This window comes from Paraburkholderia sp. 22098, from assembly GCF_052045935.1.
GTDB classification, from domain to species: domain Bacteria; phylum Pseudomonadota; class Gammaproteobacteria; order Burkholderiales; family Burkholderiaceae; genus Paraburkholderia; species Paraburkholderia caledonica.
Genome location: NZ_JBQEPV010000005.1, coordinates 401583 through 456671, shown reverse-complemented (window position 1 = coordinate 456671; position 55089 = coordinate 401583). Strand labels below are relative to the sequence as shown.

Genomic DNA, 55089 nt, shown 5'->3' with positions numbered 1-55089 from the left:
CCGCGAAGAAACCGGAGGCTATGGGATGCGGCATTTTGCTGGATGCTCCTGCTGCTGAGATGTCGGCACGCAATGTGCTATGACCCCGTCATGAGCAACATCCCGGAGAAAGAAATGCGACCAGGAGAATCCCGCTCAAGCGCGGATAGCATCGACACCGTTCCGCAGACGTCCAGTCCTGCCTACGCAGCGCGCAATCCCGTCACGCGCGCGTTCGACAACTTCGCGAGTTCGGTAACGCGGCTTGCCGGATCACCGATTGCGTTTGGTATCGCCGTCATCACGGTTATCGTTTGGGCCGTCACGGGACCCTTCTTCCACTATTCCGACGCGTGGCAACTCGTCATTAATACCGGCACGACCATCATCACTTTTCTGATGGTCTTCATGATCCAGCAAAGTCAGAACAAGGACAGTGTTGCGATGCATCTGAAGCTCAATGAATTGCTGGCTTCGCATCGCGCGGCGAACAATCAGTTAATCGGTATTGAAGACGCATCCGAAGACGATCTTCGCCGTCTGGCAGAAGCGTATTTGCGGTTGGCGAGCAAGGTAGGCACGCAAGGCAAGCACACTGTCGACGTGGATGCTTGCGTGGAAAAAACCGGCGCCGGAAAGGGCAAAGAGCACGAACGCGCTTAATTCTGTGCATCGCCCGAATCGGCCGAGGCGCCTTGTACGCCAGCGTCGGACTCGACATAGCCAGGCAGGCCAAGCGCAGCCTGGCTTTTCGCCAGTTCAACCGCTCGTTGCACCAGTGCAGCGTATTCCGATGAGTCTGCGGGAAGCGGGAGCCTGTGGCGAAAGAAATCCGCCCAGCGGAATTCCGCCAAAGGCACACTCGTTCTCTGATAACCACCGGCATCGCGCACCGAAGCGGCGAGGCTGCGGAATTCGTCGTCTATCATTTCCCAGACGTGGAGCGGCATATCGGCAAAGGACACCCGCTGGCCACGCTGATCGTATGGAAATGTCCAACGATTGTTTTCGAGCGTGAGCCAGAATTCGGCCGGCGAACACGTGGACAGATCCCGGATCAGCACGACAGGTACCGACGCTATATCGGCCTGCCAAAGAGCCGCGGCCACGTGGTGATGGTCGATCACGTACGGCTCTTCCTGGGGTCCAAGGACGATCGGGACGGGTTTCTCCGCAATGGCCATGTCAAGGTCATGACCGGACAGCGACTGATAGAAGCGCGTTTTCTCCTCTACCTCGCGCAATCCGTGCGTGACTTGCGTGGGGCGCAAACGATCGATGTCCAGTGACTTCATTGACGTCTCCATTGTTATTAGCGCAACGCGATGGCTCCCCGCCTATCAGGCGGATCAGTACTCCGGGTTCAGCAGGTCCGCCGCGACAACTTCGGCGCCTTTGCGCGCTGCGGCCTCACGTGCTTCAAGCGCGGTTTCGAACGGACCTATCATCGGCGCGCCGTCGTACGGAAATATCAGCCGGTCGTCTGTTATGCGTACGACCTTCAGGTCGCCGGTAAACGTGCCGGTCACAGTACGCCGATACGTCGGGTAGATTCTGTAATCGCTGGCGGTAATGGTTATACCGTCGGGCGATGCCGGATGCCGCAGCGAACTATTATGAAAGTGCAACTTCCTTCTCACCATCTCGATTCCTGCAATTGCGAGTCGACTGTTTCGGGGGCCAGGAAAAACGCGCATCGATGCGTCAAACGCAGGCGCGGCGCACATCGAATGCGCGCCGCGCCCTCTCCCGCGGAACGGGACATCAGCGCCGGAATTACGGCGCCGGTGAAAACGTTCAGCGGCCGATCAGGGCTGACGTTGACCGCCCTGGTGCTGCGGCGTCTTCTGCTGATTCTGCTGTTGCTGCCCGCTCTGCTTGCCCGCGTTCTTCGGATTACCCGGTTGTGTATTGGATTGCTTTGGATCGCTCATTTTCAGCTCCTTCATTTACGAAGTAGTTCGTCGAAGTACTGCGCACTGCTCGCAAGACTAATGGGGACTTTCTTCCTCGTATTCGGTACGAACGCCCTGCGGGAGCCAGGGCTCTTTATGGCAGCACCATAATTCGTAAGTCGGCTCGTAAAGCCCGGCGCTATCGAACGCGCCTAGCGGTATGTCGAGTTCATCGCTGTCCACGTACTCCATGAACGCAACCGATCCACAGGTCTGGCAGAAATATCGCCTGCCTTCCGCCGAGCTTTGCCACATCTGGACCGGCCCGGACAACTGGACGGCGTCGCGCGCGAACATCGCATATGCGCCGAAAGCACTGCCATGCACGCGACGGCAGGTCATGCAATGGCACAGAGAGACGCGCCTCGGCGCTGCACTCACCTCAAACCGCACGGCTCCGCAGGCGCACCCACCGGTCTGCGCCGTCTGGCCGGCTGCCGAGCGCGCGGCGTCCTCAGTGTGCATATCGCTCTCCCAATACGATGTTGCGGTAGAGACTCGCGAGCCCGAATCAACGCAATGCCCGCCGCCCGCCGAAGAGCGCAGCAGGCCGCGTGCCACGAGGCGCGCCACCCGCCACGCGCATACCATTTCGTGTGCGATTCGAGCATTGACGTCGAGCCCGAATCGCAGACAACAACAGTACTACTGGGTCACGCCCTTCTTCGCCGCAAGTTGTTGAGCCCGCTGGTAATGCTCCTTGATTGTCGGCAACGCCTTTTGCGCGGCCTTCTTCAGGTCGGCGTTCTGCCCTTCAGCAATTTCCTTTTCGAAGGCGGCAATGGCTTGCTTGTGTCCTTCAAGACCGACCTTCTGGATATACGCCTGATCGAATTCCTTGCCCTTCAGCGGCTTCAATGCGTCGAGCACACTCGGGTCCGAATTGTCCTTCGGTACTTCCACACCATGCGGCGCGGCCATTTTCAGCTGGACGGTCAGCTTCGTGTGATCGAGCATCATGTGATGCGCAAATGATTTCACGTCTTTATCACTGGAATTGCTAGTCGCGAGTTTTGCCGCGTCGATCTCCGTCGACGAAGACATTGAAGCTGCCTGAACAAAGTCTTTGTCCACCTGTGCGAGCGGATTGGCGGCGGTAGTGGAAGCGGCTTGTGTCTGTGCATTCGCGGCGACCGGAAGCAGGCTGAAACAACCGCACGCTACTGCAATTACTGTCATCTTTTTCATGCGTTTCCTCACTGATTTTCTAACGGGTAGCTCAAAGCGGCGCAATGTTCGTTGCGACATGAGAGACGCAGCAACCGCCATGCCGCCTCTGCGGCCGTGATGCGCATTACGTCGATTTTGGCCCGACGCGTGTTCGTGACCGCAGCATTCCCCAAGCAGAAATTGCGCGGTTCTATCGCAACGATTACAAGCATGCTCGACGAGAATAGGCGTCGCTTGAAGACGTCTTGGCATGCTAGCCGGGAGCGTCCCTTGCTCGACTCCCGTTGCCTTCCAACCAACCCACGGGAGAATGAAATGGCGACGAAACCAAATGACCAGGACGACACCGCGCAAAGCACGGGTAACAACCAATCCGGCGAAGGAACATTTGAGACCGATGTCTCCGAAACCGACGACGAGGGCACCACAGTCCGGCAAGCGGAAGTAAAAGAGGACGATCTTTCGGAAGTGAAAAAAGACAACTCCTGAAGCCTGCAACGATGGTCGCGTTCGCATGTCCCGCGCACGCGGCTGCAACCCAACCTCAAGACACGACTGCCCCGTGAGAATCGCTCAAGTCGCCCCTCTCTACGAATGCGTCCCACCCTTCGCTTACGGCGCCACCGAGCGCGTCGTGTCCTACCTCACCGAAGAACTCGTTCGACGTGGCCACGATGTCACGCTGTTCGCTACCGCCGACTCCACCACGGCTGCACGTCTGGTACCGATCTGCGAGCGCGGACTATGGCGCGACACGACCGTGTGGGACACGCTCACGCACCACGTGAGGCAGCTGGCACGCGTCGCAGATCTGGCGAACCAGTTCGACGTCGTGCATTTTCATGGCGATCCGCTGCACTTTCCGCTGGCACGAGCGTTACCGTGCAAGTCGCTCACCACGCTTCATGGGCAATTGCTGCCTGTAGATCACGGGCCGCTTTTTCGCGAATTCGCGTCAGCGCCGCTCGTGTCGATTTCCAACGATCAGCGCAAGCCGGTGCCCTCCGCCAACTGGCAAGCAACGATCTATCACGGTCTGCCACTCGACGAATTCGAGTTTCAGCCGGAGCCTGCGTCGTATCTGCTCTTTCTCGGCCGCTTGATGCCCGGCAAGCGGCCCGACCTCGCCGTTGAAATCGCGAGGCGCGCCGGACTGACGTTGAAAATGGCAGGCAAAATCCATCCCGGCGAGCGGGAGTACTTCGCACAGCAAATCGAACCGCTGCTGGAAGATTCGCGCGACTTCACCGACTATCTCGGCGAAGTCGGCGGTGACCTACGCAGGCAACTCATCGCGAATGCGCGAGCGCTTCTGTTTCCAGTGGAATGGGCGGAGCCGTTCGGGATGGTGATGATCGAGGCAATGGCATGCGGCACGCCGGTCGTTGCATTTGGACGCGGCGCGGTGCCGGAAGTGCTGACGCATGGCGTGAACGGGTTCATCGTCGATAACGTCGAACAGGCTGTCAGCGCGGTCGCGCGCATCGGCGAAATAGATCGCGCAAAATGCCGCCGTTCGTTCGAGCAGCGCTTCACGGCTGCACGCATGGCGGGCGACTATCTGCGCGTGTATGAAAATCTTCTCGCGGGAACACCCGCACCGGTGCCGGCATCCGACACCGGCGCGGGCGCACGACTTTTCGGTTAGCAATCCGCCGGGCCGAATCAATCAGCCGCGGCCCGCGGCGGGGCCGTGGCAAACAGCATTAGCCGACGTTGACTTCAATGCGGCGTGGCCGCGCTTCTTCGCGTCGCGGAATGACGAGCTTCAGCACACCATCCTGAAGGTTCGCCTCGATTTTCGACGTGTCGAATTCCGCACCCAGCGTGAACGAACGCGAGAAATGCGGCGCGCGGATTTCCGCGTGTTGCAGACGCAAGCCGGCGCGCGTCGGCACGCTCGATTCGGCCTCGATGTGCAGATTGCCGTCGTGCACGCGCACCTCCAGCTTCTCTTTCGACACACCCGGAAGGTCGGCCCACAGCGTGACGCCGTGCGCGTTTTCGATCACGTCGACGGGCGGCGTCAGCGTCGCGCGCTGCTCAGCCGGCTCGCGCTCGCCGCGCGCCACGGGTTGCTGCTCCTTTTGAACAACTTCGGTCGTATCGCTCATGATTCGCTCCATCATCGTGAGGTCATTGAATGGTGATTGCACGCGGTTTGGACGACTCGCGCTTGCCGACGCTAATCGACAGACAGCCGTTCGTGTAGCGCGCCTCGACCTTGTCGGGGTCGGCCTGCTGCGGCAGTTCGATTACGCGGCGGAAAGAGCCTGTAAAACGCTCCTGCGCATATTGGCGCGTGGACTCGTCCGCCTCCGGCGCGACGCGCTTGCGCTCGCCGGCAATCGTCAGCAAGCCTTTGTCGATGGATACGTCGAGTTGCGACGCATCGATACCGGGCGCAAACGCGACGATCTCGATCGAGTCGTCGGTGGTGCCGATATTGATTTGCGGAAAGGCCGACATCCGGCCAGAGCGGATGCTCGAAGGGAAACCGCCGAACACCGCCGACATCTGCTGCTGCAAACGGTCGAGCTGGCTGAACAGGTCGGTCGCGAAGTAAAGGTCACTCATGATCGTTTCCTCCTCGGTAGTACCGGGGCAAGGAGACGGACGGGCCTACGCGCTCCAGTCCGCCTGCCCGCACCCGCTGACAGACAAATCGAAACACGCAGCGCGCCGCCGGAAACGGCGCGTCTGCCTGAGCGGAATCTAAAATAGATTCGGCCACGACGATTTCAAGACCCTTTTGCGCAAATTTTTGACCTTGAAAAACACAACGGAAACCACATAGTCGTGCGAGATCAAAGTGTCGGAGAAACAGGCATGGAATTCGATTCGGACTGGCTGACTCTTGGACGGCATCGGGTCTACCTGCGCTCGCCAGGAGGCTTTCCAACGGAAGCAATGCGAACCGCCGTGGACGTCATACGCATTGCGATAGAAAACAATATGAGTGCGCGCGCAAGGCTCGTGGATGTCACGGTGCGAGAGGAAAAATCGTACGACGTATCGGTCGGAACGACCTTCGCCGAAGACCGGCTTTGCGCCCCGCAACTCGAAGCGGCAATTGCCACGGTTCTCGGTTTGATGCCCTCGCAAGTGCGGATCTTCGTGACAGTCGTCACGCAGGAAGAAGTGGACTTGCACTTCGGCGTGTACGAACGGATGCTGGCCGAGAAGATCAGTGGACTGGCGCCTATCGGGCGCATTTCCGACACCGTTGACGCTGTGCGCAGCAAAAGCTGAGCATGTTGACCGCAAAAGCCCAGCCTTAAGATTTCCTTCAGAATTGCGCGATAAATTTAATGAAAGCCTTTTGCCACGCGACACTGGCGAGCAACGCTCGCCAGACATCAAATAAAAATACGAGAGAACCCTATGCCGAAGGGACCTTCAGCCGCCGCCACCGCGACTGCCCGTGTTACTTACGCGGTTGAACTCGCGCGGGGTGCCTCGCACATCAGCAGTACATTAAGTCCAGAGACAGAAAGGCGCGCAATCGTCGAGACGATCGGCGAGTTTTGCGACCTGTACGGCGAAGCGAAGCTGCCCCTGTTCCAGAAGCTCCTCGCAGAAGAATTGCGACAACGCGGCAAGAAGGAAGCCGCGCTTGCGGTCGCTCAATTCAAGTTCGTCTGCAATTGCGCCGGGCGCTGACGCGCGGGGAGCCTACCCCGACTACTTGTCGAAACCACGCAGCATCGCACCCAATTCGTCCATGCTATAGGGCTTGCGCAGCGCTCCCCAGCGAAACGGCAGCTTGTCCACCGACGGCATCTCGTGACCCGAAGCAAAAATCACACGTAACGTGGGCCGAATCTGCGTAGCACGCTGCGCGAGTTCGAGACCGGACATGACCGGCATGGACAGATCGGTGATCAACACGTCGAATGGTTGTTCCGCGAGGAGCTGCAGCGCTTCTTGCGGCGAGCCGGTGACAGCGGGGTCGTGGCCCAGCAGCTTCAGCAGCTCGCCGATGGCCTCGGAGGTGTCGAGATCGTCGTCGACCAGCAGCAGGCGCAGACCCTTGTCAGCCGCTCCCTCCTGATTTTCGCCGGTGTCATCGTTACGGGCGAGCGGAGGGACGCCGAGTATCTGCCGGATCTTGTACGCCAATTGTTCGCGGCTGTACGGTTTGCTCAGCAATTCAACGCCAGGATCGAGCCGACCGCCATGCACGATCGCGTTCTGCGTATAGCCGGACGTGAACAGCACCTTCATGCGCGGCAACAACTGCACCGCCTGGGCGACCATCGCGGGGCTGCGCAGCGGGCCGGGCATCACCACGTCTGTAAAGAGAAGGTCTATGTGCACGCCGCTGCGCACCACCGCGAGCGCCTGCTCGGCGTCGTTGGCTTTCAGCACGCTATAGCCGAGACCCGACAGCGTGTCGACCACCGTCGATTGCACCTCCTGGTCGTCTTCCACCACCAGGATCGTTTCCGTCCCGCCGAGCAGCGCCAGGGTGACCGGCGGCGAGGTCGGCGCCTCGACCGCTTCTTCCATCGAGCGCGGCAGATAGATCTTCACGGTCGTGCCGTGTCCGACTTCGCTGTAGATCCTGATGTGGCCGCCGCTCTGCTTGACGAAGCCATACGCCATGCTCAGGCCGAGGCCGGTGCCCTCGCCTTCGGGCTTGGTCGTGAAAAACGGATCGAACGCCCGCTGCACGATATCGGGCGCCATGCCCGTACCGGTGTCGGTTACGGCGAGCATCACGTACTGGCCGGAGGGCACGTCCGGGAAGCCCGCGACGTACTGATCGTCGAGCATGGCGTTCGACACTTCCATCGTGAGCTTGCCGCCCTCCTTCATCGCGTCGCGGGCGTTGATCGCGAGATTGAGGATCACGTTCTCCATCTGGTGTACGTCGACGAGGGTATTCCACAATCCACCCGACACGACGGTCTCGATCTCCACCGTTTCACCGAGCGCACGGCGCAGCAGGTCGTCCATGCCCCGAATCGCGGCCGCAAGATTGATGACGATAGGCCGCAACGGCTGCTGGCGCCCGAACGCGAGCAATTGCGACGCGAGCTTCGCGCCGCGCTCCACCGCGTCGATCGCCTTGTCGAGGCGCTCGCGTGTCCAGCCGTCGCGTTTATGCCGGCTTTCCAGCAATTCGAGGTTGCCGCGCAAAATCTGCATGACGTTGTTGAAATCGTGCGCGACGCCGCCCGTCAGCTTGCCGATGGCTTCCATTTTCTGCGACTGCACGAGCGCGATGCGTGTCTCTTCCAGCAGACGATTCGCTTCCATGCGCTCGGTGATATCGCGCGTGATCTTCGCAAAGCCGACCAGCGCGCCGCCGTCGCGGATTGCGTCGATCACGACGTGTGCCCAGAAACGCGAGCCGTCCTTGCGCACGCGCCAGCCTTCTGCTTCGAAACGGCCGTCGCGTGCAGCCGCGGCGAGCCCGCGCTGCGGCAGTCCGCTGCCGGCGTCTTCAGGCGTATAGAAGCGCGAAAAATGCGAGCCGATGATTTCACTGGCCGTATAGCCCTTGATACGGCGCGCGCCCGAATTCCAGTTGGTCACCATGCCTTCCGGCGACAACATGAAAATCGCGTAATCGGTCACGCCGTCCACCAGCAGGCGGAAACGGCGCTCGCTTTCGAGCACCGCGTCGTGCACCGTCTTTTTGTCGGTCATGTCGCGCACGATCTCGCCATAGCCGAGAAGCGTGCCGTCCTGCGAGCGCAGCGCCGTGAGCACGACGCTCGCCCAGAATGCTTTACCGTCCTTGCGCAGGCGCCACCCTTCGCTCTCGAAGCGCCCTTCGCTACGCGCCGTGTCGAGCGCCCTTTGCGGCGAGCCCTTCGCGCGCTCTTCAGCCGTGTAGAAGATATCTAGCGGCTTGCCGACGACCTCGTCCTCGCGAAAGCCGTGAATGGCTTCACCGCCCGCATTCCACGAGCGGATGCGGCCGTCTTCGGACAAACCGATCACCGCGTAGTCGCGCAGGGATTGAACCCAGATGTTGGCCCAGTTCTGAACGATGTCATCGGGCTCGTATGCATGCGCCATTAACCTGCTCCATCGAGAATAGGCTGTGGACCTAATCTGCTTCTGGCGCGCCGCTGACGGCGCACCGCATGTTGTTTTCTACTGTTCTCGTTGTTTTGCACTTAAAGCCCAAGGCAAGCCGGTCCTTTTGCGGCTTTATGCGCATCTGACATTTTATTAGCGAACGCCTGCGATATGAAGAGTGTTTCCGTAAGACCGCCACGACGGGCGTAAGCGAGTGTAAGCGGCCTGAGCCGCTCATGGTACGCCCCAACGCCTGATCCGGCCCGGTACAGGGATTGCTAAGCCACTCAGAAACGCCCCACGAGCCAATGCGCCCAAGCATGAAAACCGGCCAAGCACCCCGAACCGATCTGCAGAGCGTTGCAGGCAGGCCGCCGCGCGGCGCGATTGCGCTCAGGGCCGCAGGCGTTTTCGCAGCCGCTTCGGCAGCCGCTCTATCCGGCGGCCTTGCGTTCGAAGCACAGGCCGCCCCGGCTCATGATGCGCTGCGCCCATCAGGCGTGCAGGCCGCGCACATCTTCTCACTCTGGACCGTCACGCTGACCGTCTGCTCGCTCGTGTTCGCGGCGGTGCTGATTGCGCTGCTCTTCGCCGTGGCGCGGGCACCGCGTGTCAGCCGCGATGCGAGCCCGGATCTGGGCTCGCTCGAGCGCCCGGAGAGACGCGTGGGCCGCGTGGTGAGCGGGGCGTCGATTGCGTCGGTAGTGTTGCTCTTCGGGCTGCTGCTCGCCGATATCACGACCGATCGCGCGCTCTCCCGACTGCCCGTCGCCGACGCGGTTCATCTGGAGATGACCGGGCATCAATGGTGGTGGGAAGCGCGCTACGCAGACGACACGCCCGGCAGCGGATTCGCGGTCGCGAACGAACTGCACGTGCCAGTCGGGCGGCCCGTCGTCATTTCGCTCAAAGCCGACGATGTGATTCATACGTTCTGGGTGCCGAATCTGCATGGCAAAAAGGACATGATTCCAGGCCGCGAATCGACAATCGAATTCCGTGCCGACCGCGCCGGCACGTATCGCGGGCAGTGTGCCGAATTCTGCGGTCTCGAACACGCGCTAATGGCGTTCACGGTGGTCGCCGAGCCTCCCGCCCAGTACGACGCATGGGTCGCGCGCCAGCGGACGCCTGCGCCGCAGCCGGTCGACGCGCTACAGGCGCAAGGCGAGCGGCTCTTTACGACCGGCAACTGCGCCGGCTGCCATACCGTGCGGGGCACGTCCGCAAACGGGGTGATCGGCCCCGACCTCACCCACGTGATGAGCCGTCCGATGCTGGCCGCCGAAACATTCGAAAACACGCCCGCCAACCTCGAGTCCTGGATCAAGGCGCCCGGCAGCATGAAGCCCGGCACCACGATGCCGGCAACCCAGCTGTCGGCGCAGGATCTGAATGCCCTTATCGCATGGATCAGAACTCTCCAATGAGCGAACGTCAATCTTCGCCCGCGCGGCCGGCCGCACATCTGGTGGACGGCCCCGCTGCCGGCCAGCAGGTCGCCGAAGCGCTTGCGCGCACATGGAGCGATTCCCCGGGCTGGCTGGGCCGGCTCTCCGCTGTCAACCACAAGACCGTGGCGCGGCGCTTCGTGATCACCACGTTCGTTTTCTTTTTGTTGGGCGGCCTCCTCGCGCTCGCCATGCGACTGCAGCTCGCGCGGCCCGGCAATCGTCTCGTCGGTCCCGAGCTATACAACCAGCTTTTCACGATTCACGGCACGACGATGATGTTCCTGTTCGCCGTGCCGGTCATGCAGGCCGTCGCCACCTGGCTCGTGCCGCTGATGATCGGCGCGCGCAGCGTCGCCTTCCCGCGGATGAATGCCTACGCCTACTGGGTCTTCCTGTTTGGCGGCGTGACGCTTTACGTGGCGTTCGTGCTGGGCGCCGGTCCGGACGCAGGCTGGTTCAGTTACGTGCCGCTTGCCGGGCCTGATTACTCGACGGGCAAGGGCGTCGACATCTGGGCGCAGATGATCACCTTCACCGAACTCGCCTCGCTGCTCGAAGCGGTCGTGCTCATTACGACGATCTTCAAGATGCGCGCGCCCGGCATGTCGCTCAACCGCATGCCCTTATTCGTGTGGGCCACGCTGATCACGCAATTCATGGTGCTGTTCGCGATGCCGGCGGTGATGCTCGGCAGCACCGCGCTGATTCTCGACCGTCTGGTCGGTACGCATTTTTACAACGCGGCGCGCGGCGGCGACGTATTGTTGTGGCAGCACCTATTCTGGTTCTTCGGGCATCCCGAGGTGTACCTGATCTTCATTCCTCCGCTCGGCTTTCTTTCTTCGATCATTCCAACCTTCGCGCGCCGCCCGATTTTCGGCTACCCGGTCATGGTGCTCGCGCTGATCATGACGGCCTTTCTCGCGTTCGGTCTCTGGGTGCATCACATGTTTGCGACGAGCATTCCGGCGCTCGGCAAGAGCTTTTTTACAGCCGCCAGTCTGATGATCGCCATCCCGTCAGGCGTACAGATCTTCTGCTGGATAGCGACGCTGTGGACCGGACGTCTCAATCTGAAGACGCCGCTATGGTTTGCGCTCGGCTTCTTCTTCATTCTCGTGCTGGGCGGCATGACCGGTGTGATGCTCGGATCGGTGGCGCTCGACTTGCAGGTACACGACACCTATTTCGTGGTCGCGCATCTGCATTACGTCTTGCTCGGCGGCGCGGTGTTTCCGCTATTCGGCGCGTTCTACTACTGGTATCCAAAAGCAACTGGCCGGCTAATGAACGAGACGCTGGGGCGCCTGCAATTCTGGCTGTTCTTTATCGGCTTCAACGTCGCGTTCTTTCCGATGCACGTGCTCGGTCTGCACGGCATGCCGCGCCGCGTGTGGACCTACCCGCACGGCATGGGCTGGGACGGCATGAACCTGGCTGCCACGGTAGGCGCGATAACGATAGGCGTCAGCGTGCTGCTGTTTATTATCAACGCGATGTACAGCTACCGGCATGGTGAAGTGGCAGGCGCCGATCCGTGGGGCGCGGGCACGCTCGAGTGGAGCACCACGAGTCCGCCGCCGCCGCACAACTTCGACGCGCTGCCCGTGGTTCACGGACGCGACCCGTTGTGGGAGCCTTCCGCGCAACCTGCCTATGTCAGCGGCCTTGCTGCCGAAGCGCGTGAAGTGTTGTCTACTACCGCGCTGGACGCGTTGCCTGATTTGCGTCTGCTGTTTCCGTCGCCTTCCATCTGGCCGTTTATCAGTGCGGTGGCGACCACCGTGCTGTTTATCGGCTCGATCTTTTCGCCGTGGGCTGTCGTGTGGGGCTCGGTGCCGGTCACGATCGCGTTGATCGGCTGGTTCTGGCCAAATCGCGGCCAGAACCAGCAAGCGGTCCAACTGGAGCAGCGGCCATGACGGAACTGCGCAAAGCGCCGGTAGACGCGATGCAAAACGATGCGGGCGCCACTCCCGTGCTGATGCTGGACGTGCGCCATCTGCCGAGCTTCGGCTTCGGACATAGCAGCCTGATGTGGTGGAGCACCATCTGCCTGATGCTGATCGAGGGGACCGTTTTTGCCATCGCGGCAATGACGTACTTCTATCTGCGCGGTCTCACTGCAAAGTGGCCGCTCAACGCCGCGCCGCCCGATCTTCTGTGGGGCACCGCAAACACCGCGATTCTGCTCGTGAGCATGTGGCCAAACCAGCTTGCAAAGCGCGCTGCGGACCGCCAGCAGCGCGTCCGCGCGCGTCTGTGGCTCTGCGTATGCCTGGCTTTCTCTGTGGGCTTTCTGGTGGTGCGCAGCGTAGAGTTCGCCGCACTGAACGTGAGCTGGTACACGAACGCCTACGGCTCGGTCGTGTGGCTGCTTCTCGGCCTGCACACAACGCACCTCATTACGGACACACTGGACACCGCGGTGCTCGCCGTGCTGCTGTTCACCGGTCCGTTCGAAGGGAAACGTTTCGTCGACGTGAGCGAGAACGCGCTGTACTGGTACTTCGTCGTACTCAGCTGGTTGCCGATCTATGCGGTGATCTACCTCGCTCCCCGCTTGTGATGGAGGTTTGCCATGCGAACCTGGCTCGCGCTCCTCGGTGCGCCTTCCGCGGTACTGGCCGCGCTGAGCGCTGACTATGCGCTCGTCACGCCCTCCTGTGCGTGGCGAACGGTCCTGCCTCTGGGCAGCGTGACCGGCACTGCGCTGCTGTTTTCAATGATCGCGACGCTGCTCGCGTGGCGCCGCTGGCGCGAGGCCGGCATGATCGCCCCCGCGACTGCGAGCGCGCTCCCCGCGCGTCCCGCAATGCTTGCGTGCGCGGCCACGTGGGTCGGCATGCTTTCGACGCTCGCACTCGTCGCAATGTGGATACCGCAATGGCTTATTTCCCCCTGCGTGCAATGAACAAATCAATGCGCCGCGCACTCGCGTTCGCCGCGTTGTGTATTCCGCCAGGCGTACACGCACATGTGTTAAGTGCCGCGGAGAGAAGCGCGCCGCCCGTGCTGCGCTGGACTTTCGAACCATGGGTCGTCGCACTGCTGGTCGTGAGCCTCGGCCTCTATGCAGCCGGCTACCGGCGCCTGCGCGCGCGCAGCCGACGCGGGCGCGGCATTCGCACGCGTCAGCTATGCGCATTCGTAGCCGGATGGCTCGCGCTCGTCGCCGCGCTCAATTCGCCACTCGACGCATTGAGCGCGGCGCTCTTCTCCGCGCATATGGTTCAACATGAACTGATGATGATCGTGGCCGCTCCGCTGCTCGTGCTCGGCCGACCGCTCGCGGTATGGCTGTGGGCCTTTCCTCCGGCGGCACGGCACGCGATAGCCGCCGCCGTCCGCACGCCGGTGCTGTACGGACTGTGGCACGCGCTGTGTGCGCCGACCGTCGCATGGCTGCTGCACGCCGCCGCGCTGTGGGCGTGGCATATGCCGCGCTTTTTTGAAGCGGCGCTCGCGTCGGCCGCTATTCATACGCTTCAGCACGCGAGCTTCCTGCTAAGCGCGCTCCTGTTCTGGTGGGTCGTTTTCGGCGAAGGCGCGCGGCGGGATCAAAGCGGCTATGCGATGTTGTCGCTCTTCACGACGATGGTTCACACCGGCGCGCTGGGCGCATTGCTGACGCTTGCGCCGGGGCTTTGGTACCCGGCGTACATCGAGTCAACCTCGGCGCTCGGCTTCGATCCGTTGCAGGATCAACAACTCGGCGGCCTCGTGATGTGGGTGCCTGGCGGTCTGGCGTATCTGATCGCGGCGCTTCTGACTGGCGCGCGCTGGCTGATGCATCGTGCGCCAGTGACGCTCATGCCTAACACGCTGGCCGCGCGGCGGGATACCACCTCATGATGCGGCGCTTCAAACTGATCGTGCTGGCCGGCACGGCGATGCTCGGCGCGTTCACGACTCCGTGTGTCACAGCCGAGCCCGCCGGCGCATCGGACCCGGCGCTCGCGGCCCTCGTAGCGCGTGGAGAATATCTCGCCAAAGCGTCGGACTGCGCGGGTTGCCACACGGCCGTCGGCGGACAAGCCTATGGCGGCGGCTTGGGACTTACATCGCCATTCGGCACGATCATGAGCAGCAACATCACGCCGGACCGCCGATACGGCATTGGCGCCTACAGTTACCAAGATTTTGCACGCTCTGTGCGCGAGGGCGTGTCGCCGGGCAACAAGCGGCTTTATCCGGCGATGCCGTATGCGTCGTTTTCAAAAATGTCCGACGACGACATGCGCGCCCTTTACGCGTATTTCATGCACGGAGTAAAACCGGCGCCCGAACCGGCTCCGCCCACCAAGCTGGCGTTCCCCTTCAATCAGCGCTGGGTGCTCTATTTCTGGCAACTCGCGTTCGCACCAACAGAACCCTATCGGCCGAAGGCCGGACGTGACGCGCAGTGGAATCGCGGGGCATTTCTCGTGCAAGGTCCGGGGCATTGCGGCGCATGTCACACACCTCGCGGGCCAGGCTTTCAGGAACGCGGCTACGACGAGTCGTCGCCCATGTATTTGACGGGTGGAGTCAACGACAACTGGTTCGGGCCGAATCTGACCGGCGATCCGGGTTCGGGACTCGGACGTATCGGCGAAAAAGATCTCGCCGCATTTCTGAAGACGGGACACGGTGCGGGTCTCGCCGCATTCGGTTCTATGGTCGAGCAAGTGGAAGACAGCACCCAATATCTGACCGACGAAGATGCGCTCGCCATGGCGCACTATCTGAAGTCACTGCCGGCGCAAAAGCCGTCCGGGAGCTATGAGCCGCATGCCCAGCCCGACTTGCCGACGCGCAACGGCAATCGGGTCGATGCGCCTCAATCCGTCGGCGCGCGGGTCTATATCTCGTTCTGCGCGCGGTGCCACGGTGTGCAAGGTGCGGGCGTGCCCAATGTATTTCCGCGGCTGGCGGGCAACCCGTCAGTGATCACCGAAGATACGACTTCTCTGATTCGCTTAATGGTGGAAGGCGGCAACAGTCCCGCGACTATCAGTGGACCACCGCGTCAAGCAATGCCGGGCTTCGCTCAAACGCTCACCAATGCGCAAATGGCGAACGTGCTTTCATGGATCCGCACCTCATGGGGCAATGACGCGCGACCTGTAACGGCCAACGACATTCAGTCGTTGCGCGAGAAAATTCACAAGTAGCGCGGCTCGCAGCCCGCGCGATCCGATCTGCATTACGCCCCGCGCGTGGTGGCTTCGCGCTGGTTGTCGGGCGCCTGTCCGTCGAGGCGCTTTTCGAAGCAGCAAGAATCGTCTTTGCCCACATACGGCCCATACGGTTCGATGCGATGGAAACCGTGTCGCTCGTAGAACTCGATCGCGCGACGATTGTTCACGTGCATGCCAAGCCATAACGCCTGATAGCCTAGTTCTGCTGCTTCTTTCTCGAGTCGCGCGAGAATGGCACTGCCTGCGCCCTCCGCGCCGGGGCGCGCATAGAGGCGCTTGATCTCGGCGATGTGCTCGCCTAACGGACGAAACGCGCCACAGCCAAGCGGCGTCGAAAAACCGGTCCTCGCAACGAGAAAGCGCGAGCGCTCAAGCGCGACGTCGTGAATGGAAAAGCGGCTCTGTCCGCCGTCGCCGGTAAACACGGCCAGCGTCGCGCTCAGTTCGTCGAGTAGCGTCTGCGCGTCAGTCGAGGACGGATCCTCGCGATTGATAACGATTGTTGGAAACATCATGTACGTCGCCTCCTTTGCCGTCGCATGCGAAGCAAAAAGAGCAAGCGCTGTACCGACGGTAAAGCGGCGCGCAAACGCTGAACGTGGGGCGAAAAAAAAGCGGCTCGCCGTGTGGCGAGCCTAACCGAACAAACAACCATGGCGTCCCGGTGAAGGGACACGTTTGTCGAGCAATCGCCGTGCCGCTGGATGAAGACAAATGCGCAACGGGTATTGCACTTGCTCGCTGACAACTGACTGGCTTATCGTGACAAACGAGCCCGGATAAACGAGGACGCAAAAATGAACATTCCCCGCAGCGTGGTTGGATTTCTCTCGTCGCGCGGTCTTGTGATCGCCACCGCCGAATCGTGTACCGGCGGTCTCATTGCATCTCTGCTGGCAGACGTGCCGGGCAGCGGCGCATGTCTCGACGTGGGCCTCGTCGTTTACTCGCCGACCGGTAAATGCGGTGTACTGAACGTGCGGTCGCAGACGATCGAAGAACATGGCCTGACGAGCGAGGCAGTCGCCCGGGAGATGGCCACAGGTGTACTCGCCCTCGAAGGGTGCTCGGCTAATATCGCAGTCTCGAATACGGGGCTCGCGGGTCCGCCGCCCAAAGGCACGGATCTGCCGGCAGGCACACAATGCTTTGCGTGGCGTTACAAGCGCCGGGACGGTGAATTCATGTTTTCCGAAACGCGAGTGTTCGACGGAGACCGCACCACTATCCGGCGAAACGCAGCGCTTTACGCGCTTTCGCGAGTCGAGTATTACTTCAATCAGTTGCCGAACGTACGATACGCTCGACCCGGTTCGCCGCACTCCGCCTGAACGCGTCGCGAACGCCGCATCGGGCTGTGTTCAACACTGGTTGCAGCGGATAAGCTGCCGCTTCCGACCGGCTATTCATAGGCGCCGCACATCATGACGCAATCATTCTTCAACTTGTACAGTCACGATTTTGCACGTGTCGCGGTTGCGGTTCCGGTGTGCCGCGTGGCCGATCCGCAATTCAACGCGCAGCAGACGCTGAAACTGGCCCGCGAGGCCGCACAAAAGGGCGCACTGCTTGTCGTGTTTCCCGAACTCGGCATATCGGCCTATACGTGCGACGACCTCTTCCATCAGCGAGCACTGCTCGACGCTTGCGAATCGGCTATCGGCGAGATCGTTGCGGCCTCTACGAGTATCCCCGCGGTACTGGTCATCGGCGCGCCACTGAAGATCGAGCATAAGCTGTTCAATTGCGCATTAGTGATTTCGAACGGCAAGCTATGCGGCGTGGTGCCCAAAAGCTACCTGCCCAACTACGGCGAGTTTTACGAAGCCCGCCAGTTCAGTGCGGCGGAGAACGCGTCGAGCTCCGAAGTGACGTTATGCGGACAGCATGCGCCCTTCGGCGCGTCATTGCTGTTCGACGTCCCGCACGCGCCACTCTTTCGCTTCCACGTAGAAATATGCGAGGACGTATGGGTTCCCGTGCCGCCGTCGTCGTTTGCGGCGCTCGCGGGTGCAACGGTGCTCGTCAATCTTTCGGCATCGAATATCGTGATCGGCAAGTCCGGTTATCGGCACCAACTCGTCGGGCAGCAATCCGCGCGATGCCTGTCCGCGTATCTATATTCGTCCGCGGGCCGCGGCGAATCTACAACCGATCTCGCATGGGACGGCCAGGCGCTGATCTACGAAAACGGCGAACTGCTCGCCGAATCCGAGCGTTTCGTCGACACGTCCCATGTGATTTACGGCGACATCGACCTTGAACGGCTGTCGCGCGAACGGATGAGGCAAACCACTTTCGGTCAGTCCACGCGCCGCCACGCAAACGAGGTCGGCAAATTCCAGGTGATCAGCGTGCCGGCTTCGCTGCCCGATGCGGAGCATTTGCCGCTCATGCGTTCAATCAACCGTTTCCCGTATGTGCCGTCAAATCCCGCGACACGCGATGAACGCTGCGCCGAGGTCTACAACATTCAGGTGCAGGGGCTGCTGCAAAGACTCGGCGCGGCTGGAATTTCAAAAGTGGTAATTGGTGTCTCGGGCGGCCTCGATTCCACGCAGGCATTGCTCGTATGCGCAAAAGCCATGGACCGGTTGAAGCTGCCGCGCTCGAATATTCTCGGTTACACGATGCCGGGCTTTGCGACCAGCAGCCGCACACTCCAACAGGCGAAAGATCTGATGCAAGCCGTGGGCTGTTCGATGGAGGAAATCGACATACGCCCGAGCTGCATGCAAATGCTTCACGACTTGCACCATCCGTTTGCGTCGGGCGAAAAACAATACGACGTCACATTCGAAAACGTTCAGGCGGGCGAGCGCACCAGCCACCTTTTCAGGCTCGCCAATTTCCATCAGGCAATTGTGATCGGCACAGGCGACCTGAGCGAACTGGCGCTCGGGTGGTGCACCTATGGCGTGGGCGATCACATGTCGCATTACAGCGTCAACGCGAGCGTGCCGAAGACGCTGATTACGCATCTGGTGCGCTGGGTCGCCGAGTCGGGCCAAGTCGGCGACGCGGGCTCGCATGTGCTGGAGCAGGTACTGGCGACCGAGATCAGCCCGGAACTGGTGCCCGGCAAGGTCGACAAAGTCATCGACCAGAAGACCGAAAGCATTATCGGTCCGTATGAGTTGCAGGACTTCAACCTCTATTACCTGTTGCGCTTCGGCTTTTCACCGTCGAAGGTCGCGTTCCTCGCGCATTGCGCATGGGCCGACCGCGAGCGCGGCGTCTGGCCGGCGGGTCAACATGTGGCGCGCAACGAATACACGCTTGGCGACATCAAGCGCAATCTGGCGATTTTCGCCGAGCGCTTTTTTCACACCAGCCAGTTCAAGCGCTCCTGCATTCCGAATGCTCCCAAGGTTGGATCGGGCGGCTCCTTGTCGCCGCGCGGCGACTGGCGTGCACCGAGCGACAGCGAGGCAACGGTCTGGTTGCGAGACATCGAAAGGATTCCCGGCTAGCGGGACGTTGCAGGTATGGCGAATGCGGTGTGTGGCGCATCCGCGAGCGCCCGCATGCCGGATTCGCGTGCTCATGTGCATGTCGACTTCGCGTGCAGACAATCCCCACAAACCGACGCGCGGCGCCGCGTCATTCTGGAGAACTGCCATGCCCGATACCAATTCGTCGATGTCTCCCACCATTACCGCGATGATCCGGCTCGATCATATGCATGTACTTGCCGCGTTTCATCGTTATCACACAGACACGCCGTGGTGGCGCAAGCGCGCAATCGTTAATTCCGTTTGTGCCGCACTTGAAATTCACGCGCAACTCGAAGAAGAAATCTTCTATCCGGCATTGGCCGGTGTAATGAGCGAGGATAAAACGCTCGAAAAGAGCCAGCCCGAACACGACGAAATGCGCGCCACAATCGCAAAGCTACGCGCAAGCGGACCCGAGGATGCCGCATACGACGGTCTTTTTCAGCAACTGATGCGCGAGGTCATGCATCACGTGGCCGACGAAGAAACCGTACTGCTGCCTGCCGCTGAGCGGGCCTTGAAAGGCGAGCTGCGTTCGCTCGGCTCAAAAATGACGCGCCGTAGAATGCAGCTTCTTGGTGAGCGTCCGCGGGAAATTGCAGTGAATACCGCAGGTACATTCCCGATTGCGACTTTCCTGCTCGGATCTCTGCTCGTGATTGGCGCGACGCAATGCTTGCCGAAGTCGCGCAGATCGCGCTACGCCGATTGACCGCGCTGAAAGCGGATCGCGAATCCGCCGGGCAATCGTCGCCCGGCGGGTCTGTCATGCACCAGATGTAGCAACCGGCTTTTCGACAATCCGCACCGGAATGGACTTGGCGCCGGGCACTTTACTTTCTTCGGCGTAATGCCAGAGCGGCAGCAGCGGATTGCATTCCGGGTAGTAGCCGGCAATGCAGCCACGCGGAATGTCGTAAGCCTTGACGGTGAGTCCGCTTACGCGCCGGTCGAAGCCGTCGTCGGAAATGGTCTGCAAGCCGATCTTGTCGCCTTCGGTTAGACCACTCGCCGCCATATCGTCTTCATTCATCAGCACAATCATGCGGTTACCCTTCACGCCGCGAAAGCGATCGTCCAGCGAGTAGATCGTCGTATTGAACTGGCTGTCGGAGCGCAGTGTCATTAGTCTGAGCGCGTCCGTTTCGCGCTCGGGCATGTCGGGATCTTCGCCGAGTGCCTTCGGTACCTGAAACTCCGCCTTGCCGCTTTTCGTCTTCCATTGCCGCTCGCGAGCGGGGAGAGGTTTGTGAAATCCGCCCGGCGTCCACATACGCTGGTTGAAGTCGTGGAATATCTCCGGATAAGTCTTTTCTATTTCATTGCGCACGATCGAGTAATCATCTCGCCACGCATCCCAGTCAACGTTGAAGCGAGTGCCCAGTGTCGCTTTCGCGATTCCCGCGACGATATAAGGCTCCGAGCGAATGTTGTCGCTGGCCGGTTCCGCCACGCCGCGCGAACCGTGCATGCACGCGGTGCTGTCTTCCATTGAGACAGCCTGGTCGCCGCTCGCCTGCCGGTCGATTTCGATGCGGCTCAAGCACGGCAAAATGTAGGAGATATCACCGTGTACGAGGTGACTGCGATTGAGCTTGGTCGCAACGTTCACATTAAGGCGCAAACCTCGCCACGCAGGTTCTATCCGCAAGCGGTCCGGCACGGAACGCACGAGATTCCCGCCGAGGTTGAATACACCCTTCACCTCTCCTTTGAGCATGGCTTCAAACGCTTCGACGGTATTCATGCCTGTTTTGCGCGGCGGCTCGAACGAGAACTGGCTTGCCAGCTTATCGAGCGGCGCCAGTTCGGGCTTTTCTGTAATGCCGACCGTGCGCTGCCCCTGCACGTTGGAATGACCGCGCACAGGTGACGGCCCAGCGCCGGGCTTGCCCACGTTGCCCCGCAGGAAGAGCAGATTGCACACCATGCGGACGTTTTGCACGCCCAGCCGGTGCTGCGTCAGTCCCATTCCGTAGTGGACGATCACTGCATTCGCCTTCATGTATTCGTCTGCGGCCGCCTGTATCGCGTCGCGAGTCAGACCGCTGACCTTTTCTATGTCCGCCCACGAAGCCTCGCGAGCATAGTTCGCGAATGCTTCGTAACCGGTCGTGTGATCGCGGATGAAATCCGCATCGACGACACGCGGCGCACCTTGCTGGATGGCCAGATCGTCCGCAGCAATCACCGCCTTGCAGATGCCGAGAATCGCAGCGGTATCACCGCCGGTCTTGAGTTGATGATATTGCGTGCTGATCTGCGTGTTCTCGGGCGTGAGCATCTGCACCGGCGACTGCGGATTCGCAAAACGCACGAGCCCCGGCTCGCGAAGCGGATTGAACGTGATGATCGGCACCCCGCGTTTGCGCGCGTCCTGCAATTGATGAAGCATGCGCGGGCTATTGGTACCCACATTCTGGCCAAAGAAGAACATCAGGTCCGTCTTCTCGAAGTCGTCGAGCGTAATGGTGCCGACGCCTACCCCGATTGCTTCCTTCAGCCCGACGCTGGTGCTTTCGTGACACATGTTCGAGCTGTCGGGCAGATTGTTCGTACCGTACATGCGCGCTAAAAGCTGGTACATGTACGACGTTTCGAGCGACGCGCGGCCCGACGCATAGAACACCACACTGTCCGGCTCGAGCTTGTTGAGCTCGCGACCGATTTCATCGAACGCCTGTTGCCATTCCACTTGCACGTATTTGTCGGTGGCTGGATCGTAGCGCATCGGCGCGGTGAGCCGCCCCGCTTCTTCCAGGTCATGGTCGTGCCATGACAGCAGTTCGGTCACGGTATGCAGTTGAAAGAACTCAGGCGTCATTCGCTTGGACGTCAGGTCCCAGGCAGTGGCCTTCGCACCGCTCTCACAGAACTCGAATACGTGCGGGTCGGCCGGCTTGGCCCACGAACAGCTCACGCACATGAAGCCGTCCGGCTTATTCTGCTTCGCGAGCACAGCACTGTCTTTCAGGCCGACATGTTCCTGCGCGAGAATTGTGGTGACTGCCTTCAGCGATCCCCATCCGCCCGATGCGTAGGGGTAATCTCGTGTCGTGTCCTTTTCTTTCATTACGGTCTCCGCGCGAACGTCAGTACAGAACGAGAGCAAAGTGTGTACCTGTTGGCGAAAAGAGCGCATGCTCCTGACAATAGGTTTACACGCCTTTCGCATGGTCTTGCGCGGGTACCCGCGCTATGCCGGCAGACACAGTCAGGCCACGCATTTGCATTTACAGTGCTTATATTCAGAAGCATGCGCTGCGGCGCAAATTGCGAATCCGTCCATCAGGTCAGCCACGTCCTTATTCGAGGTACCGTAATGCCACCCTCGGTCGACGCACTATTTCTTGCCCGAACGCAGTTCGGTTTCACCATCGCCTTTCACATTATTTTCCCGGCAATGTCCATCGGGCTTGCCAGCTATCTTGCAGTGCTCGAGGGCGCATGGCTCTTCACCGGCAAGCCGGTATACCTGGCCGTATTCCGCTACTGGCTGACGATTTTCGCAGTGGTATTCGGCGTCGGCGTGGTGTCTGGCCTTGTCATGTCGTATGAGTTCGGCACCAATTGGGCGGGCTTTGCCTATCGGGCGGGACCTGTTGTCGGTCCGCTTATGGGTTACGAAGTACTAACCGCGTTCTTCCTTGAATCGGGCTTTCTTGGTGTGATGCTGTTTGGCATGACCCGCGTCGGCCCCAAGCTGCATTTTCTTGCCACAGTGCTCGTCGCTATCGGCACTTTGCTAAGCGCCTTCTGGATTCTCGCTGCAAATTCATGGATGCAAACGCCGCAAGGATTCGAGATGGTCGACGGCCGCTTTGTGCCCACCGACTGGCTCAGCATCATCTTCAACCCTTCGTTCCCTTACCGGCTCGTGCATATGGTGCTCGCGGCCTATCTGAGCGTGGCGTTCATCGTCGGCGCGGTGGGTGCGTGGCACTTGCTGCGCGATCCCGGTAACGAGCCTGCGCGGCTCATGGCTTCCATGGCGCTATGGATGGCGTGCATCGTCGCGCCCATCCAGATTCTCGCCGGCGACGCGCACGGTGTGAACACGCTCAAGCATCAGCCCGCAAAGATCGCCGCACTCGAAGGCGACTGGGAGTCCAAACCGGGCCAACCGCTGATTTTGTTCGGCATGCCAAACATGAAAACCGAGACTACCGACTACGCAGTCGAGATCCCGCATCTGGGCGCGCTGATCCTCACACATACATGGAACGGCTCTATTAGAGGACTCAAGGAATTCGCGCGAGAAGACCGCCCCTTTTCGCCGCTTATTTTTTGGGCTTTTCGCGTCATGGTCGGCCTTGGCGTGCTGATGGCGCTGACCGGTTTCGCGAGTCTGGCACTTCGGGCGCGTCATTCGCTTTATCGCGCGCGCTGGCTTCACCGGCTGATGGTCGCAATGGGACCGTCCGGCCTCATTGCCCTGTTATGCGGCTGGACCGTGACCGAAGTGGGCCGTCAGCCTTACACCGTATATGGCCATTTGCGCACCGCCGACAGCGTGTCGCCCATCGCCGCGCCCGGCGTCGCGACATCGCTTGCGGCTTTCGGCGTCGTGTATCTGATCGTATTCGGCGCGGCAATGGTATTCGTACTGCGTCTCATGGCGAGGTCGCCATCGCTCGCGACAGAAGGGCCCGCCAAGGACAAGCCGCATCGCAGCGCGGGCATCACGCCCGGACCGGCGCAACGGCAGCCCGCATCGACCACCACTGGCAACACTTCTGCACGGGACGATCGCCATGACCGCCACGATTGATCTGCCGCTCGTCTGGGCGGCCATCCTGGCGTTTGCCGTGCTTGCCTACGTGCTGCTCGACGGATTCGATCTCGGCGTGGGCATCCTGTTCGCCGTCGAGCGCAGCCGGGACGATCGCGACCTGATGGTGAACACCATCGCGCCCGTATGGGACGGCAATGAAACATGGCTCGTGCTCGGCGGCGGCGGACTTTTCGCCGTGTTTCCCCTCGCCTATTCGATCATCCTTCCAGCGCTCTATCCGCCGATCATCGCGATGCTGCTCGCACTCGTGTTTCGCGGCGTGGCCTTTGAATTCCGTTTTCGCGCGACGGGTTCTGGCCGCGCGTGGTGGGACGTCGCTTTCTTTTCGGGTTCCACCATGGCCGCTTTGTGCCAGGGACTCGTGCTGGGCGGACTGCTTCAGGGCATCCACGTGAAGGGAGTCTCGTATTCCGGCGGCTGGTGGGACTGGCTTACCGGCTTCACCGTGCTGTGCGGCCTCGCCGTGGTCGTCGGCTATACATTGCTTGGATCGTGCTGGCTGATCTGGCGCACCGAAGGACCGCTGCACGAGCGCTGCCGGCGTTATGCGCGCACCATGGCAGTGGCGGTGCTTGCGCTGATCGTCGTGGTTACGCTGTGGACGCCAATGTTGCAAGGCTCGCTCGCTGCGCGCTGGTTCCGCTGGCCGGACATTGCATTCACCGCCGCCGTGCCGGTACTGCTGATTCTTCTCGCGGCCGGCTTCTGGCGCAGCCTTTCGGCGCGGCGCCAGGCGCTGCCACTACTCTTCGCCTATGGCATTTTCATTCTTTGCTATGCAGGTCTTCTGATCAGTCTGTATCCGTATCTCGTGCCACCTGCAATTTCCTTCCGCGACGCCGCCGCGCCGCACGCGAGCCTCTTATTTCTTCTGGTGGGCGCAGCGATTACCGTTCCGATGATTCTCGGCTACACGGTGTATGCCTATTCGGTTTTCAAAGGCAAAATGCGTCCCGGCGAGGGATATCACTAACATGTGGCGACGATTCGCATGGTTTGTCGGCCTGTGGTTGCTGGGCGTTGCAACCGTCGCGCTCGTGGCAGGCATATTGAAAGCTGTATTACACGCCGCTACGCATTAAGCGATCTTCGAACGTTCTGCACGCGTCACGGCGGCTGGAATGTTTGCGCGTTGACGCGTAACGTTTTCAACCGGATGCACATTAGAGTGCATTCGCTTACTTGACGCAGAAACTCGCGCGCCTGTCACAAGCGCGCGGCGGGCCCGAATCACGGTGCTCCTGCGGCACCCGCTCGCGCGCGATCCTCAAACGCCCTTTCAGGGCAGCGTGTACGCGATCACGTAATCTCCTTGCTTCGTGCCAAGCGAGCCGTGACCGCCCGCGGTGACCAGCACATACTGCTTGCCGTTGCTGTCGGCGTAGGTCATTGGCGTTGCCTGCCCGCCTGCGGGCAAGCGAGCTTGCCACAACCGGTCGCCAGTCCGTACATCGTAAGCGCGCAGATAGTAATCCAGCGTACCGGAGAGGAATGCGACACCGCCAGCAGTCGTGATCATGCCACCCAGACTCGGCACGCCGAGCGGCATGGGAATTGGCAGCGGCGCGCTATCGCGGATGGTGCCGTTCTTGTGTTCCCACACAATGTGGTTCGTGCGCAGATCGACGCCCGCGACATATCCCCACGGCGGCGCCTGGCACGGAATGCCGAGCGGCGAAAGGAACGCATTGAGCTCGAATCCATAAGGCGTGCCGCGAGCGAGCTTGATGCCGCTTGTTTCACTGCCCTTCTTCTCTCCGTTATCGGACGGAATCTGCGAGCGCGGCACCAGCTTTGAAGTGAAGGCCATGTAACTCGGGTTCGCGATCAGTATTTGCCGAACCGGGTCCACTGCAATGCCGCCCCAATCGAACACACCGAAATTGCCCGGAAATACGAGCGATCCCTGCTCGGACGGCGGCGTGAACATGCCGTCATATCGCAGCGATTTGAACTTGACGCGGCACCACAGCTGATCGAAAGGATTGGTGCCCCACATGTCGCGCTCGCGTACTTTCGGCGGTTTGAAGTTCAGCGCGGAGAACGGTTGCGTAGGCGAAGTGTGATCGCCTGTTCCCGCGCCCTCGGGCACCGGTTCTTCCGTGATCGGCACGATCGGCTTGCCGGTCTCGCGGTTCAGCACGTACAAACTGCCCTGTTTCGTCGATGCGATCAGCGCAGGTTGCACGCCACTGGGTGTCTGCAGATCGATCAGCGAAGGTTGGCCGCCTACGTCCATGTCCCATAGATCGTGGTGAGTGAACTGGTAATTCCAGCGCATCTTGCCGGTTGCGAGATCCAGTGCAACGACGCCCGCCGCCACTTTCTCCGAGGCCGGCGTGCGCAGGCCGCCCCACTGGTCGGGTGTCTGATTGCCGAGCGGCAGATACACCATGCCGAGTTTTTCATCCACGCTGAAGACCGACCACATGTTCGGCGAATTACGAACGTACGTCTGATTGCCGGTAATCGGCTGGGTCTCGTCTGGATTGCCCGCATCCCAGTTCCACACGAGATGACCGTCGTGCACGTCGAACGCGCGGGTGACTCCCGAGGGCTCGTTGGTCGACTCGTTATCCGTGACGTGGCCGCTGATAATGACCAGATCGCGAGTTACCGCGGGCGGCGACGTCGAGTAATAACCGCCCGGCGTAAAGGGACCGATATTCGTGCGCAGGTCGATTTGACCGTTATTACCAAAATGCGTGCATGGCTGACCCGTGTCGGCATTGAGCGCGATCAGTCGTGCATCGGCGGTCGGCAGGAAAATGCGGCGCGGACATTCGGCGCTCACGGCAGCGGCGGCCGTCTGTTGGGTCGCAGCCGATGTATCGCTGGCGGCCGTGGCTGCGGATGCCGATTGCTCTGCGCCCGCCGCTGTGGAAGCACCGTTGGCCGCGTCAGTGGTCGCTGATGCGCCATCCGCCGCAGGCGCCGAAGCCGATGCTTGGGGATTCGAAGCGGCAGCGCTCGCATCAGTGCTTGCAGGCGCGCCTGCAGCCGCGCCTTCAGTAGGCGCTGATGCCGCCGCATTATCCGCCGCTGCTACCGCGGCATTTGCCGGATACATCGCGTCGTCGTGATATGACACGCCGCGGCAAGTCATATGCTCCCAGTGCTTGAAGCCAACGGGACTCTGAATATGCGGATCGTATCGCCAGAGTTCCTTGCCCGAAGCAGGATCGAGCGCGATCACGATACTGTGCGGCGTGCAAAGGAAGAGCTTGTTGCCGACCTTGATCGGCGTATTCTCATCGGTAGTTTCGGTGGGGTCGCCCGGGCCCGGCTTGTCGCCTGTTTCGAATTGCCAGGCCACTTTCAGTTGCCCCGCATTTTCCGGGGTGATTTGCGTAAGCGGCGAATAGCGCTGACCGAGCGGCGAGCCGCCGTAGTCGGTCCAGTCGGCCGCCTGCCGGTTCGCGTCACCGGCAATTGGTGTAGTGGGTGGAGCGGCAGTGGAAGCCAGGGTGCCCGCGCGATCATACGGATGATTGAACGCTGTGGCGAGGCCGAGGAGTACGGTCAGGATCACGGCGGCAGTCAACGGCACGACGCCGTCGCGATGCGCGGCCGGTGGCCCGAACACCAGTTTGCGTGTGACGGGCGGCAGCAATAGCCACAGAGCGAGTACAAGCCACACCCACAAGCGCGGCAACAATTGCCAGAAGTCGAAGCGCGCTTCCACCACGGCCCAGATCGTCGAACCGAACAGAATCAGCGCGAATAACCATAGCGCCGAACGTCGGCGAATGCTGAGCAGCACGCCGGTCAGCGCAATCGCGATCCCGGTCACCACGTAATACCACGAACCACCCAGCGCGACGAGCGGGACTCCGCCCCCAGCTAGCGCCAGGCCGATAATGATAAAGACGACAGCGGGGACGGCAAGTGCGGGAGGAAACCGATGTGGCTTCGACATATTCACCACCTCTACAGACAATGATTCGAATTGGATTACACGAGAAAAACCGACCGTTTGGCCGAAAGCGCCGTTTGTGCAAGTAGCATTTACGGTTCCCGGTGGACTCATCGGCAAGGCATGCAACATGCAACGTGCGCCAAAGTCGCACTGATTACCCCGAAATGTCATGAAGCATCGAGCCACCGTCCTTTGCCTGCGCGCTAATCACATCCTGCTGGTCGCGAGATCCAACGGACGGTGGGCGCTGCCCGGCGGTCGATGCAAGATCGGTGAGCCCGCGTTCGACGCGGCCGCTCGCGAGCTTGTTGAAGAGACTCGAATGAGCGGCATCCCGCTCCAGTACATTTTCGAGTTCTGGGGCGCCCGCACTCGACACTATGTATTTGCCGCGCGTATTCCCGAGCACGTCGAGCCGATACCGAGCAATGAAATCAGCCGATGCCGCTGGGTAAGCGTGAAAGACGTTCGTTCGGCATGGGTCAGCGTGTCGACTCGCGGCATCGTTCAGATACTTCTGGAAGAGAGCAGTCCCATGGGGCCCGCAAGGAGATCTAGTCCATTGCGGGCGTTCTGAGCGCACCGGGAAGCGTGGCATGAGCGTTGCATGACGAAGCTTGTCGCTTACTTACCCACGGAGTTTCACAATGGCAGGAGATAACTCGTTCAAGCCCGGCGAAATCGTCAAGACCTCCGGCATCTATTCAGTCGTTCACGACGACGGCAAAGACACCTTCGAAGTAACGTGCGTAGAGGGAGAACATTTTCCGCCTACGCGCAGCGGCAAAGGTGCGCACTTCGAGCTCAAATATGCGGCCACGCACGCGCATCGGCACGGTGAGCTGAAGGGAAGCGAAGCAAGGCAAAACGCCTAACCGGCGACAAATCGTCGAAACAGCGCGCCCGGCAAGAGCACAAAACGATGCCTAAAACTTCCGCTTCGCCGTTCGCTCTTGCCGAGCGCGCAATCATCAGCCTGTACGACGGCGGCGTGCTATCGCCCGCTGTCCTCGAACGGCTATTGGCCGTTTTCGCACAAGAGAACACTGACTGGAACGCGAAACCGTCTCAACGCACCGTCGACGGACGCTCGCTTCACGAAGTGGTCGTTCTCACCATGTTGCCAGGCGAATCGTTACGTTCGGCGAGCAAATCCTTCCTGTCGGTAATCGAGCACATAGCCGGCGTATCGCGAACTAAAAATCCTGCGAGCGCGGCGGAGGACGTAGACGACCACGAAGAAGAATCCGCGGACCAGGACGACGACAGCGCAGAACTGGCGCGGCAATTGTCCGGGAGTGCTCGCGCTCCGCGGCGCGGCCGTGCCGCGAACGTGAAAGACAAAGCTAGGAACAAGGACGAAGACTCCGACTCGCCCACGCGGCAGCCGAAGAGAACGGCAGCGTTCAATCCGCTGCTGAACGCTGCAGCACCGCGCAAGAGCAAAAACTAAACTGCGGCGCATGGGCACAGTGCTTGCGTTACCCCGTTCAAACCTGCCGCCAGGCGGCGTTTCAACACGGAGAGCGACATGCCCGAAAAACAACCGAACCCCAATACAGACGATGCACTCGAACTGCTGATCGCGGATCATCGCGCCGTCGAGCGACTATTCACCGCGTTCAAAGAAGCTAAAGAAGACGATCTGGAAGCGAAAGCCACGCTGGCACAGCGCGCGTGCGAAGAGCTCACCATTCACACCATCATCGAAGAAGAACTGCTCTATCCCGCTGCGGCTGAAGCGCTGCCGTCAGGCGATGTGGTCGACGTGGAGGAAGCGTACGTCGAGCACTTTCTCGTGAAGACACTGATCAGCAAATTCGAAACGCTCAAGGCGGGGGATAAAGGCTTCGACGCGACGTTCAAAGTGATGAGCGAAATGGTGCAACATCACGTGGAAGAAGAAGAGAACGAACTGTTTCCGGAATTGCGAAAGGCCAATCTCAATGTGAAGGGACTGGGTCAGAAAATCGCGCAGCGCAAGATGGAACTGCAGGGCAAGCTCGACGCAGTCGGCAGCCGTTCGGTCGGCGACAAGACCTGACGCGCGAAGTTGTCGCGGGTCGTGCGGCGCGCGTGGCTCGCAAAAAAAACCGGCCCTTGAATGGGCCGGATCACATGATCAAAACCGCTCTCTCAGTCCCGCGTCGCTTTTCAGCCGGCGGGACTTCCCCACTTACTTCTGCTGCTTCGCCTTTTCGTTGCCGGCTCGCTCCGCGAATTCGGTCAGCTTCAAATCCGTCGCCTTTTCTTCTGCCAGCGTTTCCTTCAGCAGATTGACGGCTTCGGTGAAACCCAACTGCTTTCCGATCGCGCACAGGCTGCCGTATGCGGCGATTTCGTAGTGTTCCACCTTTTGCGCGGCAGCGACCAGGCCGGCATCGAGCACTGCGCCTTTCTCCATTTCGTCGATCAGCTCCTGCCCTTCCTCGATCAAGCCTTCCATCGCGACGCACTTCATTCTTTTCAACTTCACGCCACTCGTTTCTACAACCTTATCGATTCTCTCCACCTGTCCTTGCGTTTCCTCCAGGTGCATTTTGAACGCCTCGCTCAATTGCGGATCGGACGCAGCACGCGAGAGTTTCGCCAATGCCTTGGTCAACTGCTTCTCCGCGCTGTAGATATCCGACAGCATGTGAACGAACAGATCGTCGATGGTCTTTCGCTGTGTCATGTGCAACTCCCAAGGTAGTGGTTAGGAGCCCTGCAATCCGCAACGCGTGTGCCAGAACATCGGCACGCGCGTTGTGACGATTTAATGGCTCAGGTATGCGGGATGCGCAAGGAAGCGTGCAGTCGAAAGTTTCCCAACCATACTCAGCGGAGAAACCAATGTTCGTCCACAACAAACGACTTCAATATACCGTGCGTGTCGCCGCCCCCAATCCGGGCCTCGCCAATCTGATGCTTGAGCAATTCGGCGGACCTCAAGGCGAGTTAGCGGCCGCGTGCCGGTACTTCACTCAGGCCGTCGCAGAAGACGACCCGGGCCGCAAGGATTTGCTGTTCGACATCGCTACTGAAGAACTGAGTCACCTTGAAGTAATCGGCTCCATCGTCGCTATGTTGAACAAGGGCGCGAAAGGCCAACTGGCCGAAGGCGTCGAGCAGGAAGCAGAGCTGTATCGCTCGTTGACAGGCGGCGGCAACGACTCGCATACCACCGCGCTGCTGTATGGCGGCGGACCTGCGCTCACGAACTCCGCGGGCGTACCGTGGACGGCTGCGTACATCGACACGATTGGCGAACCGACCGCCGACCTGCGCTCGAATATCGCTGCCGAAGCGCGCGCGAAGATCGTCTATGAGCGCCTGCTGAATGTCACGGACGACCCGGGCATCAAGGAAGCGCTCGGTTTCCTGATGACGCGCGAGATCGCTCACCAGAAGTCGTTCGAGAAAGCGCTGCACTCGATTCAACCCAACTTCCCGCAAGGCAAGCTGCCGGGTGTTCCGGAATTTACAAACGTGTACTACAACATGTCGGCTGGCGAAGGCGACGCACGCGGTCCGTGGAACGAGGGCCCGGAATGGGAATTCGTCGAGGCACCGCAGCCGGCAGTGGATGGCGGCGACGGTCTGCCATCGGTCAACGTGACGCAAGCCGATGTCGAAGTGCTAGGCGCGCTGGCCGAGAGGACCGCATCGGATACGGAATCGGATCCGATGACGGGCGCCGATCTTGGCTCGGGTAAGCAGCCGGGCTAAGCGTTTATCCGCGGCGGGCTGCCCCGCCGTTCGATAACGGCGCGGCATTGACCACGGTATTTGCAGTAGCCGAAGTCGCGATCAAGAAGAAAAAATGCCGCGAAGCGCATTGCGCTTCGCGGCATTCGAACATCAGTTCCACGCTAGTTGAAGATCAGAGTTGACCGCAGCGAGGATTACCTCGCGGTCGCGATGTGCGTATTCACCTTGACTGGCGGCGAGTGGTCGAAAGGTGGTTGCGGCACGAAACTGCTGATGACACCCGGCTCGAAGACGAGACAGCAGGTCGAGCCGCCGTACTGGAAAAACCCTATTTCATCGCCCTTGGCGACGCGCTGGCCAGGCAACGCCTCTATCATGCACGATGACACATCGGCCATGCCGACGAAAAGACAGCCGACCTGACCGATCGCAGGATCGTCGCTTTCGATAACGATCACGGCGCGCGCCGCCACCGCGGTAATGTAGCCCTGCGAATCGTTCAGACCGCCGGCGTCGCGGCCTTCCGAATCGGCGTCGGAATAGTAGGTGCCATCCAGCGCGTACGCTTTTTTGATGACGCCACTTACCGGCGCATGCCACCGGTGATAATTGAATGCACTGAGAAAGGACTGATAGATCGAGCCGCCGACAAAACGCTGTGCAACTTCGCGCTGGCTCGCAGAAAACATATCCAGTAGCGAATAAGGCTGTGCCTTGATCCAGAAGGTATCGGTCAGCTTGACGTCTGTCTGGATGTTATACGGAGCCGCCTCGCAGGCGCTGACAATGATCTTGTCGTTATCCGGCTGATCGACTGGCCGTACGCCCTCGCGGAACCGGCGCGTGAAGAAGTCGTTCCATGACGAAAAGCCCCAATACGGCTTGTCGGTATCGCAGACGAACTGCGACATGCCGATTTTCTCATCGGCCTCGGGCGAAAACCATCCATTCGGCGCCGACGTATTCAGGTGTTCACGCGAATGCGGCCCACTCAGGAACCCGCACCAGCAATTGAGCACGCGTTTAAGCCGCTGGTTCAATGCCGGGTCGCGGAACAGCGCGTAGCCGGACGGCATGCACATTGGCCAGTCCAGCACCGCATTCAATGGGCAGTGAATCAGACTGGTCTCGCTGAACGGCGGCGCATAAGTCATTACGTAATCGATGATCACCATCAACTCGTCTATTGACGAATAGCCGAGCACATAACCCGCGTCGCGGGCCTGATCGATAGCACGCGTCATATCCATGCGAAGAACTGGGTCGCCGCTCAGAAGCGCGGCCAGATCTTCTACCGCCGACGTTCGCGGCGCATGCATCGCGCGAGCGCGGGCTTTTTCCGCGAGGTCGGTGCGATATCGCGCGAGATGCTCTTCGTTCGATGGCAGCCAGCCGCCGAGCCTGCGCCGCTCGGTGGCGGTTTTGTCGTTGTCTGTCATGCTGATCCTTTCGGCTCATCGGAAACAATACTCCCACCGGTTTGCAAAGGTCATTCCTGTTAGCTTCAGGTCATGTTTCAGAACCAGGCCCGCTATTTGCAAGCCAGCTGTTCCTGTCGTCTTTAAGCAAGTCCATCACAAAATGATGCAATCGCGCGCACGTCTGCTCGTCGTTTCTCCACATCTCGACGACGCCGTTCTGAGTTGCGGGCTGCTTCTCGCAGCTAATCCATCGGCCATTGTTTGCACGGTGTTCACCGCGCCGCCGCCGGAGAACATGTCCACTGACTGGGATCGGCAATCCGGTTTCACTGATGCGTTTGAGGCAATGCAGACGCGCAAGCAGGAGGACATTCGGGCGTTGCAAAAGCTCGGCGCACAGCCGGTACATCTGTCCTTCTGCGATGCGCAATACCTGTTGACACCGAGCCCCGATGATCTGACCGGAGCGCTTCGCCGCACGCTCAACGAGCACAGTCCAGAGAACGTGTTCTTCCCGCTGGGCATCTTCCATTCCGACCACACTTTAGTGTCGGACGCATGTCTCGCGCTGATTGACGTCATGGCCGACACCGCATTTCACGGCTACGAAGACGTGCCGTATAGGCAGAGGCAAGAAGCGGTATTGGAGCGCATTGAAGAACTGACCAAAAGCGGCTACGCGCTGTCGCCCACCACCGACATGGGCGCGCCGGTCAATGCATTCAGCGCGCATGAGCAGATCAAGCGAGAAGCCATTGCCGCCTACGCGAGCCAGTTGCGCGCGTTCGGCCCACAGGGGCAAAGCTCGCTTTATTCGACCGAAAAGTATTGGCGGCTGCAAAGAGCCTCAAGCTAGTTGAAAGCGGACGGCACACCGATTGCTTGAACGGGGCATCGCCTCGTCAAGAATAAAGAACCGCATGGAAAAAAAATCGCTTTCCCGGCGCATTTCGGTCGTCGTTCTGACGTACAACCGCGCCGATGAGCTTGTGGCCACTCTCGAGCGCCTACTCGCCCTTCCCGAAAACCCGCCCATTTTTGTCGCGGACAACGGCTCTAGCGATAACACCGTCGCGCTCGTGAAGGCGCTGTTTCCGACTGTATGCATCGTCGAATGCGGGGCGAATCTCGGCGCGGCCGGACGTAATCGCGCCGCCGCGTACGTCGGCACGGACTACGTGGCCTTCTGCGACGACGACACGTGGTGGGAGCCGGGCTCCCTCGATCGCGCGGTGCAATTGCTCGATGCGTGGCCGAATGCGGGCGTACTGAGCGCGCGCGTGGTGGTCGGCGAAGATAACCTCACGGACCCGACCTGCTCGGTCATGCGTGCAAGTCCGCTTGGCAGCGAAGGGCTGCCAGGCCCCGCGTTGATCGGCTATATGGCAGGCGCATGCGTTTTTCGCACGTCGCTGTTTCGCCAACTGGGCGGCTACGAGCCGCGCCTTTTTATCGGCGGCGAAGAAGAACTCGTCGCGCTGGACGTGCTGGCAGCCGGGCACTCGATTGTCTATTGCGATCAATTGACCGTGCACCATCATCCGTCGCCGTCACGCGATAGCGGCTTGCGGCGCCGCACACTCGCGCGTAATGCCGCGTGGATCGCGTGCCTGCGCCTGCCCTGGCCCGAGGCGAGCCGCGCGACCATGCATGCGCTCGCGACGTTCTCACGTGAAGGCACTCTCGCGCGCGACGCCGTTCCGTTGTTGCGCGGGCTCGCATGGGCATTGAGACACCGCAAGCCAGTACCGGCTCAGGTGCTGAGCCTGCGCGAACGGGTACGCACGGGCGAGCGTCAAATGGCGGCGCCGGTGCCGGCCACTGCCCGCGCAAAACCAACGGTAAGCAAGGTCGACGCGCGTACCTGAGCCGCAGGACGTGGAGAGGCGCACATGCGCGCGGCGAACGCGCACCGCCTCCCGCTTTTTATACGCCCGTGCGTGCGGACGCCATCGCCAGATTGCGAATTTCGCCTATCAGCTTTTCCGGTGCAACCGGCTTCGAAAGATGCGCCTGGAAACCGGCCATCTGCGCTCTCATACGGTCTTCCCCCTCCGCGTAGCCGGTGATCGCGATCGCCGGCACGCGGTCCTGCAGCGGCAATTGCCGATCGGCTTCCAGGCGTCGCAAACGGCGCAGTACGTCATAACCGTCTTCGTCCGCTAGCACGATGTCGCATAGCAACGCATGCGGCCATTGTGTGGTCGGTGTGGCGGCGAACCAGTCCAGGGCCTCCTTGCCCGACGACGCAGTTCGCACGCGCGCGCCACTCGACACAAGCACCGCTTCTAATGCGTCGAGCGCATCTTCCTGGTCGTCGATAGCCATGACAAAGAGACCTTCTAGCGGCGCCGCGCCGTCCACTTCCGAGGTCAACGGTACCGCTGCTGAACCGGCGCCTGAATCAGCGTCGGCCACCGGACGCAAAGGCAGCATGGCGACATAGGCGAGCCGCCCGTTGAGCGTCATTAGCGTGAAACTGCCGCCCGCCGCAGCCAGCGCTTCCTCCATATAACGAGCAGCCGCTTGCGACAGTTCAGCGGGCTTTTCGCCCATGCCGAGTACCGTGACCCACACCTGATTGTTATGCCGCTCGACGCGAAGCTCGATGCGCTGCCCCGGCCTCGCGTGCACGATCTCGTTGCGGCACAACTCGGCGATCAGCGGTTGCAGCACGCTCGGGTCGCCAGTCACACGCAGATCGTTGTCGCTGATCTGCGGATACAGCGTCACCCGCTGCGCGGCAATTTCGTCGTGCAACGCGTCGATCACGCCGGCCATCAGCGCCGCGAGGCTGACAGACTGCGCGGTGAGCTTGCGCTGCGCGTGCTCGAGTTCGCCCTGCTGCCATTGCAGGGACCACATCTTCGCGTAGACGCCTTCACGCGTGAGCAACTCGCGGTGCGTGCCCTGCTCGACCACGCGGCCATGCTCCATCACCAGAATCCAGTCGGCGTCGACCACGGTTGATAGCCGGTGCGCGATCACGATCGACGTGCGGCCTTGCGCGAGCCGCGTCAATTCAGTCTGGATCGCCCGTTCCGAACGCGTGTCGAGCGCGGAGGTGGCCTCGTCGAATACGATGATGCGCGGGTCCTTCAGAATGGCGCGCGCAATGGCAATGCGCTGGCGCTCGCCGCCCGAGAGCCGCACACCGCGCTCGCCGACGCGGGTGTCGTAATGATCGGGCAGACGTTCGATAAACTCGTCGAGTTGCGCCGCGCGCGCCGCCCGCACCACGTCCGCGCGCGTTGCCGAAGGCCTGCCGTACGCGATGTTATAGGCAATGGTTTCGTTAAACAGCACCGTGTCTTGCGGCACGATGCCGATTGCTTCGCGCAGGCTCTTTTGCGTAACGTGACCGATGTCCTGTCCGTCTATAAGAATCCTGCCGCTGTTTGGCTGATAAAGACGAAAGAGCAGCTTCACGAGTGTCGACTTGCCCGACCCGCTGCCGCCGACAATCGCCAGCGTCTTGCCAGGATACGCATGAAAGTCCACGTCGCGCAGAATCTGCCGAGCCGGGTCGTAGCCGAAGTCCACGTGCTCGAATGAGATTTGCCCTGCGCTGACTACCAGCGGTTTCGCGGCCGGTTCGTCGATATCCTCGCCAACGCGCCCACGCGCGGCGAGTATTTCGAACATGCGCTCGACGTTGACCATTGCGTCGTTCGTCTCACGAAAAACGAAGCCGAGCGTATTCAGCGGCATGCAGATCTGGATGATGTACGCATTGACCAGAATGAGATCGCCGACAGTCATGCTTCCGGCCACCACGTGCTGCGCCGCGAGCAGCATGATTGCGCCAATGCCGAACGCGATCACCGCGCTCTGCCCTACGTGCAGCGCCGTCAGCGCGCGCTGATTCGCCGTTCTGGCGTGCACCCACTTGTCGAGCACGACCGACAACCGCTTCGTTTCCGTGTCTTCGGTGGCGAAGTATTTGACCGTGTCGTAGTTAAGCAGACTGTCGACGAGCCGGCCATCCGATTGCGCCTCCAGAGCATTCACCGCGCGCTGGAACGCAACGCGTCGCCGGGTGAACACGAATGTATATGCCGCATAGCAAACGAAGGTTGCCGCAATCGCGATCATGAATTCGCGCGCGTAATTGTGGACCATGATCGCGACGATAGTCGCGATCTCGAACGCGGTCGGCACGATCGTAAATAGCGCGACGCCGAGCAGAAAGCCGATGCCGTCGGCGCCCTTTTGCACGTCGCGAACTATTGCGCCGGTCTCGCGTTTCGTGTGAAAGCGCGCACTCATGCGATGCAGATGCGCGAAAGTCCGCTCGGTAAATGCAGCGACGGTGCGCTGCGTGACGATACTGAACACCACGTCGCGCGCTTCGTTCAATGCGTCGCCGAGAAAACGCAGTAATGCATAAGCCAACACGAGGAACACCGGGAACAGCGCCTGCGCGACCGGGTGCCCCAGTTCGTCCACCACATGCTTGAGCACGAGCGGGATCAGAACAGTGGAGAGCTTCGCGGCAACCATCAGCAGCAAGGCAGCGACGGTCTGATTGCGATAACGCCAGACTGCGCGCATCAGGTCGGCGGCAATGCGGCGGGTCAACTGGGAACGGGGCAGCGTTGCGGAGTTCGGCATGGTGTCCTGAGAAGGCCGCGGCAGCGCGTGAACTGCAACCCGGCATTAGATTCCACGAAGCGGATTCGCAAAGCGGCGCGACGAGTGGCATGCATGTCGAGCACGTGCGCTTGGGGCAGTAATGCCCACACTGCGGAGCACACCTCGCAGCAAACCCTGCGCCCGCCGCCGGACAAAACTTAGCATAGACGACACATCAGCGGCACGCGATGTAAGCAGCACGTTGAAGCAAATATTTTCGTCTACGTTGGTGACGGTGATCGAACTTACATGGCCGCTTGTAGAAAAAGGGAACGCCACACCGTTTCCTTAAGCGAAAAAAGGGAACGCTACAGCGCTTCTCCGCACCCAACGCCGCATTGCGCTTCGCGCGTCACCCGCAGCGCATAGGCACAGCGCATGCTCATGCCGGATAACAGCGTTGTATTGCGTGAAATTGCATAAGAGTGCTCAGCAAAACGCGCCATGGACACCCCCGCTAATGCCAATCTCCGCGAAGGAATCTCAATGAAGATCGCCCTCATCAGTGAACACGCCTCGCCCCTCGCCGTCGCCGGAGGCGTCGACAGCGGAGGACAAAACATCTATGTCGCGAATGTTGCGCGTGAACTGACAGAGATGGGCCATCAAGTGGATGTGTTCACGCGGCGCGACCGCGCGTTGCTACCGCTCATATCCGACATGGAGGGCGTCCGCGTGATCCACGTCCCCGCAGGGCCGCCGATGCAGTTGCCGAAAGAACTGCTGCTGCCCTTCATGGATGAGTTCGCCGCGTTCCTGATTGAGTTCTTCCGCCGCGAGAAAACGCCATACGACGTCATGCACGCGAACTTCTTCATGTCGGGGCTCGCGGCATTGAAGGTCAAAGCGGCGCTCGGCGTGCCGCTCGTCACGACGTTTCACGCGCTCGGCCGTGTTCGGCGGATACATCAGGGCGCGAGCGACGGCTTTCCTGACGAGCGCTTCGCAATTGAAGACGACCTCGTCGCGCAGTCCGACGTGGTGGTCGCGGAATGCCCGCAGGATGAAGCAGACCTGATTGAGCTTTACCACGCCGACCCCGCGCGCATCGAGATCGTGCCGTGCGGTTTCGACGCCGACGAGTTTCACCCGATGGACCGTGCAGCCGCTCGCGACGCACTCGGCTGGCAGCAAAACCAGTTCACCGTGCTCCAGCTCGGACGGCTCGTGCAGCGTAAGGGTATCGACAACGTGGTTCGCGGCGTGGGTGTACTGAAGAAAGCCTTCCGGACCTCTGCGCAACTCTACGTGGTGGGCGGCAATTCCGACGCGCCGAATGAAAAGGCCACGCCGGAAATCGCGCGCCTTCGTGGCATCGCGCGTGAATGCGGCGTAGCTGAACAAACCATTTTCGTGGGACGGCGCGGGCGCGCGCAACTGCGCTACTACTACAGCGCCGCAGACGTGTTCGTGACGACGCCCTGGTACGAGCCGTTCGGTATCACACCGGTCGAGGCCATGGCTTGCGGCACGCCGGTGATCGGCGCCGATGTCGGCGGCATCCGCTATTCGGTTGCAGACGGCATCACCGGCTTTCTCGTGCCGCCGCGCGATCCGGCCGCGCTCGCCGCGCGCCTGAACCAGTTGCGGCGCGACCCCGCGCTCGCTCGCAGGATGGGCGAAGCAGGCGTCGAACGCGCGCGCAAGGAGTTCACATGGCGCGGCGTGGGCGAATCGCTCGCGCAGATCTATATGCGCACCGCGCGGCTCGTGCCCGCCAAACCCACGGAAGACCGCGTGGAAGTTCCCCTGCGAGCAGCGGCCGGCGCATCGTTCCGTTAGGCGCCGCGCAGCATTGCAGCGCTGATAGCGCAGCTAGTTATGTCGAGCCGGTGCGGACCTATGGTCCGCTCGCGGCGATTCCGGTCCACATTTTTCTACACCGCCTTCGTCATGCTGCGACCCGCTGTATTTCTCGACAAAGACGGCACGTTGCTCGAGGACGTGCCCTACAACATCGACCCTTCGCTGATGCGCCTCGCACCGGGCGCGCGCGAAGCGTTGACGCTGCTCGCGACCCAGCCTTTCGAGCTGTTCGTGATCAGCAATCAGTCAGGCGTCGCACTCGGGAAATTCCCGCGAGCGGCGTTAAAGAACGTGGAAGCCGAACTCACGCACATGTTCGCCGAATCCGGCGCGATGTTCTCCGGCGCGTACTGGTGCCCGCATCATCCGGACGGCACCGTTGCGCCTTATTCGACCGCCTGCGATTGCCGCAAGCCGGCACCCGGCCTGTTGCTGCGCGCAGCCCGCGAGCATCGGCTGGACCTCGCGCGCAGCTGGTTCATCGGCGACATTCTCGACGATGTCGAAGCGGGCAATCGTGCCGGATGCCGCACGATTCTGCTCGACAACGGCCACGAGACCGAGTGGATAGAAGGACCTCAGCGCGTTCCTACCGCGCGCGCCGCGGATCTGCACGAGGCTGCCCGGATCATCGCAAACGCTATGGAAGCAGCGGCGCCGCCCGCACCCGCCGGCGAGGAAACTGCTCAATGAATGCGCCGCTGCTGATCACCCAGCCGACACTCGCTCACGCTCGCGTGCCCGACAGCCCGCAGCTTGAGCATTGGGGCGAGGAGATCAAGCGCATTCTGTGCGTGCGGCTCGACAATCTCGGCGACGTGCTGATGACCACGCCCGCGCTGCACGCACTGCGCGAGTCCTCACCCGGCCGCCACATCACGCTGCTTGCGTCGCGCAGCGGCGTTGCACTCGCGCCGTTTCTCGACGATGTCGATGACGTGATCGCATACGAAGCGCCGTGGGTTGCGAATCCGCCGACGAGCGCGCGTTCGCTCGCCGACGATCAGCGCATGCAGGAACGATTGCGGCGCGGCGGCTTCGATGCCGCCGTGATCTTCACGGTCTATAGCCAGAGCCCGTTGCCCGCGGCGATGCTGTGCCATCTGGCGGGCATTCCGCGGCGGCTCGCGCATTGCCGCGAGAACCCGTATGAGTTGCTGACAGACTGGCTGCGTGAACCGGAGCCGCAGCAGCGCACCCGTCATGAGGTGGAACGGCAACTGGACCTCGTGCGCCAGGTCGGCGCAGAAGCCCCCGACACGCGTATGCGCTTCACGGTTCATGAGTCGGACCGGCGAACGCTTGCAGAGCAGTTGACCGCGAGAGGCGTGCACGGCGGCGCAACAGCCGGCACGCCGTGCATCGTGTTGCACCCCGGTGCAACCGCCGCATCGCGACGCTATCCGCCCGAGCGCTTCGGTCACATCGCGACGCGCCTTGCCACCGAAACCGGAGCCCCGCTTCTGATCACCGGCAGTGCGAGCGAGCGTCCTCTCGTCGACGCGGTGATCGCCGCCGCTGCGCCGCGAGTTCGCTCACAACTGCACGATATGAGCGGCGCGCTCACGCTCGGCGAACTGGCAGCGCTGATCGAACAAGCGAGCGTGCTGGTGTCGAACAACAGCGGACCCGTGCATCTCGCGTCCGCGCTCGGCACGCCGGTCGTCGATCTGTATGCGTTGACCAATCCGCAGCACACGCCGTGGCAGACGCCGAATCGCGTGCTGTTTCGCGATGTCGAATGCCGCTGGTGCTACCGCAGCGTGTGTCCTCAGCACCATCATGCGTGCCTGCTGGGCGTCACGCCCGGCGAGGTCGTGAAAGCGGCGCTCGAGTTGCGCGCCGAAGCACGAACTCGCGCAGCCTCCGTCGACTCCGACGCTCACCGCTCGAACGCTATCGAATTCAACGCCCACCACAGCGACGCGGCGCCGCCGCTCGCCGATGAACCCGTGGCTCCCTGAAACCCACTCCTACTGCGAACGCCCATGTACACACTCGGAATCAATGCCGTCTATCACGACAGCGCCGCAGCCCTGCTGCGCGACGGTGTGGTGCTCGCCGCCGCCGAAGACGAACGCTTCACCCACGTCAAGCATGCGAAGCGCCCCGTGCCCTTCTCAACCTGGCAACTGCCGTTCGACGCGATCGACTACTGCCTGAAAGCCGCCGGCATCACGCTCGCCGACGTCGATCATGTGGCCTACTCATACGATCCGAGCCTCTTTGGCGGCATGCCGAAGCGGCCCGGCGCGACTATCGAGTTGCCGTTCGATCCCGCCAACACGCGTCTGTCGGACCCGTCTGCATCGCCGTGGGACCCGCTATTTCTCAGCTACATCGCGAACGCCAAGGGCCAATTGCTCGACGGCGCGCCGCATCATTTGCGCAAGCGCTTTCAGGGTGTGGACCGCGACAACGGCTTCAAGTGGCATTTCGTCGACCATCACCTCGCGCACGAGGCCAGCGCGTTTCTCGCCGCTCCTTTCGAAAATACGGCGGTGCTCACCATGGACGGCCGCGGCGAAGGCGTGACGACCAGCATGGGCCAGTTCGTCGACGGGAAATACACGCGGCTCAAGCAGGTCGAACTGCCGCACTCGCTCGGACTGCTTTATGAAGCGGTAACGGACTGGCTCGGCTTCCTGCATTCGTCCGACGAGTACAAGGTGATGGCGCTGGCGTCGTACGGCAAGCCGGAATACCTCGACGTGTTCCGCGATATCGTGCGTTATCGCGGCGACGGCAGCTATACGGTCGACGCCCCGCGCCTCGTCCAACGCTTCGGTCCGGCACGCGAACGCGGCGGCCCGCTCGAACAGCGCCACTTCGATATCGCTCATTCGTTGCAGCGCGTGCTCGAAGAAACGGTACTGCAACTCGCGGGCTGGCTGCATGAGAAAACCCGCTTGAGCAAACTCAGCATGGCAGGCGGCGTCGCATTGAACTGCGTGATGAATTCGAAGCTGCGCGACGCAGGTCCATTCGACGATGTGTGGGTCCAGCCCGCAGCGGGCGACGCGGGCACCGCGCTTGGCGCAGCGTTGTGGATCGATTCGCGCGAACGCAGCGAGCGCGGCGATCGCAAGCGTCATTGGGTAATGGACCACGCGTACCTCGGTCCCGAATATCCGGAACAGGAGATTGAACAGTTCCTGCAATGGTCGAAGGTTCCGTACCGGCGGCTCAACGACATTGCCGGCGAGACCGCCGACCTGCTCGCGAGCGGCAAGGTGATCGGCTGGTATCAGGGCCGCACCGAGTTCGGTCCGCGGGCACTCGGGGCGCGTTCGATCCTCGCTTCGCCGGTCGATCCGCACATGCAGGCAAAGCTCAACGAGATCAAGGATCGCGAGGACTTCCGCCCAGTCGCGCCGGTCGTCATGGAAGAACATGCGAGCGAATGGTTCGTGAATGGCCAGGTCGCGCCGTTCATGCTGTTCGTGTTCGACGTGCGCGCCGACAAGGCCGAGCGCATTCCGGCAGTGCGTCACGTGGACGGCACCGCGCGCGTGCAGACTGTGAACCGTTCGCAGCATCCGCTCTACTACGATCTCCTGTCCGCGTTCAACGAGCGCACCGGGGTGCCGATTCTCGTCAACACGTCGTTTAACACGCGCGGCGAACCGATGGTGAATTCGCCGCGCGATGCGGTGGAGTCGTTCTGGACTTCGCCGCTCGATGCGCTCGTGATCGGCCCCTTCGTCGTCGAGAAAGCGCGGGGCGGCGCATGAGTCCATCCGCTACGCGACCGATCGACGTAGGAGGCAGCTTCGGCAATCCGCATAGCGAAGCCGAGCCGATTGCAGCCGGATATCCGGGCGTGCTGCTGGCGCACCTCGACGTGTCGGTGGTCGTGCCGACTTACCGGCGGCCCGACATGCTCGCGTCGTGTCTTCGCGCATTGACGGAACAGGACTTTCCCGCAGATCGCTACGAGATCGTGGTCTGTGACGACGGTCCCGACGAAGCGACTCGCGCATGCGTCGCGCGCATTGCCGGCGAGCAGGCAGAGCGCGGCCTCGCCGTGCGCTACGTGCCGGTGACTCGCACGCAGGGCCCCGCGGGCGCGCGCAATGCCGGTTGGCAACACGCGCGCTCGCCGGTGATCGCTTTTACGGACGACGACACGCTGCCCGATCCGCAATGGCTGCAAGAAGGGCTTGCGGCGATTCGCCAGGGGGCGGCCGCCGCCGCGGGCCGGATCGTCGTGCCGCTGCCCTCTTCGCCGACCGACTACGAGGCGGATGCGAGCGGCCTCGAGCGTGCGGAATTCGCGACCGCAAACGTATTCGTAGCGCGCAGCTTTCTGACGATGACAGGGGGCTTCGACGAGCGTTTCACCTCGGCGTGGCGCGAAGACTCCGATTTGCAGTTCACGCTTCTGCAAGCGGGCGGCAAGATCGTGCGCGCAAGCGATGCGGTGGTCGTGCACCCGGTGCGCCCCGCGCGCTGGGGCGTCAGCATCTCGCAGCAGAAAAAGAGTCAGTTCGACGCGTTGCTCTACAAGAAGCACCCCGAACTTTTCAAAACGCGGATTCGCTCGTCGCCTCCGTTGCTGTACTACCTCATTCTCTGCGCCGCATTGGCCGCGCTGATCGGCGTTTTCGTGGGCGATGGCAATAGCGTGATGCTCGCGCTGTTCGCGTGGTTCGCATTGACGGCTTATTTCTGCGCAATGCGTTTGCGCGGGAAAGACCGCAGCTTGCGCCACATTGCCGAAATGGCGTGGACGTCCATCCCGATTCCATTCCTGTCGATCTTCTGGCGGCTCTACGGCGCTGTACGTTACAAGGTGTTCTTCTTATGAATGCAGACTCGTTCATCGCCTCTGCCGCGCCGCGCCGCATAGCGATCTTCCGTGCGTTGCAACTGGGCGACATGCTCTGCTCGGTGCCCGCGCTACGAGCGCTGCGCGCGGCCGCGCCGCAAGCGCATATCGCGCTGATCGGCTTGCCGTGGGCGCAGTCGTTTGTCGAGCGCTACGCCGATCTCGTCGACGAACTGATCGTCTTTCCTGGAGCCGCAGGCTTTCCCGAGCAACCCGAGACGGACGAAGGGCTGCCCGCATTCCGTGAATGGATGCGCGCCCAACGCTTCGACCTCGCAATCCAGCTGCATGGCAGCGGCGGCATTGCGAACGATCTGCTGCTTGAGTTCGGTGCCAACGCCTATGCGGGCTTCGTACAACCTGACGAGCAGCCGCGTGAAGGCGTGTTTATCGACTGGCCAGACGACCTGCCCGAACCCGAGCGCTACCTTGCATTGATGAGTGCGCTCGGCGCCGAAACCACCGAGCGGCAATTGTCGTTCCCTCTATGCGAGCGGGATGGCGACGAATACGCGTCGTTAGTGGCCGCGCACGGCATCGAAGCGGAGCGCCTCGTGCTGGTTCATCCAGGTGCGCAATTGCCCTCGCGCCGCTGGCCGGTCGAGCGTTTCGCGGAAGTCGCCGACCGCCTCGCCGCCGACGGCTGGCAGATCGCCATCACCGGCACGACGGCGGAAGCGTCGCTGACCGGCGCGGTGCTCGGCGCGATGACCGCGCCCGCGTTGCACCTCGCCGGTTCGACATCGCTTGGCGGACTAGCTGCGCTCGTCGCGCACGCGCGACTCGTCGTCTGCAACGACACGGGCATTTCGCACATCGCCGCGGCCATGGCGACCGCGTCCGTCGTCGTCGCGTCGGGCAGCGATACGCGCCGATGGGCACCGCTCGATCACGAGCGGCACCGCGTGCTTGCCGACTATCCGCCGTGCCGCCCGTGCATGTTCCGCGAGTGTCCTTACGGCCACCCTTGTGCCCTGAACATCGGCGTGGACCGCGTCGTCGAGACGGCGCGCGCGCAACTGGCCGAAGTCCGCGGCGCGCATCCGGCCAGTGCCTGCGCATTGCATACGCACGCCGAAACCGGGTCCTTCGAGGAGTTGCACCATGCTGCGTAACTGCCGCCGTCTGCGTGTGCTGACATGGCACGTGCACGGCAACTACCTGTACTACCTGACACAGGCGCCGCACGATTTTTATCTGGTAACGAAGCCGGGTCATCCGCCTGGTTATGCGGGCAAAGTCGGCGTGTTGCCGTGGGGCGACAACGTCCATGAAATCAATGCGGACGACGTGCCGGATCAGGAGTTCGACGTGATCCTGTATCAGCACAAGACGCATTGGGAATACGACCGCGAGCATGTGTTGAGCGACGCGCAGCGCCGCTTGCCGCGCGTGTATATCGAACACGATCCGCCGCAGGAAAACCCGTTCCAGCAATGGCATTGGGTCGACGACCCGGACACGCTGCTGGTTCACGTCACGCACTTCAATCAGTTGATGTGGGATTGCGGGGTGACGCCCACGCGCGTAATCGAACATGGCGTGGTGGTGCCGGAAGGCGTGCGCTATACCGGCGAACTGGAGCGCGGCATTGTCGTCGTGAATCATCTCGCTCAGCGCGGCCGGCGCCTCGGTGCCGACGTATTCGCCGACGTGCGCACGCGCGTGCCGCTCGACCTGGTCGGCATGGACGCCGAGCGGCTCGACGGCATTGGCGAAGTCGGCAATCTGGATCTCGCCGCGTTCACCGCGCGCTATCGCTTCTTCTTCAATCCGATCCGCTGGACCAGTCTCGGCCTCGCCATCGTAGAGGCGATGACGATCGGCATGCCGATCGTGGGCCTCGCGACTACCGAACTGGCGACGGTGATCCGCAATGGCGAAAACGGCTTCGTGCATACAGACGTGAATGCGCTTGTCGACGCAATGCACGAACTGCTGCGCGATCCTGCGGAAGCCAGGCGCCTCGGCGAGGGCGCGCGACGCACGGCGCAGGAGCGGTTCCACATCGACCGTTTCGCGCAGGACTGGCACGACGCGCTGCTGCAAGTGACCGCTTAGGCCACAGGTCGGCGCGGCTTGCGCCGAACAAACGTAAGACGACTAGGACCACGCAACATGAAAGAACTTACCCGCAAGCGGATTCTGGTCACAGGCGGCGCCGGCTTTCTCGGCTCACACCTGTGCGAGCGGCTCGTGACGCAAGGCCACGACGTGCTGTGCGTCGACAACTTCTATACGGGCACGAAGGACAACATCGCGCATCTTCTCGATTGCCCGAACTTCGAGCTGATGCGTCACGACGTGACATTTCCGCTGTATGTGGAAGTCGACGAAATCTATAACCTCGCCTGCCCTGCGTCGCCGATTCACTATCAGCATGATCCGGTACAAACCACCAAGACGAGCGTGCACGGTGCGATCAACATGCTCGGACTCGCCAAGCGCGTGAAAGCAAGAATCTTCCAGGCATCGACGAGCGAAGTGTATGGCGATGCGCTCGTGCATCCGCAGAAAGAAGACTACTGGGGCCACGTGAATCCGATCGGACCGCGCTCCTGCTACGACGAAGGCAAGCGCTGCGCTGAAACGCTCTTCATGGACTACCGCCGTCAACATGGGCTTTCCATTCGCATTGCGCGAATCTTCAACACGTATGGACCGCGCATGCATCCCGCCGATGGCCGCGTGGTGTCGAACTTCATGATGCAGGCGCTGCGCGGCGAGCCGATCACGCTCTATGGCGACGGCTCCCAGACGCGTTCGTTCTGCTACGTGGACGACATGATCGACGCCTTCATCCGTTTGATGAACACCGCCGAAGATCCCGGCGGCCCGGTCAATCTCGGCAATCCGCACGAAGTGAGCATGCGCGAAATCGCGCAACGGATTGTGGCGACTACGGGCTCCAGTTCGCCGCTTGAATTGCATCCGCTGCCGACCGACGACCCGTGGCATCGTCAGCCGGACATTTCACGCGCGCGCGAGCTGCTCGGCTGGCAACCCAAAACCTCGCTCGACGACGGACTCAGAGAGACCGCGCGCTACTTCCGTGCGCGGATCGAGGCATCGTCGGAAGCGACTGCCGACGTTGCCTCGATTGGAGCGCATGCGGATCAGCGCCCCGCCCTCACGTAACTCGCCAGAAACGTGCGGGTGCTGCCGTCGGGGAACTGCACGGCCACCTGCTCGCCGCTCGCTAGTGCGACCTCACCGGCGCCATAGCGCGGCACGCGCACGGCATCGCCCGGAGTCCAGACGCGTGGTTTGCGCGACTCCTCACGCTTGCGCTGTGCGACTTCATTCGCGTGCGTCTCCGGTGCAACGATAGCGTCGGACCCCATGTCGATCTGCGGCGGATTCACGCAGTTATCGCAGACGCCGCAGCGCTCGGCGGCAGGCGAGTCGCCGTAATAGTCGAGAATCGCGCGCCACCGGCATTGACCCGTTTGCGCGTAGTCGATCATCTGCTGCAGCGTTTCCCTGTCGTGCGCGCTCATCTGTTCGAATTTGGCCGCGGCATTGGCAACCGCGTCGCGCGCGGATTCCTTCGCGCCCTCGCGGCTTCGCAGACGATAGCGGCGCTGCCGGTCGCGGCCGGCCACGCGGGCGTCGACCAACATGTTCAACGCGACTTCCAGCTTGCCCGCACCGACATCCGGCAATGCCTGCTTGAGCGCGGCCAGCGTGACGCCCTTCGGATCGTCGGCAATACGCGCGACAAGCGTGTCATAGACACGCTGCGCGAGTTCGACACTCGGATAGCGTCCCGCAAGGAAAAATTGCTGGATGCGCCGGTCGTTCAGATCGAATAGCAGCACGCAATCGGCGGGCTCACCGTCGCGGCCCGCGCGTCCCGTTTCCTGATAGTAAGCGTCGAGGCTGCCGGGAATCTGGTAATGGATCACGAAGCGTATGTCCGCCTTGTCGATGCCCATACCGAACGCGTTGGTTGCGATCATCAAACGGGTGGCGCCCGACATGAACTGCTCCTGCGCCTCTTCACGAGCGTCAGCCGCCATTCGACCGTGATAGCGCGAGACCGACTCGCCTGCCTCCGTGAGCCAGCCGTAAATGCGATCGACGTCGCGCACAGTCGCCGCGTAGACGATGCCGGTCCCGCTGAGCGATGCAATCAGCTTCGACAATTGCTCGCGCTTGGCAGTCACGGCGCGCGCTGCGCCGTCCTTGCCGCCGGCCGTGCTGACCTGGACGACGCGATAGCGCAGATTCTCGCGATACGTGCCCGTGCGAACCACACGCGGCTCGCGCAATGCAAGCGAGTGGACGATGTCGTCGAGCACGCGCGGCGTGGCCGTGGCGGTCAACGCAAGCACCGGCGGCTGACCGAGCGACTTCACCGCAGCCGCGATCTGCAGGAACGCGGGGCGAAAGTCGTGTCCCCATTGCGATACGCAATGCGCCTCGTCGACCACCACTAGTCCAACGCGGTTTTCGGGGCGCGCGCGCAACGTTTCGATGAAGGCCGGTTGCGCCAGGCGCTCCGGCGTCACGAACACAATGCCGCTCTCGCCTGCCGCAATCCGCTCCAGCGCTTCGCGCTCGGCGCGACTACGCAGCGTGCTGTTCACGAGCGTGCAGTCGATTCCAGCGGCCAGCAGTTTGTCTGCCTGGTCTTTCATGAGCGCGATCAGCGGCGACACGACGAGCGTGGTGCCCTCGAGATGCAGCGCCGGCAACTGATAGCAAAGCGACTTGCCCGCGCCCGTCGGCATCGTGGCAAGCGTGTCCTTGTGTTGCAATACGCTGCGGATAATGTCCTCCTGACCGGCGCGCAAGCGCACGATACCGAACATGTCACGCATGGTCTTGCGCATGCTGCGAAGCCGTTGGTCGACTGTCATAGTTGGAAACAAGCGTCCTTGCGGGCGTTTTCGCCCGCGGTTGTAGTGAGATGAGTGTGAAAGACGATGTGAGAGACGAGTCCCCGCCCGAAGCGGCGTGACCTGCCGCTCACGGTTGCAGCTTGACCTTGATCCAGCCCGGCTCGCGATTGTCGAACGCGCGATAGGCCTCGATCGCGTCGGTAATCGGCTCGCGCTGCGTCAGCACGGCAAGCGGATCGAACGAGCCGTTACGCACGATCTCAACGAGATGCGGCGTAATCGCGCGGTGATTGCAGTTGCCCATGCGCACGACGAGATTGCGATTCATTGCTTCGCCGATCGGGAAAACGCGGTCGTTCGGCGGATACACGCCGATGATCGACACGGTGCCCGTTTTCGCCACCGCTCTGACCGACCACGTCAATACTTGCGACGGTCCACTGCCCGGACGCCAGTTATCGCCATCGGGGTTCGTATCGGGCGCAATCTCCTTCACTTCCTTGTCGAAGGCCTGTTGCTGGTCGCGCTCTTTCTGCGCGGCCGGGCCGTGCTCGGCACGCACCGCGTCCACGCCCACTGCATCGATCACGCGATCCACGCCGATGCCGCCGGTCAGTTGCAAGATCATGTCGACCGGATCTTCTTCGTCGAAATTGATCACTTCTGCGCCTTGCGTGCGAGCCATGTCCAGCCGTGACGCTATGCGATCCACCGCAATCACGCGGCCGGCGCCCATCAGCTTCGCGCTCGCAATGGCAAATTGGCCCACCGGACCCGCTCCGAACACCGCGACCGTATCGCCGGTACGAACGCCCGCCAGCTGGGCGCCGAAATAGCCGGTGGGAAAGATATCGGAGAGCAGGATCGCGCGATCGTCGTCGATTTCGTCGGGCAAACGGATCAGGCTCGCGTGCGCCAGCGGCGTGCGCGCGTATTGCGCCTGCAGACCTTGGAACGGGCCGGTGGTTTTCGGTCCGCCGAAGAATGCAGTGCCGGCGCTCGCGCCATTCGGATTTGCGTTGTCGCATTGGGCCGTGTAGCCCGAGCGGCAATACGAGCAAAATCCGCACGAGATAGTCGACGGAATCAGCACTCGATCGCCTTGGCGCAGATTGCGCACACTGCGGCCCACTTCCTCGACGATGCCGATTCCTTCATGACCGAGAATCGTGCCCGGCACCATGCCGCCCAACGTGCCGCGCACCATATGCAGATCGGTGCCGCAAATCGCGCTGGACGTGAGACGTACGAGCGCGTCGGTCGGTTGCTCAAGTTTGGGATCGGGAACATTGTCGAGACGGATGTCCCCTATGCCGTGAAATACCACTGCTTTCATCTGCACTCTCCTTCTCTCAGGTCTGGCAGCGTCGCGGCTTATGGCTGCCTGCATCGACAGCCCGCGTCGATTCCGCGGGCCTTGTTACGCCACAGCAATCCGCGTGCAACGCTTCGTGTGAAGCGTCGGCAGCGAAGCGGGTATCGCTTTTGCTCGATTTCGATGTGCGTGAACGAAGCGTCAATCAACCAGAGAGGAGAAAAGCATGAACCAGGAACCGTCCGATCCCGTGGAACGCGCGGACCAGCGGCGCGAGAAGCTGGGTGATGGAGACGTCAAGATCAAATCCGACGGCACAGTGGAAGAGCGGGAGCATGGAAGCATCGACCCGACTCTCGTTCCGAAAGGAAAAGATCACCCCTCTGAAGGGCCGTACACCCCTGAGCACGATCACGTGGACCCCGATCTCGAACCGGGTGGCGCCGAAGGCCATCCAACCAGCAAGGGTGATTTGTCGGCGTAACGCTGTTCGCGTGTTGCTCGCATTACCAGACGGTCTGCAAAGACACTGTGCAAGACAAGCCGATATAGCGCGCAAACTCAACGCTAAATGAAGCGTACCCGCCGTCCGGAGGGTACGCTTTCTACGCCGATGCGAAGGCTTATGCGGCGCTCGTCGCGCTTCCCGCACGCAGGCGCTGACCCGTCGTCGACGACTGATCGCCGCGCGTATAGGGCGCAAGCGCGTCCGGCGTGCGCATGTCGCGTGGCGTTTCAAAGTCCGCGAGCGCGGCACCGCGCATCTGCTCGGGCGAGCTGGAAAAACCGGTGCGGTCGCTATAGTCCGCCGACGGCAAACGCGGCGCACTCTCCGCACAACTGGCGGCATACACGTCGAGCGCCGTGACGCAGACCACGTTCACGGCCGCGGCTGCCGCCCGTTGCCGGTCGCGTGCGCTCCACTTGTTCGACGACAGCGCGAGCGTGCCAAGGTCGAGTGCATCGCCGCCCACGCGCGCCCACAGGAACGGCCGCGGATCGCGCGACGCCAGTATGCCGACGCCGCACGCAAGCTCGCGCAAACCATAGAAGCGCATGGTGCCGGGTCCTGTCTCGACACCTGCCACGCGAGCCATCATGCGCGGCGCGACCAGTTCTGCGAGGCCGAGCGCAATGCTGTACCACCCAAGGCCGCGCGCGATCGAATCCGGTTGCGGCAGTCGTTCCTTCAGAGCGCGAGCGCTCTCCTGCTTCGGTTCAGTACGGGAATCCATTTACATCACCTTCATTCTGGGGAGCCACGTCAGCGCAGCTCACGTGAAATAACAAACAGCGCCTGTGCCGCGACGATTACTGCCCGACGCGTCAAGGTTTGAGCACGACCTTGATGCAGCCGTCTTCCTTGTCGCGGAACGTCTTGTACATGCGCGGGCCTTCATCGAGCGAAACCGTGTGCGTGATAACGAACGACGGGTCGATCTGCCCTTCCTGGATTCGCCGCAACAGATCGTCGGTCCAGCGGTTGACGTGCGTCTGTCCCATGCGCCATGTCAGGCCCTTGTTCATCGACGCACCGAACGGAATCTTGTCCACCAGACCGCCGTAGACGCCCGGCACCGACAACGTTCCCGCAGGACGGCAAACGTAGATCATCTCGCGCAGCACGTGCGGCCGGTCGGTTTCGAGCATCACGGCCTGCTTTGCGCGGTCGTACATGGAGTCAACCGAACGCGTTGCGTGCGATTCCATGCCAACAGCGTCGATACATTTTTCCGGCCCCTTGCCGCCCGTCAGTTCCTTCAACCGTTCGAGGACGCTCTCTTCCTTGAAATCGATCGTGACGGCGCCGCCCGCGCGCGCCATCGAAAGACGCTCAGGGACGCAGTCAATCGCAATCACCTGCTTTGCGCCGAGCAGTACGGCGCTGCGAATCGCCATTTGCCCGACCGGGCCGGCGCCCCAGATCGCGACCGTATCGGTTGGCTCGATATCGCATTGCACCGCAGCCTGCCAGCCGGTCGGAAAAATGTCGCCGAGGAAAAGCACCTGCTCGTCGCTCAGACCGTCCGGAATCTTCACATGCGTTTTGTCCGCAAACGGCACGCGTACGAATTCGGCCTGCCCGCCAGGATAACCGCCCGTCAGATGCGTGTAGCCGAACAGGCCCGCCGTGGTATGGCCGAACATCTTGTCGGCAATGTCCTTGTTGCGATTACTCCGTTCGCACACGGAAAAGTTGCCGCGTTTGCATTGATCGCATTCGCCGCAGATGATGGTGAACGGCACGACCACGCGGTCACCCACCTTCAGCGCGCTGTTCTCCTTGCCGACTTCCATCACCTCGCCCATAAATTCGTGGCCCATGATGTCGCCGGACTCCATGCCGGGCATGAAGCCGTCGTAAAGATGCAGGTCGGAGCCGCATATCGCGCAACTCGATACCTTGATGATCGCGTCGCGCGGATGTTCGATCTTCGGATCGGGCACAGTGTCGCAGCGGATGTCTTTCTTGCCATGCCATCTAAGCGCCTTCATATATCCTCCACACTGAACGGTTCAACTACTCGCGGGTGAAACGCGAACACATGCGCATCCCGCGTGCCGCGCGGTCTCGTACCGCGCAATAGTCGCCGCATCGCACGTGGAGCGATGGCGTCGGCATGAAAGCGTTAAATCGCGCTAGCGCTGAAACACACTGCGTGCGGTCCTCGTGAGCCACGCCATTACGCTTGTGCGTGCGAGCGTTCCAATCGCTTTGCGCGGCCCGAGAAGCACGGCCGCAAGACCGGCCGCGAGCACCAGTGCCAGGTAAGGCGTGTCGGCGAGAGAACTCATTGCGTTGACGGCCGGCACACCCGCTATCGTCGTTCGCCGAGGTGTGTGCAACGCCAGATTTGCAGACAGCAAGCGCGCGCGAGAGGCGGCCATGCGCTGAAGGATCGCCGCGCGGCGTTCCTGATGCCAGGCTGGATCGTGTTTCATTTCAGGGCGTCCTTCAGGGCTTCCAGGTCATGGGACACTTCGTCGCGCAGCACATGCAACGGCTCGACGGGCTTCTGGGCCTTCATCATCGCGAAGGTGGCGATCGATATGACGAGCCATGCGGCCGCAACACCCCACGCAACAGAAATGACGTAAGGCGTGTTCCACGCCGTCACGATGATGGCCACGCACAGAAAAGAGAGGGTGAACATGGCAGCGACCGCCAGCACGACCATCGCGATGACTTCGCGCACCAATCGCCCTTTCGCCTCCTCCAGTTCGAGTGCCAGAAGTTCGGCGTAGTCCACCGCCCGACTGGAACAGAAACGCGCCACGTTGCGCCACTGGCTCACTTTGGTATGTATTGACATCCTGTATCTCCCGCCAGCAATTGCCGTCACGGGCGCTCGCCACCGGTTGCGTCAACCGGCGACGAGCGCTTGATCCGAACGATGCAATCGACTCTGTGTCAACCGTATCTAACGGTAATCCCTGTCGCCGCGAACGTCGCGGGCGGTTGCCGAGCGCAGCGCGCCGAGAATGAAACCCGCGGCCGCCGCAATCGCGAGCGCGGTGAACGGCCGCTCCGTGGTCGTCTCGCGCACGACGTCCGTGAGATCCGCCCACACCTGTTGAGCCTTGCCGCTTAGTTCGCGGGCGGTGCCGGCCATCTGGGTCCCGGTGTCGCCGAGCATCTCGCCCGCCGCCTCCTGCACCTTGCCGCCTATTTCCTTCACTGCCCCTTCCACTTTTCCTGTTTCCATGTTTGCTCTCCGTGGTTTGCGCGCACTAGGGTGCACAACACTGGCCGCGCAGCCGGAGCCCCGGCATGCGTTGTCGTCACGCCGCAAGAAGCGCGCCGCGTGAACGCCCGAGGAGAACTCATCGGTAGTAGACGGAAGTGAGCCGAAGGAAGCCGGCGCGCAAGAGAGAGGAACAGGGAAGAGAACGGCGGATGCGGAGAGAGAAACGGCGGATACAAGCGAAGTACGAATAGCGCATCGCGCGTATCCAGAGCATCGAGCCTGTGCCCGACGTCAAAAACTCGCCGTTACATGGACGTGCGCGTCAGCGCAACCAGGGTAAGTCATGACGCGCGCCTATGCGTTGGAGGCGCGCGTTTCAGTGTCGGACGAGTGGTTTAACTTTGCGGCAATGCGCCGTTGAGCAGACGCTGCAGTGTGTCGATCTTGCGAAGATGCACGCCCCACAGCTGGCCGCCGTCTTTGATGCGACTCAGACGCTCGTGCCAGTAGCTGAGCGGAAAAGCTGAATTGTCGCGTGCACTTGCATGCGAGCGCACGAGAACCTGTTCGATATGGGCAAGATCGCGTTCGATCATCGCCTGTCGCATGGAGCCGAGAGTTCTGGAATTGAAAGTTTGTTGCATGACAGTGAGGGCGGCGGTAAAAACGGCTACTACAGCAAGCCGCGTGCCGCGACTTCACACGGCCTCCGTTCGATACCGCCGAAATCCATGCGCCACGCGCTATTCGACGATTTGGAAAAGCTCATGCACGCGGCATGGGCTCCCGGTTTTTCGCGCCAGGCATGGCCCAAAACGGTGGATATCCCTATTCCCTTTTTACAAGCCTGTCCCTGCCGCTGTG

At 61.6% G+C, this 55089-nt stretch carries 56 protein-coding genes (2 of these 56 running past the window's edge); 34 read left to right on the top strand and 22 right to left on the bottom strand.

Translation table 11 applies throughout. The features are described from left to right. Nucleotides 1–58, top strand: the final stretch of a protein-coding gene (locus ACTJLB_RS13765; protein WP_440783586.1) for an FmdB family zinc ribbon protein. It extends 158 nt beyond the left edge of the window; the window shows 58 of its 216 coding nt (coding positions 159–216); the start codon falls outside the window, past its left edge; its stop codon occupies nucleotides 56–58. A gap of 56 nt (nucleotides 59–114) precedes the next feature. Then, nucleotides 115–642, top strand: coding sequence for a low affinity iron permease family protein (locus tag ACTJLB_RS13760; RefSeq protein ID WP_087753777.1), 528 nt, complete (start codon nucleotides 115–117; stop codon nucleotides 640–642). Here the strand turns inward: ACTJLB_RS13760 and ACTJLB_RS13755 are convergent. From ACTJLB_RS13755 to ACTJLB_RS13735, 5 genes are all read right to left on the bottom strand, one after another. Next, nucleotides 639–1274, bottom strand: a complete 636-nt coding sequence (locus ACTJLB_RS13755) for a ParB-like protein (RefSeq protein ID WP_440783585.1) — start codon at nucleotides 1272–1274, stop codon at nucleotides 639–641. The genes ACTJLB_RS13760 and ACTJLB_RS13755 overlap by 4 nt on opposite strands. Before the next feature lie 54 nt (nucleotides 1275–1328). Continuing rightward, nucleotides 1329–1622, bottom strand: coding sequence for a DUF6723 family protein (locus ACTJLB_RS13750; protein ID WP_020068367.1), 294 nt, complete (start codon nucleotides 1620–1622; stop codon nucleotides 1329–1331). 165 nt (nucleotides 1623–1787) lie between these two features. After that, complete coding sequence (locus tag ACTJLB_RS13745; RefSeq protein ID WP_006049380.1) at nucleotides 1788–1913, bottom strand: hypothetical protein; 126 nt, start codon at nucleotides 1911–1913, stop codon at nucleotides 1788–1790. A gap of 57 nt (nucleotides 1914–1970) precedes the next feature. Then, a complete protein-coding gene (locus tag ACTJLB_RS13740) occupies nucleotides 1971–2399 on the bottom strand; it encodes a GFA family protein (protein ID WP_440783584.1) in 429 nt (142 codons plus the stop codon). A 180-nt stretch (nucleotides 2400–2579) separates the two neighbouring features. Then, on the bottom strand, nucleotides 2580–3122 hold the full coding sequence (locus ACTJLB_RS13735; RefSeq protein ID WP_020068364.1) for a DUF4142 domain-containing protein: 543 nt from the start codon (nucleotides 3120–3122) through the stop codon (nucleotides 2580–2582). A gap of 297 nt (nucleotides 3123–3419) precedes the next feature. On the opposite strand from ACTJLB_RS13735, the gene ACTJLB_RS13730 reads away from it, so the two are divergent. Both ACTJLB_RS13730 and ACTJLB_RS13725 read left to right on the top strand, forming a co-directional pair. Further along, nucleotides 3420–3593: a hypothetical protein gene (locus tag ACTJLB_RS13730; RefSeq protein WP_440783583.1), complete on the top strand. Its 174-nt coding sequence runs from the start codon at nucleotides 3420–3422 to the stop codon at nucleotides 3591–3593. 73 nt (nucleotides 3594–3666) lie between these two features. Continuing rightward, nucleotides 3667–4752: a glycosyltransferase family 4 protein gene (locus tag ACTJLB_RS13725; RefSeq protein WP_440783582.1), complete on the top strand. Its 1086-nt coding sequence runs from the start codon at nucleotides 3667–3669 to the stop codon at nucleotides 4750–4752. A gap of 58 nt (nucleotides 4753–4810) precedes the next feature. Here ACTJLB_RS13725 and ACTJLB_RS13720 read toward each other — a convergent pair whose 3' ends face one another. After that, nucleotides 4811–5218 carry an Hsp20/alpha crystallin family protein gene (locus tag ACTJLB_RS13720; RefSeq protein WP_440783581.1) on the bottom strand — a complete coding sequence of 136 codons (408 nt, stop codon included), beginning with the start codon at nucleotides 5216–5218 and terminating at the stop codon, nucleotides 4811–4813. Nucleotides 5219–5240: 22 nt separating this feature from the next. Then, nucleotides 5241–5681 (bottom strand): Hsp20/alpha crystallin family protein, encoded by a 441-nt coding sequence (locus tag ACTJLB_RS13715; protein WP_310353448.1) that lies wholly within the window; start codon nucleotides 5679–5681, stop codon nucleotides 5241–5243. Between the two features lie 252 nt (nucleotides 5682–5933). Here ACTJLB_RS13715 and ACTJLB_RS13710 point away from each other — a divergent pair, with 252 nt between their 5' ends. Both ACTJLB_RS13710 and ACTJLB_RS13705 read left to right on the top strand, forming a co-directional pair. Continuing rightward, the gene (locus tag ACTJLB_RS13710) at nucleotides 5934–6356 is read left to right on the top strand and encodes a hypothetical protein (RefSeq protein WP_440783580.1); all 423 of its coding nucleotides are present in this window, start codon (nucleotides 5934–5936) and stop codon (nucleotides 6354–6356) included. Nucleotides 6357–6488: 132 nt separating this feature from the next. Continuing rightward, nucleotides 6489–6767: a hypothetical protein gene (locus tag ACTJLB_RS13705; protein WP_020068357.1), complete on the top strand. Its 279-nt coding sequence runs from the start codon at nucleotides 6489–6491 to the stop codon at nucleotides 6765–6767. A 21-nt stretch (nucleotides 6768–6788) separates the two neighbouring features. Here the strand turns inward: ACTJLB_RS13705 and ACTJLB_RS13700 are convergent, their stop codons facing one another. Next, nucleotides 6789–9137, bottom strand: a complete 2349-nt coding sequence (locus tag ACTJLB_RS13700; RefSeq protein ID WP_020068356.1) for a hybrid sensor histidine kinase/response regulator — start codon at nucleotides 9135–9137, stop codon at nucleotides 6789–6791. A 323-nt stretch (nucleotides 9138–9460) separates the two neighbouring features. Here ACTJLB_RS13700 and coxB point away from each other — a divergent pair, with 323 nt between their 5' ends. From coxB to ACTJLB_RS13670, 6 genes are read left to right on the top strand one after another with little or no spacing between them, the layout of a single operon-like run. Continuing rightward, nucleotides 9461–10570, top strand: coding sequence for a cytochrome c oxidase subunit II (coxB, locus tag ACTJLB_RS13695; protein WP_440783579.1), 1110 nt, complete (start codon nucleotides 9461–9463; stop codon nucleotides 10568–10570). Then, nucleotides 10567–12516, top strand: a complete 1950-nt coding sequence (gene ctaD, locus ACTJLB_RS13690; RefSeq protein WP_440783578.1) for a cytochrome c oxidase subunit I — start codon at nucleotides 10567–10569, stop codon at nucleotides 12514–12516. Before coxB ends, ctaD begins: the two co-directional genes overlap by 4 nt. Next, entirely contained in the window at nucleotides 12513–13163 is a 651-nt protein-coding gene (locus tag ACTJLB_RS13685) for a cytochrome c oxidase subunit 3 (RefSeq protein WP_440783577.1), read from the top strand. The genes ctaD and ACTJLB_RS13685 overlap by 4 nt, the downstream gene beginning before the upstream one ends. 12 nt (nucleotides 13164–13175) lie before the next feature. Further along, the gene (locus tag ACTJLB_RS13680) at nucleotides 13176–13508 is read left to right on the top strand and encodes a hypothetical protein (RefSeq protein ID WP_131316910.1); all 333 of its coding nucleotides are present in this window, start codon (nucleotides 13176–13178) and stop codon (nucleotides 13506–13508) included. Continuing rightward, a complete protein-coding gene (locus ACTJLB_RS13675; RefSeq protein WP_440783576.1) occupies nucleotides 13481–14449 on the top strand; it encodes a cytochrome c oxidase assembly protein in 969 nt (322 codons plus the stop codon). Before ACTJLB_RS13680 ends, ACTJLB_RS13675 begins: the two co-directional genes overlap by 28 nt. After that, nucleotides 14446–15750: a c-type cytochrome gene (locus ACTJLB_RS13670; RefSeq protein ID WP_440783575.1), complete on the top strand. Its 1305-nt coding sequence runs from the start codon at nucleotides 14446–14448 to the stop codon at nucleotides 15748–15750. The genes ACTJLB_RS13675 and ACTJLB_RS13670 overlap by 4 nt, the downstream gene beginning before the upstream one ends. A 32-nt stretch (nucleotides 15751–15782) precedes the next feature. Here ACTJLB_RS13670 and ACTJLB_RS13665 read toward each other — a convergent pair whose 3' ends face one another. After that, nucleotides 15783–16292, bottom strand: coding sequence for a GNAT family N-acetyltransferase (locus ACTJLB_RS13665; protein ID WP_020068349.1), 510 nt, complete (start codon nucleotides 16290–16292; stop codon nucleotides 15783–15785). 282 nt (nucleotides 16293–16574) lie between these two features. Between ACTJLB_RS13665 and ACTJLB_RS13660 the strand changes: the two genes are divergently transcribed. The 3 genes from ACTJLB_RS13660 to ACTJLB_RS13650 all read left to right on the top strand — a co-directional run bounded on the left by ACTJLB_RS13660 (nucleotide 16575) and on the right by ACTJLB_RS13650 (nucleotide 19986). Further along, nucleotides 16575–17108 (top strand): CinA family protein, encoded by a 534-nt coding sequence (locus ACTJLB_RS13660; protein ID WP_440783574.1) that lies wholly within the window; start codon nucleotides 16575–16577, stop codon nucleotides 17106–17108. Between the two features lie 93 nt (nucleotides 17109–17201). Then, nucleotides 17202–19250 (top strand): NAD(+) synthase, encoded by a 2049-nt coding sequence (locus tag ACTJLB_RS13655; protein ID WP_440783573.1) that lies wholly within the window; start codon nucleotides 17202–17204, stop codon nucleotides 19248–19250. Between the two features lie 148 nt (nucleotides 19251–19398). Continuing rightward, nucleotides 19399–19986 (top strand): hemerythrin domain-containing protein, encoded by a 588-nt coding sequence (locus ACTJLB_RS13650; RefSeq protein WP_020068346.1) that lies wholly within the window; start codon nucleotides 19399–19401, stop codon nucleotides 19984–19986. A 54-nt stretch (nucleotides 19987–20040) separates the two neighbouring features. Here the strand turns inward: ACTJLB_RS13650 and ACTJLB_RS13645 are convergent, their stop codons facing one another. Further along, nucleotides 20041–22347: an FdhF/YdeP family oxidoreductase gene (locus ACTJLB_RS13645; RefSeq protein WP_440783572.1), complete on the bottom strand. Its 2307-nt coding sequence runs from the start codon at nucleotides 22345–22347 to the stop codon at nucleotides 20041–20043. A gap of 249 nt (nucleotides 22348–22596) precedes the next feature. On the opposite strand from ACTJLB_RS13645, the gene ACTJLB_RS13640 reads away from it, so the two are divergent. Beyond that, nucleotides 22597–24045 carry a cytochrome ubiquinol oxidase subunit I gene (locus ACTJLB_RS13640; protein WP_440783571.1) on the top strand — a complete coding sequence of 483 codons (1449 nt, stop codon included), beginning with the start codon at nucleotides 22597–22599 and terminating at the stop codon, nucleotides 24043–24045. Next, nucleotides 24029–25042 (top strand): cytochrome d ubiquinol oxidase subunit II, encoded by a 1014-nt coding sequence (cydB, locus tag ACTJLB_RS13635; protein ID WP_281004290.1) that lies wholly within the window; start codon nucleotides 24029–24031, stop codon nucleotides 25040–25042. Before ACTJLB_RS13640 ends, cydB begins: the two co-directional genes overlap by 17 nt. Nucleotides 25043–25348: 306 nt before the next feature. Here cydB and ACTJLB_RS13630 read toward each other — a convergent pair whose 3' ends face one another. Beyond that, nucleotides 25349–27988, bottom strand: coding sequence for a glucose/quinate/shikimate family membrane-bound PQQ-dependent dehydrogenase (locus ACTJLB_RS13630; RefSeq protein ID WP_440783570.1), 2640 nt, complete (start codon nucleotides 27986–27988; stop codon nucleotides 25349–25351). 169 nt (nucleotides 27989–28157) lie between these two features. Between ACTJLB_RS13630 and ACTJLB_RS13625 the strand changes: the two genes are divergently transcribed. The 4 genes from ACTJLB_RS13625 (at nucleotide 28158) to ACTJLB_RS13610 (ending at nucleotide 30032) form a co-directional block, all read left to right on the top strand. Then, entirely contained in the window at nucleotides 28158–28565 is a 408-nt protein-coding gene (locus ACTJLB_RS13625; RefSeq protein ID WP_440783569.1) for an NUDIX hydrolase, read from the top strand. 70 nt (nucleotides 28566–28635) lie between these two features. Beyond that, nucleotides 28636–28863, top strand: coding sequence for a hypothetical protein (locus ACTJLB_RS13620; protein WP_020068338.1), 228 nt, complete (start codon nucleotides 28636–28638; stop codon nucleotides 28861–28863). 47 nt (nucleotides 28864–28910) lie between these two features. Beyond that, nucleotides 28911–29441, top strand: coding sequence for a hypothetical protein (locus tag ACTJLB_RS13615; RefSeq protein WP_440783568.1), 531 nt, complete (start codon nucleotides 28911–28913; stop codon nucleotides 29439–29441). Between the two features lie 78 nt (nucleotides 29442–29519). Then, nucleotides 29520–30032, top strand: coding sequence for a hemerythrin domain-containing protein (locus tag ACTJLB_RS13610; RefSeq protein WP_087753798.1), 513 nt, complete (start codon nucleotides 29520–29522; stop codon nucleotides 30030–30032). Between the two features lie 132 nt (nucleotides 30033–30164). Here ACTJLB_RS13610 and ACTJLB_RS13605 read toward each other — a convergent pair whose 3' ends face one another. Next, a complete protein-coding gene (locus ACTJLB_RS13605; protein WP_440783567.1) occupies nucleotides 30165–30665 on the bottom strand; it encodes a YciE/YciF ferroxidase family protein in 501 nt (166 codons plus the stop codon). A gap of 158 nt (nucleotides 30666–30823) precedes the next feature. On the opposite strand from ACTJLB_RS13605, the gene ACTJLB_RS13600 reads away from it, so the two are divergent. Then, nucleotides 30824–31699 carry a manganese catalase family protein gene (locus tag ACTJLB_RS13600; protein WP_020068334.1) on the top strand — a complete coding sequence of 292 codons (876 nt, stop codon included), beginning with the start codon at nucleotides 30824–30826 and terminating at the stop codon, nucleotides 31697–31699. Between the two features lie 176 nt (nucleotides 31700–31875). Here ACTJLB_RS13600 and ACTJLB_RS13595 read toward each other — a convergent pair whose 3' ends face one another. Next, entirely contained in the window at nucleotides 31876–33120 is a 1245-nt protein-coding gene (locus ACTJLB_RS13595; protein WP_440783566.1) for a phosphatidylserine decarboxylase family protein, read from the bottom strand. On the opposite strand from ACTJLB_RS13595, the gene ACTJLB_RS13590 reads away from it, so the two are divergent. Next, entirely contained in the window at nucleotides 33119–33958 is an 840-nt protein-coding gene (locus ACTJLB_RS13590; protein ID WP_440783565.1) for a PIG-L deacetylase family protein, read from the top strand. The genes ACTJLB_RS13595 and ACTJLB_RS13590 overlap by 2 nt on opposite strands. A 64-nt stretch (nucleotides 33959–34022) precedes the next feature. After that, nucleotides 34023–34970, top strand: a complete 948-nt coding sequence (locus tag ACTJLB_RS13585; RefSeq protein WP_440783564.1) for a glycosyltransferase family 2 protein — start codon at nucleotides 34023–34025, stop codon at nucleotides 34968–34970. Nucleotides 34971–35028: 58 nt separating this feature from the next. Here ACTJLB_RS13585 and ACTJLB_RS13580 read toward each other — a convergent pair whose 3' ends face one another. Next, on the bottom strand, nucleotides 35029–37716 hold the full coding sequence (locus ACTJLB_RS13580; RefSeq protein ID WP_020068330.1) for an ATP-binding cassette domain-containing protein: 2688 nt from the start codon (nucleotides 37714–37716) through the stop codon (nucleotides 35029–35031). 507 nt (nucleotides 37717–38223) lie between these two features. On the opposite strand from ACTJLB_RS13580, the gene ACTJLB_RS13575 reads away from it, so the two are divergent. From ACTJLB_RS13575 to ACTJLB_RS13540, 8 genes are all read left to right on the top strand, one after another. Continuing rightward, nucleotides 38224–39519, top strand: coding sequence for a glycosyltransferase family 4 protein (locus ACTJLB_RS13575; protein WP_020068329.1), 1296 nt, complete (start codon nucleotides 38224–38226; stop codon nucleotides 39517–39519). A 111-nt stretch (nucleotides 39520–39630) separates the two neighbouring features. Beyond that, nucleotides 39631–40236: a D-glycero-alpha-D-manno-heptose-1,7-bisphosphate 7-phosphatase gene (locus ACTJLB_RS13570; RefSeq protein WP_087753978.1), complete on the top strand. Its 606-nt coding sequence runs from the start codon at nucleotides 39631–39633 to the stop codon at nucleotides 40234–40236. Continuing rightward, a complete protein-coding gene (gene waaF, locus ACTJLB_RS13565; RefSeq protein ID WP_440783563.1) occupies nucleotides 40233–41507 on the top strand; it encodes a lipopolysaccharide heptosyltransferase II in 1275 nt (424 codons plus the stop codon). Before ACTJLB_RS13570 ends, waaF begins: the two co-directional genes overlap by 4 nt. Before the next feature lie 24 nt (nucleotides 41508–41531). After that, nucleotides 41532–43277: a carbamoyltransferase family protein gene (locus ACTJLB_RS13560; RefSeq protein ID WP_440783562.1), complete on the top strand. Its 1746-nt coding sequence runs from the start codon at nucleotides 41532–41534 to the stop codon at nucleotides 43275–43277. Then, complete coding sequence (locus ACTJLB_RS13555) at nucleotides 43274–44353, top strand: glycosyltransferase family 2 protein (protein WP_440783561.1); 1080 nt, start codon at nucleotides 43274–43276, stop codon at nucleotides 44351–44353. Before ACTJLB_RS13560 ends, ACTJLB_RS13555 begins: the two co-directional genes overlap by 4 nt. Beyond that, nucleotides 44350–45489 (top strand): glycosyltransferase family 9 protein, encoded by a 1140-nt coding sequence (locus ACTJLB_RS13550; RefSeq protein WP_440783560.1) that lies wholly within the window; start codon nucleotides 44350–44352, stop codon nucleotides 45487–45489. Before ACTJLB_RS13555 ends, ACTJLB_RS13550 begins: the two co-directional genes overlap by 4 nt. Further along, nucleotides 45479–46435, top strand: a complete 957-nt coding sequence (locus tag ACTJLB_RS13545) for a glycosyltransferase family 4 protein (RefSeq protein ID WP_020068323.1) — start codon at nucleotides 45479–45481, stop codon at nucleotides 46433–46435. The genes ACTJLB_RS13550 and ACTJLB_RS13545 overlap by 11 nt, the downstream gene beginning before the upstream one ends. A 57-nt stretch (nucleotides 46436–46492) precedes the next feature. After that, entirely contained in the window at nucleotides 46493–47512 is a 1020-nt protein-coding gene (locus ACTJLB_RS13540; RefSeq protein ID WP_440783559.1) for a UDP-glucuronic acid decarboxylase family protein, read from the top strand. Here the strand turns inward: ACTJLB_RS13540 and ACTJLB_RS13535 are convergent. Continuing rightward, nucleotides 47491–49239, bottom strand: a complete 1749-nt coding sequence (locus ACTJLB_RS13535; protein ID WP_440783558.1) for a RecQ family ATP-dependent DNA helicase — start codon at nucleotides 49237–49239, stop codon at nucleotides 47491–47493. The genes ACTJLB_RS13540 and ACTJLB_RS13535 overlap by 22 nt on opposite strands. A 109-nt stretch (nucleotides 49240–49348) precedes the next feature. Then, nucleotides 49349–50557 (bottom strand): zinc-dependent alcohol dehydrogenase, encoded by a 1209-nt coding sequence (locus ACTJLB_RS13530; RefSeq protein WP_440783557.1) that lies wholly within the window; start codon nucleotides 50555–50557, stop codon nucleotides 49349–49351. Between the two features lie 205 nt (nucleotides 50558–50762). On the opposite strand from ACTJLB_RS13530, the gene ACTJLB_RS13525 reads away from it, so the two are divergent. Continuing rightward, nucleotides 50763–51020: a hypothetical protein gene (locus ACTJLB_RS13525; RefSeq protein ID WP_020068319.1), complete on the top strand. Its 258-nt coding sequence runs from the start codon at nucleotides 50763–50765 to the stop codon at nucleotides 51018–51020. Nucleotides 51021–51159: 139 nt separating this feature from the next. Here the strand turns inward: ACTJLB_RS13525 and ACTJLB_RS13520 are convergent, their stop codons facing one another. The 6 genes from ACTJLB_RS13520 to ACTJLB_RS13495 form a co-directional block, all read right to left on the bottom strand. Further along, the gene (locus ACTJLB_RS13520; protein ID WP_204522942.1) at nucleotides 51160–51771 is read right to left on the bottom strand and encodes a hypothetical protein; all 612 of its coding nucleotides are present in this window, start codon (nucleotides 51769–51771) and stop codon (nucleotides 51160–51162) included. Nucleotides 51772–51862: 91 nt separating this feature from the next. After that, nucleotides 51863–53032, bottom strand: a complete 1170-nt coding sequence (locus ACTJLB_RS13515) for a zinc-dependent alcohol dehydrogenase (protein WP_087753813.1) — start codon at nucleotides 53030–53032, stop codon at nucleotides 51863–51865. A 144-nt stretch (nucleotides 53033–53176) separates the two neighbouring features. After that, nucleotides 53177–53479: a hypothetical protein gene (locus ACTJLB_RS13510; protein WP_020068316.1), complete on the bottom strand. Its 303-nt coding sequence runs from the start codon at nucleotides 53477–53479 to the stop codon at nucleotides 53177–53179. Next, nucleotides 53476–53850 (bottom strand): phage holin family protein, encoded by a 375-nt coding sequence (locus tag ACTJLB_RS13505; RefSeq protein ID WP_020068315.1) that lies wholly within the window; start codon nucleotides 53848–53850, stop codon nucleotides 53476–53478. Before ACTJLB_RS13505 ends, ACTJLB_RS13510 begins: the two co-directional genes overlap by 4 nt. A 108-nt stretch (nucleotides 53851–53958) precedes the next feature. Then, complete coding sequence (locus ACTJLB_RS13500; protein WP_020068314.1) at nucleotides 53959–54243, bottom strand: CsbD family protein; 285 nt, start codon at nucleotides 54241–54243, stop codon at nucleotides 53959–53961. 377 nt (nucleotides 54244–54620) lie between these two features. Then, entirely contained in the window at nucleotides 54621–54821 is a 201-nt protein-coding gene (locus ACTJLB_RS13495) for a hypothetical protein (protein WP_020068313.1), read from the bottom strand. Here ACTJLB_RS13495 and ACTJLB_RS13490 point away from each other — a divergent pair. Then, nucleotides 54798–55089 carry the 5' portion of a hypothetical protein gene (locus tag ACTJLB_RS13490; RefSeq protein WP_227471156.1) on the top strand. 290 nt of this gene lie beyond the right edge of the window, so the window shows 292 of its 582 coding nt (coding positions 1–292); it begins with the start codon at nucleotides 54798–54800; its stop codon lies beyond the right edge, outside the window. The genes ACTJLB_RS13495 and ACTJLB_RS13490 overlap by 24 nt on opposite strands.

Coding starts and splice junctions, on each gene's coding strand:
- ACTJLB_RS13595 (WP_440783566.1), bottom strand. CDS start 33,120: ATGACAGACAACGACAAAACCGCCACCGAGCGGCGCAGGCTCGGCGGC.
- ACTJLB_RS13505 (WP_020068315.1), bottom strand. CDS start 53,850: ATGTCAATACATACCAAAGTGAGCCAGTGGCGCAACGTGGCGCGTTTC.
- ACTJLB_RS13670 (WP_440783575.1), top strand. CDS start 14,446: ATGATGCGGCGCTTCAAACTGATCGTGCTGGCCGGCACGGCGATGCTC.
- ACTJLB_RS13530 (WP_440783557.1), bottom strand. CDS start 50,557: ATGAAAGCAGTGGTATTTCACGGCATAGGGGACATCCGTCTCGACAAT.
- ACTJLB_RS13495 (WP_020068313.1), bottom strand. CDS start 54,821: ATGATCGAACGCGATCTTGCCCATATCGAACAGGTTCTCGTGCGCTCG.
- ACTJLB_RS13535 (WP_440783558.1), bottom strand. CDS start 49,239: ATGACAGTCGACCAACGGCTTCGCAGCATGCGCAAGACCATGCGTGAC.
- ACTJLB_RS13550 (WP_440783560.1), top strand. CDS start 44,350: ATGAATGCAGACTCGTTCATCGCCTCTGCCGCGCCGCGCCGCATAGCG.
- ACTJLB_RS13675 (WP_440783576.1), top strand. CDS start 13,481: ATGGCTTATTTCCCCCTGCGTGCAATGAACAAATCAATGCGCCGCGCA.
- ACTJLB_RS13655 (WP_440783573.1), top strand. CDS start 17,202: ATGACGCAATCATTCTTCAACTTGTACAGTCACGATTTTGCACGTGTC.
- ACTJLB_RS13730 (WP_440783583.1), top strand. CDS start 3,420: ATGGCGACGAAACCAAATGACCAGGACGACACCGCGCAAAGCACGGGT.
- ACTJLB_RS13620 (WP_020068338.1), top strand. CDS start 28,636: ATGGCAGGAGATAACTCGTTCAAGCCCGGCGAAATCGTCAAGACCTCC.
- ACTJLB_RS13735 (WP_020068364.1), bottom strand. CDS start 3,122: ATGAAAAAGATGACAGTAATTGCAGTAGCGTGCGGTTGTTTCAGCCTG.
- ACTJLB_RS13625 (WP_440783569.1), top strand. CDS start 28,158: ATGAAGCATCGAGCCACCGTCCTTTGCCTGCGCGCTAATCACATCCTG.
- ACTJLB_RS13605 (WP_440783567.1), bottom strand. CDS start 30,665: ATGACACAGCGAAAGACCATCGACGATCTGTTCGTTCACATGCTGTCG.
- ACTJLB_RS13570 (WP_087753978.1), top strand. CDS start 39,631: ATGCTGCGACCCGCTGTATTTCTCGACAAAGACGGCACGTTGCTCGAG.
- ACTJLB_RS13750 (WP_020068367.1), bottom strand. CDS start 1,622: ATGGTGAGAAGGAAGTTGCACTTTCATAATAGTTCGCTGCGGCATCCG.
- ACTJLB_RS13705 (WP_020068357.1), top strand. CDS start 6,489: ATGCCGAAGGGACCTTCAGCCGCCGCCACCGCGACTGCCCGTGTTACT.
- coxB (WP_440783579.1), top strand. CDS start 9,461: ATGAAAACCGGCCAAGCACCCCGAACCGATCTGCAGAGCGTTGCAGGC.
- ACTJLB_RS13710 (WP_440783580.1), top strand. CDS start 5,934: ATGGAATTCGATTCGGACTGGCTGACTCTTGGACGGCATCGGGTCTAC.
- ACTJLB_RS13680 (WP_131316910.1), top strand. CDS start 13,176: ATGCGAACCTGGCTCGCGCTCCTCGGTGCGCCTTCCGCGGTACTGGCC.
- ACTJLB_RS13590 (WP_440783565.1), top strand. CDS start 33,119: ATGCTGATCCTTTCGGCTCATCGGAAACAATACTCCCACCGGTTTGCA.
- waaF (WP_440783563.1), top strand. CDS start 40,233: ATGAATGCGCCGCTGCTGATCACCCAGCCGACACTCGCTCACGCTCGC.
- ACTJLB_RS13580 (WP_020068330.1), bottom strand. CDS start 37,716: ATGCCGAACTCCGCAACGCTGCCCCGTTCCCAGTTGACCCGCCGCATT.
- ctaD (WP_440783578.1), top strand. CDS start 10,567: ATGAGCGAACGTCAATCTTCGCCCGCGCGGCCGGCCGCACATCTGGTG.
- ACTJLB_RS13545 (WP_020068323.1), top strand. CDS start 45,479: ATGCTGCGTAACTGCCGCCGTCTGCGTGTGCTGACATGGCACGTGCAC.
- ACTJLB_RS13575 (WP_020068329.1), top strand. CDS start 38,224: ATGAAGATCGCCCTCATCAGTGAACACGCCTCGCCCCTCGCCGTCGCC.
- ACTJLB_RS13630 (WP_440783570.1), bottom strand. CDS start 27,988: ATGTCGAAGCCACATCGGTTTCCTCCCGCACTTGCCGTCCCCGCTGTC.
- ACTJLB_RS13700 (WP_020068356.1), bottom strand. CDS start 9,137: ATGGCGCATGCATACGAGCCCGATGACATCGTTCAGAACTGGGCCAAC.
- ACTJLB_RS13610 (WP_087753798.1), top strand. CDS start 29,520: ATGCCCGAAAAACAACCGAACCCCAATACAGACGATGCACTCGAACTG.
- ACTJLB_RS13645 (WP_440783572.1), bottom strand. CDS start 22,347: ATGAAAGAAAAGGACACGACACGAGATTACCCCTACGCATCGGGCGGA.
- ACTJLB_RS13585 (WP_440783564.1), top strand. CDS start 34,023: ATGGAAAAAAAATCGCTTTCCCGGCGCATTTCGGTCGTCGTTCTGACG.
- ACTJLB_RS13520 (WP_204522942.1), bottom strand. CDS start 51,771: ATGGATTCCCGTACTGAACCGAAGCAGGAGAGCGCTCGCGCTCTGAAG.
- ACTJLB_RS13540 (WP_440783559.1), top strand. CDS start 46,493: ATGAAAGAACTTACCCGCAAGCGGATTCTGGTCACAGGCGGCGCCGGC.
- ACTJLB_RS13555 (WP_440783561.1), top strand. CDS start 43,274: ATGAGTCCATCCGCTACGCGACCGATCGACGTAGGAGGCAGCTTCGGC.
- ACTJLB_RS13665 (WP_020068349.1), bottom strand. CDS start 16,292: ATGATGTTTCCAACAATCGTTATCAATCGCGAGGATCCGTCCTCGACT.
- ACTJLB_RS13740 (WP_440783584.1), bottom strand. CDS start 2,399: ATGCACACTGAGGACGCCGCGCGCTCGGCAGCCGGCCAGACGGCGCAG.
- ACTJLB_RS13760 (WP_087753777.1), top strand. CDS start 115: ATGCGACCAGGAGAATCCCGCTCAAGCGCGGATAGCATCGACACCGTT.
- ACTJLB_RS13525 (WP_020068319.1), top strand. CDS start 50,763: ATGAACCAGGAACCGTCCGATCCCGTGGAACGCGCGGACCAGCGGCGC.
- ACTJLB_RS13745 (WP_006049380.1), bottom strand. CDS start 1,913: ATGAGCGATCCAAAGCAATCCAATACACAACCGGGTAATCCGAAGAAC.
- ACTJLB_RS13720 (WP_440783581.1), bottom strand. CDS start 5,218: ATGAGCGATACGACCGAAGTTGTTCAAAAGGAGCAGCAACCCGTGGCG.
- ACTJLB_RS13715 (WP_310353448.1), bottom strand. CDS start 5,681: ATGAGTGACCTTTACTTCGCGACCGACCTGTTCAGCCAGCTCGACCGT.
- ACTJLB_RS13685 (WP_440783577.1), top strand. CDS start 12,513: ATGACGGAACTGCGCAAAGCGCCGGTAGACGCGATGCAAAACGATGCG.
- ACTJLB_RS13500 (WP_020068314.1), bottom strand. CDS start 54,243: ATGGAAACAGGAAAAGTGGAAGGGGCAGTGAAGGAAATAGGCGGCAAG.
- ACTJLB_RS13615 (WP_440783568.1), top strand. CDS start 28,911: ATGCCTAAAACTTCCGCTTCGCCGTTCGCTCTTGCCGAGCGCGCAATC.
- ACTJLB_RS13660 (WP_440783574.1), top strand. CDS start 16,575: ATGAACATTCCCCGCAGCGTGGTTGGATTTCTCTCGTCGCGCGGTCTT.
- ACTJLB_RS13510 (WP_020068316.1), bottom strand. CDS start 53,479: ATGAAACACGATCCAGCCTGGCATCAGGAACGCCGCGCGGCGATCCTT.
- ACTJLB_RS13755 (WP_440783585.1), bottom strand. CDS start 1,274: ATGAAGTCACTGGACATCGATCGTTTGCGCCCCACGCAAGTCACGCAC.
- ACTJLB_RS13515 (WP_087753813.1), bottom strand. CDS start 53,032: ATGAAGGCGCTTAGATGGCATGGCAAGAAAGACATCCGCTGCGACACT.
- ACTJLB_RS13560 (WP_440783562.1), top strand. CDS start 41,532: ATGTACACACTCGGAATCAATGCCGTCTATCACGACAGCGCCGCAGCC.
- ACTJLB_RS13600 (WP_020068334.1), top strand. CDS start 30,824: ATGTTCGTCCACAACAAACGACTTCAATATACCGTGCGTGTCGCCGCC.
- cydB (WP_281004290.1), top strand. CDS start 24,029: ATGACCGCCACGATTGATCTGCCGCTCGTCTGGGCGGCCATCCTGGCG.
- ACTJLB_RS13640 (WP_440783571.1), top strand. CDS start 22,597: ATGCCACCCTCGGTCGACGCACTATTTCTTGCCCGAACGCAGTTCGGT.
- ACTJLB_RS13650 (WP_020068346.1), top strand. CDS start 19,399: ATGCCCGATACCAATTCGTCGATGTCTCCCACCATTACCGCGATGATC.